At 70.9% G+C, this 56532-nt stretch carries 53 protein-coding genes (2 of these 53 running past the window's edge); 19 read left to right on the top strand and 34 right to left on the bottom strand.

The window, feature by feature from the left end; genetic code table 11:
* From IOD14_RS06160 to IOD14_RS06135, 6 genes are all read right to left on the bottom strand, one after another.
* Positions 1 to 624: the 5' portion of a transglycosylase SLT domain-containing protein gene (locus tag IOD14_RS06160; protein WP_249125851.1), read on the bottom strand. The gene continues 60 nt to the left of window position 1, outside the view; only the first 624 of its 684 coding nucleotides appear in the window; its start codon is at positions 622 to 624; its stop codon lies off the left edge, out of view.
* Between the two features lie 399 nt (positions 625 to 1023).
* Positions 1024 to 2349, bottom strand: coding sequence for a PhoH family protein (locus tag IOD14_RS06155; protein ID WP_123991412.1), 1326 nt, complete (start codon positions 2347 to 2349; stop codon positions 1024 to 1026).
* Between the two features lie 324 nt (positions 2350 to 2673).
* On the bottom strand, positions 2674 to 3447 hold the full coding sequence (locus IOD14_RS06150; RefSeq protein WP_123991411.1) for an isoprenyl transferase: 774 nt from the start codon (positions 3445 to 3447) through the stop codon (positions 2674 to 2676).
* 707 nt (positions 3448 to 4154) lie between these two features.
* Positions 4155 to 4943 carry a class I SAM-dependent methyltransferase gene (locus IOD14_RS06145; RefSeq protein ID WP_212669835.1) on the bottom strand — a complete coding sequence of 263 codons (789 nt, stop codon included), beginning with the start codon at positions 4941 to 4943 and terminating at the stop codon, positions 4155 to 4157.
* 85 nt (positions 4944 to 5028) lie between these two features.
* Positions 5029 to 5904 (bottom strand): LLM class flavin-dependent oxidoreductase, encoded by an 876-nt coding sequence (locus tag IOD14_RS06140; protein WP_212669834.1) that lies wholly within the window; start codon positions 5902 to 5904, stop codon positions 5029 to 5031.
* 41 nt (positions 5905 to 5945) lie between these two features.
* Positions 5946 to 6527, bottom strand: a complete 582-nt coding sequence (locus IOD14_RS06135) for a dihydrofolate reductase family protein (RefSeq protein ID WP_123991408.1) — start codon at positions 6525 to 6527, stop codon at positions 5946 to 5948.
* A 100-nt stretch (positions 6528 to 6627) separates the two neighbouring features.
* On the opposite strand from IOD14_RS06135, the gene IOD14_RS06130 reads away from it, so the two are divergent.
* Complete coding sequence (locus tag IOD14_RS06130; protein WP_212669833.1) at positions 6628 to 7008, top strand: DUF192 domain-containing protein; 381 nt, start codon at positions 6628 to 6630, stop codon at positions 7006 to 7008.
* Positions 7009 to 7073: 65 nt separating this feature from the next.
* Positions 7074 to 7826 (top strand): hypothetical protein, encoded by a 753-nt coding sequence (locus IOD14_RS44190; protein ID WP_249125850.1) that lies wholly within the window; start codon positions 7074 to 7076, stop codon positions 7824 to 7826.
* A gap of 15 nt (positions 7827 to 7841) precedes the next feature.
* Here the strand turns inward: IOD14_RS44190 and IOD14_RS06120 are convergent, their stop codons facing one another.
* The 14 genes from IOD14_RS06120 to IOD14_RS06055 form a co-directional block, all read right to left on the bottom strand.
* On the bottom strand, positions 7842 to 8474 hold the full coding sequence (locus tag IOD14_RS06120) for an OmpA family protein (protein ID WP_212669832.1): 633 nt from the start codon (positions 8472 to 8474) through the stop codon (positions 7842 to 7844).
* A gap of 8 nt (positions 8475 to 8482) precedes the next feature.
* On the bottom strand, positions 8483 to 9058 hold the full coding sequence (locus tag IOD14_RS06115; protein ID WP_123991395.1) for a hypothetical protein: 576 nt from the start codon (positions 9056 to 9058) through the stop codon (positions 8483 to 8485).
* A 34-nt stretch (positions 9059 to 9092) separates the two neighbouring features.
* Positions 9093 to 9632, bottom strand: a complete 540-nt coding sequence (locus tag IOD14_RS06110) for a pilus assembly protein TadG-related protein (RefSeq protein ID WP_249125849.1) — start codon at positions 9630 to 9632, stop codon at positions 9093 to 9095.
* Positions 9633 to 9688: 56 nt separating this feature from the next.
* Positions 9689 to 9850 carry a Flp family type IVb pilin gene (locus IOD14_RS06105; RefSeq protein ID WP_249125848.1) on the bottom strand — a complete coding sequence of 54 codons (162 nt, stop codon included), beginning with the start codon at positions 9848 to 9850 and terminating at the stop codon, positions 9689 to 9691.
* A gap of 112 nt (positions 9851 to 9962) precedes the next feature.
* On the bottom strand, positions 9963 to 10763 hold the full coding sequence (locus tag IOD14_RS06100) for a response regulator transcription factor (RefSeq protein ID WP_212669831.1): 801 nt from the start codon (positions 10761 to 10763) through the stop codon (positions 9963 to 9965).
* Positions 10764 to 10795: 32 nt separating this feature from the next.
* Positions 10796 to 12181 carry a histidine kinase gene (locus IOD14_RS06095; protein WP_249125847.1) on the bottom strand — a complete coding sequence of 462 codons (1386 nt, stop codon included), beginning with the start codon at positions 12179 to 12181 and terminating at the stop codon, positions 10796 to 10798.
* 116 nt (positions 12182 to 12297) lie between these two features.
* A complete protein-coding gene (locus tag IOD14_RS06090; RefSeq protein WP_212669830.1) occupies positions 12298 to 13188 on the bottom strand; it encodes a DUF5936 domain-containing protein in 891 nt (296 codons plus the stop codon).
* Positions 13189 to 13201: 13 nt separating this feature from the next.
* Positions 13202 to 14146: a type II secretion system F family protein gene (locus IOD14_RS06085; RefSeq protein ID WP_123991393.1), complete on the bottom strand. Its 945-nt coding sequence runs from the start codon at positions 14144 to 14146 to the stop codon at positions 13202 to 13204.
* Between the two features lie 11 nt (positions 14147 to 14157).
* Positions 14158 to 15495: a CpaF family protein gene (locus IOD14_RS06080; RefSeq protein WP_123991392.1), complete on the bottom strand. Its 1338-nt coding sequence runs from the start codon at positions 15493 to 15495 to the stop codon at positions 14158 to 14160.
* A 12-nt stretch (positions 15496 to 15507) separates the two neighbouring features.
* On the bottom strand, positions 15508 to 15861 hold the full coding sequence (locus IOD14_RS06075; protein ID WP_123991391.1) for a TadE/TadG family type IV pilus assembly protein: 354 nt from the start codon (positions 15859 to 15861) through the stop codon (positions 15508 to 15510).
* Position 15862: 1 nt separating this feature from the next.
* On the bottom strand, positions 15863 to 16186 hold the full coding sequence (locus tag IOD14_RS06070; RefSeq protein ID WP_160160183.1) for a pilus assembly protein: 324 nt from the start codon (positions 16184 to 16186) through the stop codon (positions 15863 to 15865).
* A gap of 473 nt (positions 16187 to 16659) precedes the next feature.
* Complete coding sequence (locus IOD14_RS06065) at positions 16660 to 17910, bottom strand: AAA family ATPase (protein ID WP_123991389.1); 1251 nt, start codon at positions 17908 to 17910, stop codon at positions 16660 to 16662.
* A 9-nt stretch (positions 17911 to 17919) separates the two neighbouring features.
* Positions 17920 to 18627 (bottom strand): Flp pilus assembly protein CpaB, encoded by a 708-nt coding sequence (gene cpaB / locus IOD14_RS06060; RefSeq protein ID WP_212669829.1) that lies wholly within the window; start codon positions 18625 to 18627, stop codon positions 17920 to 17922.
* A 66-nt stretch (positions 18628 to 18693) separates the two neighbouring features.
* Positions 18694 to 19602, bottom strand: coding sequence for a hypothetical protein (locus IOD14_RS06055; protein ID WP_123991387.1), 909 nt, complete (start codon positions 19600 to 19602; stop codon positions 18694 to 18696).
* 256 nt (positions 19603 to 19858) lie between these two features.
* On the opposite strand from IOD14_RS06055, the gene IOD14_RS06050 reads away from it, so the two are divergent.
* Positions 19859 to 21538, top strand: coding sequence for a glycoside hydrolase family 18 protein (locus tag IOD14_RS06050; RefSeq protein WP_212669828.1), 1680 nt, complete (start codon positions 19859 to 19861; stop codon positions 21536 to 21538).
* Positions 21539 to 21557: 19 nt separating this feature from the next.
* Here IOD14_RS06050 and IOD14_RS06045 read toward each other — a convergent pair whose 3' ends face one another.
* Together IOD14_RS06045 and IOD14_RS06040 are read right to left on the bottom strand one after the other, a co-directional pair.
* Positions 21558 to 21980, bottom strand: coding sequence for a hypothetical protein (locus IOD14_RS06045; protein ID WP_123991385.1), 423 nt, complete (start codon positions 21978 to 21980; stop codon positions 21558 to 21560).
* 91 nt (positions 21981 to 22071) lie between these two features.
* Positions 22072 to 23382, bottom strand: a complete 1311-nt coding sequence (locus IOD14_RS06040) for an Nramp family divalent metal transporter (RefSeq protein ID WP_212669827.1) — start codon at positions 23380 to 23382, stop codon at positions 22072 to 22074.
* A 231-nt stretch (positions 23383 to 23613) separates the two neighbouring features.
* Here IOD14_RS06040 and IOD14_RS06035 point away from each other — a divergent pair, with 231 nt between their 5' ends.
* The gene (locus IOD14_RS06035; RefSeq protein ID WP_123991383.1) at positions 23614 to 24948 is read left to right on the top strand and encodes a M14 family metallopeptidase; all 1335 of its coding nucleotides are present in this window, start codon (positions 23614 to 23616) and stop codon (positions 24946 to 24948) included.
* A gap of 70 nt (positions 24949 to 25018) precedes the next feature.
* Here the strand turns inward: IOD14_RS06035 and IOD14_RS06030 are convergent, their stop codons facing one another.
* The 5 genes from IOD14_RS06030 to IOD14_RS06010 form a co-directional block, all read right to left on the bottom strand.
* The gene (locus IOD14_RS06030) at positions 25019 to 25510 is read right to left on the bottom strand and encodes a hypothetical protein (RefSeq protein WP_212669826.1); all 492 of its coding nucleotides are present in this window, start codon (positions 25508 to 25510) and stop codon (positions 25019 to 25021) included.
* An 83-nt stretch (positions 25511 to 25593) separates the two neighbouring features.
* A complete protein-coding gene (locus IOD14_RS06025; protein ID WP_123991381.1) occupies positions 25594 to 27066 on the bottom strand; it encodes a gluconate:H+ symporter in 1473 nt (490 codons plus the stop codon).
* 105 nt (positions 27067 to 27171) lie between these two features.
* Entirely contained in the window at positions 27172 to 27582 is a 411-nt protein-coding gene (locus IOD14_RS06020) for a RidA family protein (protein ID WP_020119606.1), read from the bottom strand.
* Positions 27579 to 28340 carry an IclR family transcriptional regulator gene (locus IOD14_RS06015; RefSeq protein ID WP_123991380.1) on the bottom strand — a complete coding sequence of 254 codons (762 nt, stop codon included), beginning with the start codon at positions 28338 to 28340 and terminating at the stop codon, positions 27579 to 27581. The genes IOD14_RS06020 and IOD14_RS06015 overlap by 4 nt, the downstream gene beginning before the upstream one ends.
* Positions 28337 to 29452: a sugar kinase gene (locus IOD14_RS06010; RefSeq protein ID WP_212669825.1), complete on the bottom strand. Its 1116-nt coding sequence runs from the start codon at positions 29450 to 29452 to the stop codon at positions 28337 to 28339. The genes IOD14_RS06015 and IOD14_RS06010 overlap by 4 nt, the downstream gene beginning before the upstream one ends.
* 117 nt (positions 29453 to 29569) lie before the next feature.
* On the opposite strand from IOD14_RS06010, the gene IOD14_RS06005 reads away from it, so the two are divergent.
* Together IOD14_RS06005 and IOD14_RS06000 are read left to right on the top strand one after the other, a co-directional pair.
* Positions 29570 to 30844, top strand: coding sequence for an amino acid deaminase (locus tag IOD14_RS06005; RefSeq protein ID WP_212669824.1), 1275 nt, complete (start codon positions 29570 to 29572; stop codon positions 30842 to 30844).
* A 26-nt stretch (positions 30845 to 30870) separates the two neighbouring features.
* A complete protein-coding gene (locus IOD14_RS06000) occupies positions 30871 to 32481 on the top strand; it encodes a D-aminoacylase (RefSeq protein WP_212669823.1) in 1611 nt (536 codons plus the stop codon).
* 30 nt (positions 32482 to 32511) lie between these two features.
* Here IOD14_RS06000 and IOD14_RS05995 read toward each other — a convergent pair whose 3' ends face one another.
* A complete protein-coding gene (locus tag IOD14_RS05995; RefSeq protein WP_212669822.1) occupies positions 32512 to 33438 on the bottom strand; it encodes a serine protease in 927 nt (308 codons plus the stop codon).
* 171 nt (positions 33439 to 33609) lie between these two features.
* On the bottom strand, positions 33610 to 34275 hold the full coding sequence (locus IOD14_RS05990; RefSeq protein WP_212669821.1) for a hypothetical protein: 666 nt from the start codon (positions 34273 to 34275) through the stop codon (positions 33610 to 33612).
* 126 nt (positions 34276 to 34401) lie between these two features.
* Between IOD14_RS05990 and IOD14_RS05985 the strand changes: the two genes are divergently transcribed.
* The 6 genes from IOD14_RS05985 to IOD14_RS05960 all read left to right on the top strand — a co-directional run bounded on the left by IOD14_RS05985 (position 34402) and on the right by IOD14_RS05960 (position 40785).
* Complete coding sequence (locus tag IOD14_RS05985; RefSeq protein WP_123991374.1) at positions 34402 to 35613, top strand: pyridoxal phosphate-dependent aminotransferase; 1212 nt, start codon at positions 34402 to 34404, stop codon at positions 35611 to 35613.
* A gap of 84 nt (positions 35614 to 35697) precedes the next feature.
* Positions 35698 to 36120, top strand: a complete 423-nt coding sequence (locus IOD14_RS05980) for a hypothetical protein (protein ID WP_212669820.1) — start codon at positions 35698 to 35700, stop codon at positions 36118 to 36120.
* 258 nt (positions 36121 to 36378) lie between these two features.
* Entirely contained in the window at positions 36379 to 37443 is a 1065-nt protein-coding gene (locus IOD14_RS05975) for a substrate-binding domain-containing protein (RefSeq protein ID WP_123991372.1), read from the top strand.
* 24 nt (positions 37444 to 37467) lie between these two features.
* Positions 37468 to 38631, top strand: coding sequence for a toxic anion resistance protein (locus IOD14_RS05970; RefSeq protein WP_212669819.1), 1164 nt, complete (start codon positions 37468 to 37470; stop codon positions 38629 to 38631).
* Complete coding sequence (locus tag IOD14_RS05965; protein WP_212669818.1) at positions 38628 to 40187, top strand: VWA domain-containing protein; 1560 nt, start codon at positions 38628 to 38630, stop codon at positions 40185 to 40187. The genes IOD14_RS05970 and IOD14_RS05965 overlap by 4 nt, the downstream gene beginning before the upstream one ends.
* Positions 40174 to 40785: a hypothetical protein gene (locus tag IOD14_RS05960; protein WP_212669817.1), complete on the top strand. Its 612-nt coding sequence runs from the start codon at positions 40174 to 40176 to the stop codon at positions 40783 to 40785. The genes IOD14_RS05965 and IOD14_RS05960 overlap by 14 nt, the downstream gene beginning before the upstream one ends.
* Positions 40786 to 40792: 7 nt before the next feature.
* Here IOD14_RS05960 and IOD14_RS05955 read toward each other — a convergent pair whose 3' ends face one another.
* Both IOD14_RS05955 and IOD14_RS05950 read right to left on the bottom strand, forming a co-directional pair.
* Positions 40793 to 42814 carry a DUF11 domain-containing protein gene (locus IOD14_RS05955; protein ID WP_212669816.1) on the bottom strand — a complete coding sequence of 674 codons (2022 nt, stop codon included), beginning with the start codon at positions 42812 to 42814 and terminating at the stop codon, positions 40793 to 40795.
* Between the two features lie 256 nt (positions 42815 to 43070).
* Positions 43071 to 44894, bottom strand: coding sequence for a phosphoenolpyruvate carboxykinase (GTP) (locus tag IOD14_RS05950; RefSeq protein ID WP_123991367.1), 1824 nt, complete (start codon positions 44892 to 44894; stop codon positions 43071 to 43073).
* A gap of 338 nt (positions 44895 to 45232) precedes the next feature.
* Between IOD14_RS05950 and IOD14_RS05945 the strand changes: the two genes are divergently transcribed.
* The 4 genes from IOD14_RS05945 to IOD14_RS05930 all read left to right on the top strand — a co-directional run bounded on the left by IOD14_RS05945 (position 45233) and on the right by IOD14_RS05930 (position 49022).
* Positions 45233 to 45949 (top strand): hemolysin III family protein, encoded by a 717-nt coding sequence (locus tag IOD14_RS05945; RefSeq protein ID WP_212669815.1) that lies wholly within the window; start codon positions 45233 to 45235, stop codon positions 45947 to 45949.
* A gap of 101 nt (positions 45950 to 46050) precedes the next feature.
* On the top strand, positions 46051 to 47595 hold the full coding sequence (locus IOD14_RS05940; RefSeq protein ID WP_212669814.1) for a DHA2 family efflux MFS transporter permease subunit: 1545 nt from the start codon (positions 46051 to 46053) through the stop codon (positions 47593 to 47595).
* A gap of 5 nt (positions 47596 to 47600) precedes the next feature.
* Positions 47601 to 48230, top strand: coding sequence for a TetR family transcriptional regulator (locus IOD14_RS05935; protein ID WP_123991364.1), 630 nt, complete (start codon positions 47601 to 47603; stop codon positions 48228 to 48230).
* A gap of 33 nt (positions 48231 to 48263) precedes the next feature.
* Entirely contained in the window at positions 48264 to 49022 is a 759-nt protein-coding gene (locus IOD14_RS05930; protein WP_123991363.1) for a Mut7-C RNAse domain-containing protein, read from the top strand.
* Here the strand turns inward: IOD14_RS05930 and IOD14_RS05925 are convergent.
* Complete coding sequence (locus IOD14_RS05925; RefSeq protein ID WP_212669813.1) at positions 48979 to 51009, bottom strand: thioredoxin domain-containing protein; 2031 nt, start codon at positions 51007 to 51009, stop codon at positions 48979 to 48981. The genes IOD14_RS05930 and IOD14_RS05925 overlap by 44 nt on opposite strands.
* Positions 51010 to 51177: 168 nt before the next feature.
* On the opposite strand from IOD14_RS05925, the gene IOD14_RS05920 reads away from it, so the two are divergent.
* Positions 51178 to 54381 carry a tetratricopeptide repeat protein gene (locus IOD14_RS05920; RefSeq protein WP_212669812.1) on the top strand — a complete coding sequence of 1068 codons (3204 nt, stop codon included), beginning with the start codon at positions 51178 to 51180 and terminating at the stop codon, positions 54379 to 54381.
* A gap of 186 nt (positions 54382 to 54567) precedes the next feature.
* A complete protein-coding gene (locus tag IOD14_RS05915) occupies positions 54568 to 54846 on the top strand; it encodes a hypothetical protein (RefSeq protein WP_249125846.1) in 279 nt (92 codons plus the stop codon).
* Positions 54847 to 54989: 143 nt separating this feature from the next.
* Here IOD14_RS05915 and IOD14_RS05910 read toward each other — a convergent pair whose 3' ends face one another.
* Together IOD14_RS05910 and mca are read right to left on the bottom strand one after the other, a co-directional pair.
* Positions 54990 to 55247, bottom strand: coding sequence for a hypothetical protein (locus IOD14_RS05910; protein WP_123991360.1), 258 nt, complete (start codon positions 55245 to 55247; stop codon positions 54990 to 54992).
* The gene (gene mca / locus IOD14_RS05905) at positions 55240 to 56100 is read right to left on the bottom strand and encodes a mycothiol conjugate amidase Mca (RefSeq protein WP_174269324.1); all 861 of its coding nucleotides are present in this window, start codon (positions 56098 to 56100) and stop codon (positions 55240 to 55242) included. The genes IOD14_RS05910 and mca overlap by 8 nt, the downstream gene beginning before the upstream one ends.
* Positions 56101 to 56237: 137 nt before the next feature.
* Here mca and IOD14_RS05900 point away from each other — a divergent pair, with 137 nt between their 5' ends.
* Positions 56238 to 56532, top strand: partial view of a DUF4307 domain-containing protein gene (locus tag IOD14_RS05900; RefSeq protein WP_123991358.1) — the 5' portion only. The gene runs 104 nt beyond the window's last position; only the first 295 of its 399 coding nucleotides appear in the window; the start codon lies at positions 56238 to 56240; the stop codon falls past the right edge of the window.

The following is a 56532-nucleotide window of genomic DNA, read 5'->3' as shown; positions in this document are numbered from 1 at the left end:
GTCCATGTAGTTGAGGCCCCACTTGATCTGGGTGGCCGGGTTGGTCTGCCAGTCGGCACCGACCGACGACATCTTGGAGCCCGGCAGGGCCTGGAAGAGACCGTAGGCACCGGAGGAGGCGTTGACGGCCCGGTAGTTCCAGCTGGACTCGTGGTCCACGATGTTGCTGAAGCACTGGAACTGTCCGCTCGGCACCATCGACGCGGCCATCGACTGGATCTGCGCCACGGTGTACGAGCTCTGGACCGGGAAGCTCGAGGCGCTCCGGCTGGCCTTCTCCTTGGCCTCGGCGCGCTCCTTGGCTTCCTTGGCCGCCTTCTCGGCGGCCTCCTTCTTCTCGATCGCGGACTTGGCGGCGGCCTTGCGGGCCGACTCCTCCGCGATCTTCTTGGCGCTCGCGTCCGCGGCGATGGCCTGGGTGTCGGCCTGCTGCGTGAGGGACGCGGTCTGCACCTGAGCCTGCTCACCCGCGGGGATGTCCGCCAGGAGCGTCGTGTCGGCTGCCGTCGCCTCGGCGTCGTTCGGCTGCGCGACACTGCCGGAGGCAACTCCGACAACGCTTCCGACAGCGGTGACCGCGGTGGCGGAGGCCACTGCGAATCCCCGGACCGAAATCGGGCTCACACGGTTTCCTTCCAGCATCGCCCGCTTCGGTGACCCTGGCGGACGCAATCGTGCCCCTGGACACTGGCCTCCCAACTGCGGGGTCACGGGAGGCACGGGCCCGGTGGGCAACTCCCTTGCGAGGAGCGCCACGTGATGCTCGGGCGGCATACGGCGAACGATATGGAGTTGACGTGGTGCTGTTGTGGTGCCGTACCGCTGGGGGTACAGGTGTGCCGTATGCGGGGCCTGACAGAACCGAGACTCTGCCGTAACCGGACGCCGGGTGGCAATTCTGAGTTGCGTGTGAAAGCTCACATCCCGTTTGACCCCAGGGATTTCGAGAAACCTCGACACGCGAAGGCGCCGCCCGGCTAGGCTCTTGGCCTTTCCGGACGGCGCCAACGGGCGGTTACTACCTCAGATTTGGCCGTCCTCCAGCATTTCGGTCACAAGGGCCGCGATCTGGGACCTCTCGGACCTCGTCAGCGTGACGTGGGCGAAGAGGGGGTGCCCCTTCAGCTTCTCCACCACGGCGACCACGCCGTCGTAGCGGCCGACCCGCAGATTGTCCCGCTGGGCCACGTCATGGGTCAGGACGACCCGTGAATTCGCGCCGATTCGGGACAGAACGGTGAGAAGTACATTCCGCTCCAGGGACTGCGCCTCGTCCACGATCACGAACGCGTCATGGAGCGAGCGGCCGCGGATGTGGGTGAGCGGCAGGACCTCGAGCATCCCGCGTGCGGTGACCTCCTCGATGACCTCGCGGCTGGTGACCGCGGACAGCGTGTCGAAGACCGCCTGTGCCCAGGGGCTCATCTTCTCGGACTCGGAGCCCGGCAGATAGCCGAGTTCCTGCCCGCCGACCGCGTACAGCGGACGGAAGACCATGACCTTCTGGTGCTGACGGCGCTCCAGGACCGCCTCCAGGCCCGCGCACAGCGCGAGCGCCGACTTGCCGGTGCCGGCCCGGCCGCCCATGGACACGATCCCGATGTCCGGGTCGAGGAGGATGTCCAGCGCGATGCGCTGCTCCGCGCTGCGGCCCTTGATGCCGAACGCCTCCCGGTCACCGCGCACCAGGCGGATGTTGCCCTCGGGCGAGACCCGGCCGAGCGCCTTGCCGCGCTCGGAGTGGATCGTCAGACCCGTGTGCACGGGCAGCTCGGAGGCCTCGGGGACGTAGACGTGCCCCTCGTCGAAGAGGATGTCCACCTGCTCGCCGGGCAGGGTCAGTTCGGACATTCCGGTCCAGCCGGAGGAGTCCGTGATGGCGAGCTCGGCGCGGTACTCCTCGGCGAGGAGACCGACCGAGGACGCCTTGATCCTGAGCGGGAGGTCCTTCGACACGACGGTGACGTCGAACCCCTCGGCCTGCAGATTGCGGGCGACCGCGAGGATGCGGGAGTCGTTGTCCCCCAGGCGGTAGCCGCTGGGCAGCACGCTGGGGTCCGAGTGATTGAGCTCGACACGGACGGTCCCGCCCAGCTCCCCGATCGGGATGGGGGCGTCGAGGCGTCCGAACTTCACCCGGTAGTCGTCGAGCAGGCGCAGGGCCTGCCGGGCGAAGTAGCCGAGTTCGGGATGGTGCCGCTTGGCCTCCAGTTCCGTGACCACCACGATGGGGAGCACGACCTCGTGCTCCTCGAAGCGGGTCAGGGCGTTCGGGTCGGCCAGCAGGACGCTGGTGTCGAGAACATAGGTGCGCCGGTCAGGCATACGGCGCTTTGTGCTGGTCACCACGGAAGGACGTACCCCCTCGGATGAGGTCGGGGAGCGACGGAGTGGAGCTGGACCGGTCGACGGCCCGTTTGCACGGGCCGGGAACCGGCCCTCCACTGCTTCTTCCGTGCTGAGACCGCACGGCAAGGCTGGTGCAAAGGGCCTCCCGGGCGGACGGCCCCGTGCCGCCCGCTGAGATCCGACACCCGTGGTTCGGGCATCGACCTGCTTGGCTTATGCCCTCGAACATGCGGTGCCATGCCAGTGCATATGACGGCGCCCTGGTGAACTCCTGGTTACTTCCGCCCCAGAACGGGGTAACCGCCCTCCCCTGTGCGGCGCCTGTCAGCCGCCGTAGCGCCGGTGCCTGGCCGCGTAGTCGCGCAGCGCGCGCAGGAAGTCGACCTTGCGGAAGGCCGGCCAGAAGACCTCACAGAAGTAGTACTCCGAGTGAGCGGTCTGCCACAGCATGAATCCGGACAGCCGCTGCTCGCCGCTGGTGCGGATCACGAGGTCGGGGTCGGGCTGGTCGCCGGTGTAGAGGTGGCGGCCGATCATGTCGATGTCGACGGCCTCGGCGAGCTCCTCCATCGAGGTGCCCTTGTCCTGGGCGTCCAGCAGCATCGACCGTACGGCGTCGGCGATCTCCTGGCGGCCGCCGTAGCCGATGGCGACGTTGACGAGTATTCCGTCGACGTGGGCGGTGGACTCCTCCGCCTCCTTCAGCGCCGTCTGCATCGGGGAGGGCAGCAGGTCGGGGGTGCCGACGTGGTGGACCCGCCAGCGGCCGTCGGCGGCGAGGGTGCGCACGACGTCCTCGATGATGCCGAGGAGGGGGCCGAGCTCCTCCGGCGGGCGGTTGAAGTTGTCCGTCGACAGCAGCCACAGGGTGACGACCTCGACGTCCGTCTCGGTGCACCAGCCGAGGAACTCCTCGATCTTCTCCGCGCCGGCGCGGTGTCCGTCGACGGGAGTGGAACCGGCGGCCTTCGCCCAGCGCCGGCTGCCGTCCACGATGACACCGATGTGCTTGGGCACCTGGGCGTGGTCCAGGTGGCCCTCCACCCGGCGTGCGTACAGCCTGACCAGCAGGCCGCGCAGCTTGTCGCGCAGGTTCACGTGAAAGTCAGCCCCTTTGAGATGGCGGTCCCCGCGGCTAGAGCCTACCGGGGCTTCGGGGCGCCAACTGCTGGGGGCCTTCCGGCGCATGGGCGACCGCGGGTCGTCGGTACCGGTCGCACGCACGCGGCGAAGAGCCTGCCGATACGGCTCCGCGCCCTGGGCGAGTACCCCGGCCGCCGCTCTCATGCGCGTCCGGCACGCACCTCGCGCGCGTCCCGTAGGCAACAAAAATCGGGCCGGTCCGTGGGGGGGAGACGGACCGGCCCGAGGGGGGGTTTCCACCATAACCCTTCGTGAGGGATGGTGCGTGCATCGGCGTGCCACAACTACTCTCCGCAGTCGGGCGGCAACGGCGCGGTGGCCTGACGAAGCCCTGTTCATGGGGGTTTCGTGGCTGAATCGCAGCGGAATCATGGGGTCGTGGGGCATCGCCCGCGCGGGTGACTCCGGGTCGGAACGTTTCTTTGACGCCGGGAAGTGGGCGCGGCACCGCGCAGCCCCCTCCTCTGCGCGGTGCCACCGCGCAGCTTTGCTGACGCGAATTGCCTCGCCTTGAATTTACGTCAACCGAAGCCCTGACGCGAGCCGCCTTGGATAACGATGTGGAAACCCCGTGAAGACCATGGATATACGGGGCAGGTCGGCCCGCGATGTACGCATTGTCCGGTTCGCAGTGATCCGGGGGTGGTCGCAGGCGCGGTACCTCAGGCGGACGGCTTGCGGGCCTCCAGCAGATGGCGGCTGCTGTGGGCGACGAAGGGCCCCTCGGACTCGATCCGCTCGTGCAGGGACCGCAGCCGGGGCTCGTACTCCTCCACGGTGAAGCCGGGGACCATCCACACCACCTTGCGCAGGAAGTGGACGACGGCGGCGATGTCGTGGAACTCGATCCGCAGCCGCTCGGCGCGCAGGTCGACGATCTCCAGCCCGGCGGCCTCGGCATCGGCGCATTCACGGTCGGGACGGCGCCCCGCGCTCTGCTCCTCGGGCTGCGGGCCGAGGAAGTGCTCGACGAGTTCGAAGACGCTGCGCGGGCCGACGTGCTGGGCGAAGTAGGTGCCGCCCGGCTGGAGCACGCGTGCGATCTGCGCCCACTGGGGGCTGACGGGGTGTCGGCTGCTGACCAGGTCGAAGGTCTCGTCGGCGAAGGGCAGCGGCGCGTCCTCCGCCGAGGCGACGACCACGATGCCGCGCGGGCGCAGCAGTGCGGTGGCCTTGGCGACGTTCGGCGGCCAGCCCTCGGTGGCCGCGGCGAGCACGGGTGTCCTGGCCCCCTGCCCGAGGGCGAACTCCATGACCTCACCGCCGCCGGTCTGGATGTCCAGCGAGGCGGTGGCACCGGCCAGCCGCCCGGACAGCGAGCGGGCGTACCCCCAGGACGTCCGCGCCTCGGTGGCCCGCCCCTCGAACCAGGAGAAGTCCCACCCCTCGGTGGGCACGGCAGCGCCCTCGGCGACGAGGTCCTCGAAGGTGCGGGTGTGTGTGGAGGTCATGGGTTCGATCGTGGCAGGCGGCAAGGGAGGGGCGCCGCTCATTTTTCGGGGGCGGGAGGCCGGGTGGTCCCGCTTCGGCCGACGGTCACGGCACCAGGGGGCGGACCTCCCGCGCGGTGAACCGTACGAAACCCTCCGGGTCCGGCTCGTCGGCCGTCGGCTGGAGTACGACCGTGTCGGCGCCGGCGTCGGCGAGCCGCTGGACGGCCTTGGCGACGGCCTCCGCGTCCCCGGCGACGCCGAGGTCGGGGACGTCGGCGAGGCCCTCCTCGGTGAGTTCGGCGCGCAGCCGGGCAAAGGCGTCGGGGCCGGTGGCGGTGAGGAGGTACACGACGACCCGGTGCGGCTCTCCGGTCCGCCCGGCCTCCTGCCGTCCCTCCTCGATGAGACCGCGGGCCCGGCGGACGCCCTCCGGCGGGGTGCCCGCGGTGAGGACGGTGCCGTCGGCGGACCCGCCGGCGAGGCGCAGGGTGCGCGGGCCCGTGGCCCCGGTGAGCACCTCGACGGGGCCCTCGGGCGGCCAGTCGAGGGCGACGTCGTCCAGCGAGACGTACCGGCCGCGGGTGGTGACGCGCTCCCCGCGCAACAGGGCCCGCAGCGCGTCGAGATGCTCGCGCAGCAAGGTGAGCGGCGACTCGGCGCGGGCGCCCACCTGGCCCATCCAGTCCTGTACGCCGTGTCCGATGCCGAGCACCGGCCGTCCCGGGAACATCCGGTGCAGGGTGGCCGCCTCCATCGCCGTGATGGCGACGTTGCGCAGCGGGACGGGCAGCAGTCCCACGCCGATCCGCACCCGCTCGGTCCACGCCAGGGCGGCAGCGGCGGTGGAGATCCCGCCCTCCCGGAAACAGTCCTCCCACAGCCAGAGCTCTTCGAGCCCGGACTCGTCCGCGAGCCGGGCGAGCGCCCGCAGCCGCTCAGGAGGGAGTTGGGGACGGAAGACAGCGCCGAGTCCGGTCATGCCGCCCTTCCTACCCAGGCGTCGGGCGGGGGACAACCTCTTTACGGGGCGGTGCCGCTCTCCGGTTCCACCTCGTACCGCAGCAGCACGACGCCGTTGCCGAAGGTGTGCGACTCGACGAGCCGCAGGGAGGTCAGCGTGTCGGCGGGCGGGAAGAGGGGCTTGCCCCGGCCGACGAGAACGGGGTGGACGTAGATCCGCAGCTCGTCGACGAGGCCGAGCCGCAGGAAGGACGTCCCCAACTCGACGCCGCCCAGCGCGAGATCACCGCCCGGCTGCGCCTTCAGCGCGCGGACCTCCTCGGGTACGACCTCACGGACGAGGGTCGAGTTCCAGTCGACCTTCGTGAGCGTCCGGGAGTAGACGACCTTGGGGAGGTCCCGCCAGATCGGGGCGAACTCCCTGACGGATGCGGGGGCGTCGGGGTCGGCGTCGGCGGTGGGCCAGTAGGCGGCCATGAGTTCGTAGACGACCCGGCCGTGGAGCAGTCCGCCCATGGCGCCGATCGTGGCGTTCATGTGCGTGTGCAGCTCCTCGTCGACCCGGTGCCAGCTGATGTCGCGATCGGGTCCCTCGATGTAGCCGTCGAGGGACATCCCCATCATCAGGACGATTTTCCGCATCCGACACCTGGCCCGGGCAGTAGGGAGAGGATCGACTCCCACGGTACCGGGGGGCGGCTGGGACGGCGCGGGAACACCATGACGGGAAGGTGGCTTCGGGATGGGGCGTTGGCAGGACGGCAGGGGACGGCTGATCGTGCACGGCGAGCGGGAGCCGGGCGCCGTGCCGGAGGAGGCCGCCGTACCGCTGGAGATCGCCTCCTCCTACCGCGCCCGGACGAGGGGACTGCTCGGCCGGGATTCCGTCGCCGGAGCCCTGCTGCTGTCCCCCGCGGGCAGCGTGCACACCTTCCGGATGCGCTTCCCCATCGACGTCGCCTACCTCGACCGCCGGCTCCGCGTCATCGCCGTCCGCACGATGAGGCCGGGACGGCTGGGGCTGCCGCGGCTGCGGTCCCGGCATGTACTGGAGGCGGAGGCCGGGGCGATGGAGGGGTGGGGGGTTCGGGTGGGGGTGCGGGTGGAGATCGTGGTGGGGTGAGTCCGGGCGCCGCTTTGAGTAGCCGTACTCATGCCCCGGAGCGCGCGTGAGCCGACACTGCAGGGATGAAGCGACTTTCCGGGGGAAAACCCCGTGTCGGCGGCAACGCGCTGCTTGTGCTGGGGGCTCTGTGTGCTCTCACCCTCACCGCCTGCGGCACGGAACGGGCCGGCGACGGCGACCTGAGGGGCGAGCCCGCCGGAAGGGCCGGGGCCACCTCGGCCACGCCCCTCCCCGCGGGCTCGGCCGCACCCGAGGACACCGCAGCCGAGGACACCGCACCCGGTGACACCGAGGGCCCCGACTTCCTCCCGTTCATGGAGCGTCTGCTCTCCCTGGCGGAGCCGTGCGGGGGAGATCTGCCCACCGCACCTCCGGAGGTGCCCGAGGAGGGGCCGGAGCCGCCGCAGTTCACGGGACCGCCCCCCACGCTCCTGCCCGAACCACCCCTGCCGGAGGATGAACCACCGCCCAGCGCAGAATCCCGGGACCACTCGGCCGCGGCCCGGGAGACCGAACTGGGCTCCGTGGAGAAGTGCACCGCGCGCATCCACGGCCGGCGCATCACCGAGGCCCTGGCGGACACCCCGGCCCCGACACCGCGGCAGGTGAGGCGGACCCTCCACGACCTCGGCTACATCGACGAGCGCATCCACGGCCCTCGGCGCTCCGGCGAGCAGGTGAAGTTCACCCTCGACCTGCGGCTGCTGGGCGGCGAGCTGTGCCTCGACGGCACGACGGGCCCCGGCGGGACCGTCGTCGAGTCGTACGGCGGTTCTCCGGAGGTGGAGTGCCTGGAGGTGCGGCGGCCGCACTGAGCGGGCCGCCCCGGCTCAGCTCTCCCCCCGCGGGAACGACACCTCCACCCGTCGGTTCTTCTTGCGGCCCGCCTCCGTGGCGTTGGAGGCGATCGGGTAGTCCTCGGAGTAGCCGCGGACCTCGTAGGTGATGCCCGAGTCCTTGAGTTCCTGGTCGAGGACGTCCTGTACGGCGTTGGCGCGGTTCCGGGAGAGGGTGCGGCCGTGGGCGTAGCTGCCCAGGTCGTCGGTGAAGCCGAAGACGCGGATCCGGGTGGCGTGCTGGTTCTCGATCTCCGCCGCGATGGCGGAGATGCGGGCCCTCGCCTCGCCGTTCAGCTTCGCGCTGTCCTTGTCGAACAGGACCTCCGCCTGGAGGGCGAACTTCACGTCCGCGTTGGTGTCCTCGCGCCGCTCGTCCCCGGTCTGGTCCTCCACGACCTGCTTGATGTCCAGGACCTTCGGTTCGGCGAGGGTGGCGCCTTCCGGGAGCTTCAGGTCCGGGTCGTTGGGGTCCACCTCGACGGGCGCCGAGGCGGAGGGCTCGGTGCCGGGCGGGTAGCTGGGGTCGCCGTCGTCCGCGTGGGCGGGGGTGAGGGTCAGGGCCGCGGCGAGCGAGGCGACCGTGAGGGCCAGGAGCAGGCGGGGCGGGGTTCGGGTGGCGGTCATGGTGGGCGTCATCCGGAGATCTGGATGGTGGCGGAGGCGAAGGTGGGGAGTTGGAAGGTGACGTCGGTCGTGCTCGTCGGGGGGGCCGGGAACTGCATGAACACCGGGATGGACCCGCCCGCCTCGATTCTCGGCATGGCCGTCGTCGTCAGGGGCCGGCCGTCGGTGTCGCGCAGAACGTAGTAGCGCTTCTTGGACTTGGAGTCGACGAGGGTCGCCCCGCCCAGTGACGAGCCGTGCCTGATGATCTCGGTCTCGTCGCCCGCCGTCCGCACCGAGACGCGGGCGGCCTTGTCGCCGTCGTTCTTCATCTCGCCGCTCACCGTGAGGAATCCCCCGGAGTCCCGCTGCACGGAGGCGATCTGCAGGACCAGCCCGTCCTCGCCCCTGAGTTCGGCGACGGGCTCGTCCGAGCCCTCCTGTGTGCTCGCGCCGGAGCCGCCGCTCCTGGTGGCCGACGCGGACGCCTCCGGCTTCTTGTCGTCGCCTCCACCGCCGCAGCCGGCCACGCCGACGGCCAGACCGGCCGCGATCGTCAGCGCGACCATCCCCCTGCGGGCCTTCGCCGTGAACCGAATGCTCATCACTGCGCTTCCTTCACCCATTGTTGTTCGATTGTCAGTCGGCCAGATGAACGTCGAAGAGATCCTCGGGCTTCGGGAGATCGCCGAGATCCGCCGGGTCCAGTGTCCATTCCCGTCCGTCGCACGTGAACGTCGGCAGCACGTCCGCGTCGGCGTCCGCTCCCGGGGGATCGACATCGCAGGCCGGTTCGATGACGGCGGTGGCCTGCTGCACCGACCTCTTGTTCTCGGTGCCGGGGACGATGGAGTCACCGACGGTCTTGTTGGTCGTGGCCTCGACCGTGTAGCCCGGGGGCAGTCCCGGCCGTACTCCGCAGGTGACCGTGGCGTCGTTCTGCGCCGCCAGTTGGTCCGCCCGCGCGCAGCCGTCGAACGGCACCCCGAGGCCGTCGAAGATGTCCTGCCACTTCGTGGGATCGAGGACGTTCTGCACCCACTCGTCCCTGAGGGCGTCCCGGGTGTCCAGGGCCGCCGCCAGCGCCGCCGCGTCGGCCGCCGTCTGGGCGCCGTTCCGGTTGGCTCCCGCCTGGCCGACCGCGAGAAACGCCAACGCGAGAAAGAGCAGGCCCGCCACCACCGTGATGTAGATGGGGAAAGCCTGCCCTGCGTCGTCGTGCCGGGGGGCCCGCGTCAGGCGCCGATGACTTCGTCGATCTTGTCCACGATCGCGTCGTAGATGGCCTGGCCGATGTCCGTGCCCGTGATCGCCAGCACGATCGCCACCACCACCGCGATGATGCCCAGGTACTCGACCGCGGTCTGACCCTTGTCGTCGTTGAACCGGTTGCTCATCGTGAGACCCTTCGGTGTCGCCGCCATCGACAACCGGAACGTAGACCCGCGGATCCCGGTCGGCGCAGGGCCCCTGGGCCCAATTCCGGGCCCAAGCTCGCATCGGCACGGGTCATCCCACCCCTCGGCCCGAACTCGGCGCCGTGCCCAGCCACTTCGCGGCGGCCTCGGAGCGGCTCGTGCTGTGGAGCTTGGCGAAGATGCGGTTGATGTGGTTCTTGACGGTCTTCTCGCTGATGAAGCAGGCGGCGGCGATCTGCTGGTTGGTCATGCCGGATGCGATGAGGTCCATGATCTCCGCCTCCCTCGCGCTGAGTTGGGAACGCGACCGGTCCGAGGACGACTGTCCCACAGATGATTGCAGTTGCGAAAGCCCTTTGAGGGGAATTGGCTTTACTGGGGGCGGGAGATGGGCGTCTACGTGTGCATTCGCATCGCGTAGTTGGGTGACCAGGGCGCCCGCCGCCGTGGGGGTGAGATGCGTACGGCCCCGCACGGTGTCCCGTACCGCCTCGACGAGTTGGTCCACCGTGAACTCGCCGTGGACGAGGTAGCCGTCGGCTCCCCCGCGCAGGGCCTCCTGCACGGTCCGAGGCTCTCCGCTGTACGTCAGCATCAGCACCGGCGCGATCGGCACGAGGTACGGAAGCGCGGTGATCCCGTCGACGCCGGGCATCCGGACGTCCAGCAGGACCACGTCCGGGCGGTGGCGGCTCGCGGCCTCGTACGCCTCCCGGCCGTCCGCCGCCTCCGCCACGACCGTGATGTCCGCACGGCCCGAGAGAAGGGCGGTGAGGCCCGCTCGGACCACCGGGTTGTCGTCGGCGACGACGATCCGGACGGGGGCGGCCGGGGCCGGGGCCGTGGGGAACAGCGCGATCGGTGGGGTGGGGTGCTGGGGGGCGTCCGGCATGTCGCGGCCTCCTCTCGGGGTGGGGTGGGGGGTCATCGGTCGGCTCGCGGGGGCGTCAGGGGCAGTTCCAGGAGTACGTGCGTGCCCTTCGCGTCCGCGCCCTCGCCGATGTGGAGACGGGCGCCCACCGACTCGGCGCGTTCCACCATGCCGACCAGGCCGAAGTGTCCGGAGCGGCGGAGTGCGTCGAGGGTGGTGTCGGGGGGCAGGCCGCGGCCGTCGTCGTGGACGCTGATGCGCAGCAGTTCGTGGTCGGGGTCGACGTCCGCGGTGACGTCGACCCGTGTGGCCTCGGCGTGCCGGTGGGCGTTCTCCATCGCCTCCTCCGTGATGGTGAGGAGCTGACGGGCCACGGGGGGCGGTACGGCGAGGGCGGGGTGCGGGCGGGTGGGGGCCCGGTAGTTGGTGGGGAGCGCGGTGCGGGCGCCGAAGTTCCTGGTGCGGGCCGCCAGTTCCGCCAGTACGTCCGTGGTGGGGGCCGGGTCCCGGCGCAGGTCGGTGAGGAGTTCGCGGGACTCCGTCGCCGCTCTGCGGGCCGCGCGGGCGACGAGTTCGGCCTGCTGCTTCAGGAGGGCGGGGTCCGGGGCGGGGGCCGCCGCGGAAGCCGCCAGGCCCTCCGCCGCCAGCGCCACGCCGTGGAGGGTCTTCGCCACCGAGTCGTGCATCTCCCGTGCCAGACGGGCCCGTTCCTCGGCGATCGCCTCCGTCACGGCCAGGCGGGCCCTCATCGCGGTGAGGGCCTGCGTCGCCGTGCCGAAGCGGAGCAGGAGGTTGCGCAGGGTGGAGCCGACCGCGCCCGTGATCACGCAGAAGCCGGGCAGCAGAAGGAAGTCGGCGGGGGTCGTGTTCGGGTGCGGGAGGGCCGTCTGGGCCAGCAGCAGGATCAGGGACTGCAGGGACGCGAAGATCGCGGCACCCCGCCAGCTGTAGGCGATGCCGGCGAGGAGCGGGGTGCAGACGCTGACGTAGGCGAGCGTGGTGTCCGGGCCCGCCGAGATCAGGAGGAGGCTGCCGAAGAGGGTGTCCGCGGCGAGGAGGGACGGGTGGCGCAGCAGGAGGGGGCCGAAGCGCTCCCAGTCCCTGAAGAGGGCGTACGAGACCATGAAGGTGACGACCACCGCGGCGCCGACCAGGCGGGTGCCGAGGCCGGGGCCGGCGTTGAGGAGGGCCGCGGGGGCGGCGAGGGCGATCATCGCCAGCCGGAAGCCGAAGACCTGGCGGCACATGGCCTGGAGGGCGTTGACCTGGATGTCGAGTGCGGGTGCGTGGGCGGGCGCGCTGTCCGCGTCCCCAGCCGCACCACGTGCGCGGAGGTCGTCGTCGAGTGCCGGAGGGCCCTGTGCGGGCCGGTCGCCTTCGGCGGCCGCCCGTGCGGTCACGTCCTCCGTCGCCACGGCCCACGGCGGCAGCCCCGGCATCGCCGCCCCTGTGTCACCCGCGGGCCGGGACCCGGCTTCCGCCCTGCGCCTCCGCGCCGGCCTCGGCCCGCTCCCCCGCGCCACCCTCCGCACACCCGTCATCGACATGGCCCCGCCTACTTCCCCGTGATCGTGCCGAAGTCGGTGCCCGAGCCCAGCAGGAGCCCCGCGGCCAGGAGCAGCATCGTGGCCGGGACCATGAAGGTGGTGATCATCATGGTGGCCTTGGGGACCGCGCGGGCGGCCTTGCGGCGGGCGTTCTGGGCGTCGGTGCGGCGCATGTCCTTGGCCAGGGAGACCAGGGTGTCCACGATGGGCGCTCCCAGCTCCTCGCCCTGCTGGAGCGCCGTCACGAACATCGCCACCTGTTCGGAGTCGTTGCGCCTGCGGAGTTCCGCGAAGGCCTGGCGGCGGCTCATGCCCAGGTCCATCTGGCGCAGCGTGATGCGCAGTTCGTCGGCCCAGGGGCCCTCGTACTTCGAGGCGACGCGGTCCAGGGCCTGACGGAAGCCCAGACCCGCGCTCACCACGACCGCGAGGACGTCCAGGAAGTCGGGGAGCGTGCGCTCGATGACGTCCTTCCTGACCCGGATCGCCGACCAGATGCCGACCTCCGTCCAGAACGCCCCGAAGGCCAGCAGGAGCAGGGCCACCAGGATCTGGCCGCGCAGCAGGAACACCAGGAAGCCCAGGGCGCCGAGGAAGCCGTAGACCGCCCTGCGGGCCGCGTAGCGGTTGATGGTCAGGCCGCCCGGGTTGCCCGCCAGGTCGATCCTGCGGCGGTACTTCGCCACCTGCTTGGGGCCCATCAGGCGCAGGACGGCGGGGGCGTAGCGCATGCCCATGCGGTCGATCAGGGAGTCCACCGCGCCGGTGCGGGTGGAGCCGACCTCCAGTGCCAGCACCAGGTCGCTCGGGAGTTTCGCCTCCGCCCGGTACATGCGGATGCCGGCGAAGACGCCCCACACGCTCACGGCCATCAACAGGGCCAGTCCGATACCGATCATGACCGCCCCCTCCTCAGACGTCGATCCGTGACAGCCGGCGGATCAGGATGAATCCGACCGCGTAGAGGGCGAACGCAATGATCACCGCGCCCTGGCCCAGCGGTGAGCCCGTCATCCGCTCAAGCGCGCCGTCCTTCACGCCGTTCATCAGGAACAGCGAGCCGATGCCCAGGACCGGGACGGCGTACGACGTCATGCTGACCTGGGAGAGCTGGGTGCGGACCTCGCGCCGGGTCTCCTTGCGTTCCTCCAGCGTCTCGGTCAGGTTCCTGAGGGCGCTGACGACCTGGCCGCCCGCCCGGTTCGACAGCACCAGGGTCGTCACCAGGACCACCAGTTCCCGGGAGGGCAGGCGTTTGGCCATCTCGTCCAGCGCGTCCTCCATGGACACGCCCACCGCCAACTGGTTCGCCACGTTGCCCAGTTCCTCTCCGGCGGGGGCCTCCAGCTCCTCCGCGGCCATGCCGATCGCGGTGCGCAGGGCGAGGCCGGCATGGGTGGCGTTGGCCAGGATGCGGGCCAGTTCGGGGAGTTGGTTGATGAACTTCTCGATGCGCTTCTGGCGCTGCCAGTTGAGGAACTGCACCGCCGCCCACACACCCGCGAGTCCGGCCAGCGGGCCGAAGAAGGGCGCCAGGGTGGCCTGGCCGATCAGCCACAGCCCGCCGACGACCGCGATCATCGCGGCGAAGAACTCGCCCGGCGTCACGTCGAGACCCGTCGCCGCCAGCCGCAGTTCCAGCCCTCGGCCGAGCCGGGTGCGGCGCAGCCGGCGGTCCAGGTCGCGGAAGTGCCGGCGGCGGCCGGTGTACTGCACCTGGCCCGCGGACGACAACCGGTCCACGAGGGCCGCCCGCTGGGCCCGGCCCTTGGCGTAGAAGTGGACGCCCACGACGGCGAGCACGCACGTCAGCAGGGTGGCGCCGGTGGTGAGCGTGACTAGGGTCTGCAGGTCCATGGGGGTGGGTCCTACCTGGCTTCTCGGATGGCCAACTGGGCCGCGGACTGGGCCACCCCGAAGGCCTGGGGGGTGGGCTGGCTCGCCATGTAGAGGCGGTCGACGGTACGGCGCGGCAGCGGGAAGTACTCGAACCGGCCGTAGATCCTGCCGTCCGCCGCCATGGGCTGGGCGTCGAAGCGGGCCACCGTCGCCAGGCGGTACGGCTCGCTGCCGTTGCTCTCGAGCAGGGCGATCTCGGTGATCCGGCGGGCGCCGTCGGCGAACCGGGTGAGCTGGATGATCACGTCGACCGCGCTGTTGATCTGGTCGTGCAGCGCCTCGAAGGGGATCTCCACCTCGGACATGGAGGCCAGGGTCTTCAGCCGCATCAGGGCGTCCTCCGCGCTGTTGGCGTGGACGGTGGCGAGGGAGCCGTCGTGGCCCGTGGACATCGCCTGGAGCATGTCCAGGGACTCGCCGCCGCGGACCTCTCCGACCACGATCCGGTCGGGCCGCATGCGCAGTGAGTTGCGGACCAGGTCGCGGATGGTGACCCGGCCCTGGCCCTCGACGTTCGGCGGGCGCGACTCCAGCCGGACCACGTGCCGTTGCTGGAGCTGGAGTTCGGCGGAGTCCTCGATGGTGATGATCCGGTCGCCCTCCGGGATGAGCCCGGACAGCGCGTTGAGGAGGGTCGTCTTCCCGGTGCCCGTCGCGCCCGACACGATGATGTTGAAGCGCGCCTGCACCAGGCCCGCCAGCAGGTAAAGCATGTTCTCGTCGAGCGAGCCGAAGCCGACCAGTTCCTGGAGCGTGTAGGAGCGGGGGAAGCGGCGGATGGTGAGGATGGCGCCGGTCAGGGAGAGCGGCGGGATGATGACGTTGACGCGCTCGCCGGACGGCAGGCGCGCGTCGACCATCGGGTTCGTCTCGTCCACGCGCCGGTTGACCGTGGAGACGATGCGCTCGATGGTCTGCATCAGCTGGTCGTGGGACGGGAAGCGCAGCGGCAACTGCTCGACGCGGCCCGCGCGTTCGACGAAGATCGAGTCCGGGCCGTTGACCATGATCTCGGTGATGGAGGCGTCTTCGAGCAGCGGCTCCAGGATGCCGAGGCCGAGGGCCTCGTCGACCACCCGCCGGATCAGCTGGGAGCGTTCGACGGTCGACAGGACCGGGCCCTCACGGCTGATGATGTGCCCGAGCACCCGCTCCAGGCGGGCCCGGCGCTCGGCCGCCGCCAGCGAGCTCATCTCCGCGAGGTCGATCTCCTCGAGGAGCTTGGCCCGGTAGGAGGAGACGAGATGGCCGTCCTCGCCCCGGCTGCCGTTCTCCTCGGGGGTGTTGATGCGGGACCGCAGGCTCATGGGGTACCTCGTTCAGTGGTCGAGCGGCATGGTGGCGGTCTTCACGGCGGGGTCGAAGCTCCAGCCCGGGACGATCGACGGGATCTGCACGGTGGCGGTGACGGTGACCGAGTCGCCGCCCCCGCCCTCGGCGCAGTCGACGGACAGCCAGTCGCTGATGGCGTTCACACAGCCCTCCTGCGCGCTCAGGTCGAGCGAGGCGGCCCGCGCCCCGGCCCTGGCCGCCGTACCGGCCTGCTGGGCGGTGTAGGCGATGAGCCCGATCTGCACGCCCGCCATGGCGACGAGGATCAGGATCGGGATGAACCCGAGGTACTCGATGGCGACCTGGCCGCGGTCGCGGGGGCTCTTCGGGGAGTACGACATCTCAGTCCTTGTCCTCCTCCACCGCGCCCGCGTGTCCGTCGACCTGGAAGGGGAAGGCGATCGTGCCCGGGAAGAGGACGGGGACGTCGAGACGGACGTCGGCCGTGACATAGCCGCCGCCGGTGCTGCAGGTCACCTGGCCGCTCCAGGCGCCGGGCAGCTTGTCCAGTCCCGCCTGCTCGCACGCGGCCTCCCGCTCCCCCGGCGCCGCCGCGGTCGCGGCCCGTACCGCCTCGTCCGCAGCATTCCCCGCGAGTGTGAAGGTGTACCCCAGCAGCACGAACTGCCACAGCAGCACCAGGGTGACGAGGATCAGCGGGGTCATCCCGAGGAACTCGATCGTCACTTGCCCGTCGTCCCCACGGGCCCGCCCAGGACCGGGCCCACCGGCCGTCCCGGTGTCACGGGAGACCAAACCCGCGCCTCCAGGGAGCAGGCTCCCGGGAGGCACACCATCGGCACTCACGCCCTCGGACCACGGACTGATCGCGCCCGGCCCGTCAGAGAGCAGGCCCCCCGTACCGGGACCGTCGGAGAGCAAGCCACCGGCACTCGCACCGCCGGAAAGCGGGCTCCCGGCACTCGGCCCGCCGGAAAGCAGGCCCCCCGCACCCCGACCACCCGGGAGCAGGCCACCGGCACCCGGACCACCGGAGAACAGGCCCCCCGCACCCCGACCACCCGGGAGCAGGCCACCGGCACCCGGACCACCGGAAAGCGGGCCCCCATCACCCGGCCCACCCGAGAACAGGCCCCCATCACCCGCCCCGCCATAAAGCGACCCCCCGGCCGCGGTGCTCATCTCCCCAGCTCCTTGCGTCGCCGGAAGGCCAACGCGCCCCGCTCCCGGCCTCCGTTGCGGTGGGAGTTCGCCTCCGTGCCCTTGACCAGGCCCAGTTCACCGGCGAGTGTCCACAGGGCCTGCTTGACCGTGCCCTTGGCGTCGAGTTCGTGGACCCGGCCCGCGTCCACCGCGCCCTGGAGTTCCTTGAAGTTCGCGGGGATGACGGTCGCCGCGACCCCGGTGCCGGTGATCTTCTGGATGAGCGGGGCCTGGATCTCCGTGCCGCGGCTGTGGCGGTTGACGACCACGGTGGTCTCCTCGGCCTTGCGGACCTGTAGCCGGTCCCACATGCGCACGGCCCGCTTGGCGCCGCGCACGGCGACCACGTCCGGGGTGGTGACCAACAGCGCGGTGTCGGCCATCTCGACGACCGCGGCGCCCGCCCCGCTGAGCTGGGCCCCGCAGTCGACGACCACGACCTCGTAGCGGGAGCGCAGGGCGGAGACGATCTGGCGGGCGGCGCGCTCGGTGACCTCCTCGCCGCGTTCGCCCTCGCCGGGGGCGAGCAGCAGCGCGAGGCCGGTGTCGTGGGAGAAGACGGCGTCGGCGAGGACGCGCGGCGAGATGTCGCTGATGGTGGCGAGGTCGACGACCGAGCGGCGGAACTGCACGTCCAGGTAGGAGGCGACATCGCCGCTCTGGAGGTCCATGTCGAGCAGGGCGGTGGTGCGGCCGGAGGCCTGGGCGGCGAGGGCGAGCTGGATGGCGGTGGTGGTGGCGCCGACGCCGCCCTTGGCGCCGCTGACCGTGACGACGGTGCCGCCGACGCCGGTGAAGACGTCTCCCGCGGCGCCCAGGTGCCGTCGTACCCCTGTCGACCACTGGGCGACCGCGTGCACCCGGGTGGCGAGCTCCTCGTAGCCGAGCGGGAGGGAGATCAGGCCGCGGGCGCCGTAGTCCATGGCGGCCTGGAAGAGGCCGGGGCTGACGTCGGAGGTGACGAGGATGACGCCGACGGCCGGGAAGCGCAGGGCGACCTCACGGATGAGTTCCAGGGCCGGGACGGGCCCGATCCGTTCGTGCACCACGACGACCTCGGGCAGTTCGTCGATCGACTCGGACGCCAGGCGCGCGAGGGTGTCGATGAGCTGGGTGGAGTCGGTGACCGGGGCGACGGGCTCGGCGTCCGGGAGCTGGCTGAGCAGCGTGGTGAGGGAGCGGACCGCGTCCGCGTCGCCGACGGCCGGAAGGATCCTCGTGGGCATGGCGGCCTCTCACTTGTCCTTCGCGAGTTCGTACGTGCGCTCCTGCTCGGGCACGGTCCCGGTCTCGCCCGGGGCGACCAGCGCGAGCCGGACCCGCTTGGCGAACGACTCGGCGTAGGTGATGCGCTGGGCGTCGAGGGCGGAGAGCGCGAAGGTGATCGGGCGGGCCTCGGTGGCGGCGCGGGTGCGGTCGTCGGCGTCCGGCTGGAGAGGGGTGAGGTCGCCGACGTCGAGGACCCGTGCGTTCGTCACGATGATCTTGGACTGGTCGGGATCACCCTCCCGCTGCCCCTCGAAGGTGGCGTACACGTTGACCGCGGAGCCCGCCGTGATCTTGCCGGCGACGCCGGTCGCCGCGTCGATCATGATGGCGATCTCCTGCTGCCCGGGCTGCAGGGCCGGCTGGTCGACGATCATGTCGCTCTGCAGCAGGGAGCCCTTCTTCAGGGTCGTCACGGCGATCTTGTCGCGGATGGCGTCGAGGTCGGTGATCGCGTTCGCGGAGAGCCAGCGCTCGGGCATCTCGGTCTTCTCGAACTGCGCCGCAGTGAGCCGGGTGTAGGGCTCGATGTCCTTCTTGACCTCGTACGCCGTGACCTCGGGGCCGACCTTGGACTTCACGTCGTCGATGACGGAGAGCACGCCGGCGAAGGCCGCGAGGGCGCCCAGGACCGACAGGAGCAGGAGTATCACGCCGCGGCGCTGACGGGAGTTCATGAACCGTACAACCTCGTTGGGGGGCTCGGTCGAGCGGAATCGGGGGCGGGGGCGATCCGGTACGGCTCACCCGGCGGGCAGTTGGTGCTGTCGCTGCGGTTGCAGCTGCTGTTGCTGTTGTTGCTGGGCTGCGGGTGTCACGGGTGCGGTGGCCGAGCAGAAGACGCAGCGGTCTCCGATGACGTCGATACCGCACCAGTGACAGATGTTCTGCCGTACCGAGGTGACCAGTTGGTAAAGGACGGACAGGTCGGGCAGGAAGGTGCAGAACTCGATCAGCTTGCCGGTGCCCCACCACTCGGGGGACTCGGCGGGCAGCGGGGTCTCGCGCAGCCCCTGGATCCGCCAGGACCGGGCGAGGGAGCCGGAGACCCAGTCGGACTGGAGCTGGCCGCGGGCGACGAGCATCGACGTGGCGAACTCCGGGCCGGCGAGCGCGGCGTCCGGGGTGATCCTGACGAGCTGCGGCTGGGGGTGGGCCAGCACGGCGAACTGGCTGCCGGGGACCCAGGACTTGGCGTGCGACCTGAGCCCGACGGGGACCCGGTCGAGCTTGGCCACCGAGCCTAGGAGCGCGCCCGCGTGGAGGTAGTGGGTGAGGAGCCGGCCCGCCGAGGCGAGGACGCCGGGGCTGAGGTCGCAGGAGGCGAGCTGTCTCAACTGGCGGGCCAGGACGGCGACCCCGAGGGGTGGCAGTTCGGGACGGAACAGGGCGATCCGGTCGCTCTCCAGGAGGGATCGCACGGTGCGCAGCCGTTGGTCCACGGCGGGCGGCACCCCGTGGGAGTACACGACGATCACATGGCCGTGCTGGTCGATGAGCGACTGCAGGGCGGCGAGCGAGTGGTCCAGCGGCTGCCGGTCGAGGCCGTCGAGCACGACGGCGGGCAGGGTCCGCTCGTCCTGCGCCGGCAGCGCCATGTCGGCACCGGTCACTGCGATGGCAGTTGGCACGCGCAGCTCCCCGTATCCCATGCCCGTGGGCCCGACGGATCACTCCGGCGCACCCGGTCGACTTCACTGCGTGACTACCTGAGCACTGTAACCACGGCTCTGTGACCGGAGAACAGCGATTCTGTGACTTCCTGGCCTGTGTGACAGATCAAAAGCGGGCGATTCCTGCCCAGATGGGGCGCACTTGCCACGTGCGCGGGCCAGAGAAAGGCCGGTTGGGCATCCATCCTCGACGGAATCCTTGACAGCGGGATTGGTCTGGACCAACTCTCTTGTCATGCCCATACTCAGCAGAAGACGGCTCTGGACGACAAGCGTCGTCGCGGCCCTCGCCCTGGGGTTCGCGGGACCCGCCTCCGCCGCCGACGTCAACAACGCCAAGAACGCCGGCTTCGAGTCCGGCCTGACCGGATGGACCTGTTCCGCCGGCAGCGGTACGACGGTCTCCTCCCCCGTGCACGGCGGCTCGGCCGCGCTGAAGGCGACACCGGCCGGCCAGGACAACGCGAAGTGCGTCCAGACGGTGGCCGTGAAGCCGAACTCGGCCTACACGCTGAGCGCCTGGGTGCAGGGCGGCTACGCCTACCTGGGCGCGACCGGCACCGGCACGACGGACGTGTCGACCTGGACCCCGGACTCCTCCACCTGGAAGCAGCTGTCGACGACCTTCACGACCGGCGCCTCGACGACCTCGGTGACGGTGTACACGCACGGCTGGTACGGCCAGGCCGCGTACCTCGCCGACGACGTCTCGGTGTACGGCCCGGACGGGGGCGGGGGCGGCGACCCGGCCCCGACCGTCCCCTCGACGCCCGGCGGCCTGAGCGTCTCCGGTACGTCGTCCTCGTCCGTCTCCCTGGCCTGGAACGCGGTGTCCGGGGCGACGGGCTACAACGTCTACCGCGACGGCACGAAGGTCACGGCGGTCACCGGGACTTCGGCGACCGTGACCGGGCTCGCCGCGTCGACGTCGTACGGCTTCCAGGTGACGGCGACGAACTCGGCCGGCGAGTCGGGCAGGTCCACGACGGTCACGGGCAGGACGTCGGCCACGGGCGGCGGGGGCGGCGCGCTGCCCAAGCACGCGGTCACCGGGTACTGGCAGAACTTCAACAACGGGGCCACGGTCCAGAAGCTGTCGGCGGTGCAGTCGCAGTACGACATCATCGCGGTGGCGTTCGCGGACGCGACGACGACTCCGGGTGCCGTGACCTTCAACCTGGACTCGGCAGGGCTGGGCGGGTACACCGTCGACCAGTTCAAGGCGGACATCAGGGCGAAGCAGGCGGCGGGCAAGAAGGTCGTCGTCTCGGTCGGCGGCCAGAACGGCACGGTGTCGGTGAGCAACTCGTCCTCGGCGGCGAACTTCGCGAACTCGGTGTACGCGCTGATGCAGACGTACGGCTTCGACGGCGTGGACATCGATCTGGAGAACGGGCTCAACGCCACCTACATGTCCCAGGCGTTGCGATCGCTGTCGGCAAAGGCGGGGCCGGGCCTGATCCTCACGATGGCGCCCCAGACGATCGACATGCAGTCGACGTCGAACGCGTACTTCCAGACCGCGCTGAACGTGAAGGACATCCTCACGGTCGTCAACATGCAGTACTACAACAGCGGTTCGATGCTGGGCTGCGACGGCAAGGTCTACTCCCAGGGCTCGGTGGACTTCCTGACGGCCCTGGCCTGCATCCAGCTGGAGGGCGGACTGTCCCCGTCCCAGGTGGGGCTGGGCCTGCCGGCGTCCACGAGCGGGGCGGGCAGCGGCTATGTCTCCCCGGCCGTGGTGAACAACGCGCTCGACTGCCTCACCAAGGGCACGGGGTGCGGTTCCTTCAAGCCCTCCAGGACCTACCCCGACCTCCGCGGCGCCATGACCTGGTCGACGAACTGGGACGCGGCGGCGGGCAACGCGTGGTCCAACGCGGTGGGACCGCACGTGCACGCCCTGCCGTAGCGCGGCCGGACGCTCTTTCCTACGCCAACGGCCGGTAGTACCCGAGCACCGGGGCCAGCTGGGCGAACCACTCGCCCAGTCGGTCCCGGTTCTTCGCGTCGACCACGCACTCGTAGAAGCGGCCGTCGAGGTGGATGACGGCCACCATCAGGGTCTTGCCGCCGGGGCCGGCCTTGTAGTGGACGCTGCGGATCTCGTGCCAGGGGAACTCCGCCGAGTGGCCGTGGTCCTCGAAGGCGACCCCGGCGGAGTCGACGACGACGGAGTTGTGCCGGTCGACGGCCATGAACTCCGGTCCCTCGAAGACCGGTTGCGGCGGCTGCTGGGCGAACGCCGACGGGGGCGGGGGCGGGCCGAAGCCGGGGGCCGCGCCCGGCGGGGGCGGGGGTGGGGTGCCGTAGGGGTGCGGCTGCCCGCCGTAGGGCGGTGGCTGGGTGGTCATGGAGTGGCCCCCGGGTGGTGGTGTGGTCCGGGGGTGAGGATATCGACCCGTCGAGGACCCGGTCGCGGGGGCCGTCCCGCCCTCGCCTCCGTCAGAGGAACTCCGACCACGGCTGGTCCCAGATCTGCTTCACGCACAGGACCAGGAACAGCAGGCCCGCGATCGCCAGCATCGCGTTGCTCAGCGGGCCGTTGCGCCATTCCCTCGGCGTCCGGGCCGAGTTGAGGAGCCACATGAGCGTGCCGGCCAGGAACGGCAGGAAGGCCGCGCCGAGGACGCCGTAGATGATGACCAGGCGGAAGGGCTGGCCCTGGAAGAGGAGGACCATCGGCGGGAACGTCAGCCAGAGCAGGTACGCGCGGAAGGGCCAGGAGCGCTCGTGCGTGCCGGCGGCCACGGACTCCCCGCCCGCCTCCGCCCGGCCGCGCAGCCGCGCCACGAAGTCCGCGAACATCAGGCTCACGCCGTGCCAGACGCCGATCAGCGAGGTGAACGAGGTGGCGAAGAAGCCGATGAGGAAGAACTTGGCGGTCGCCGAACCGTACTCGTCCGCCAGGATGTCGCTCAGCTGGACGAGTCCCTTGTCGCCGCTCGCGATCGCCACGTTGGCGCTGTGCAGCAGCTCCGCGCCGACGAAGAGCATGGCGACGACGAAGATGCCGGTGGTGATGTAGGCGACCCGGTTGTCCAGGCGCATCACCTTCATCCAGCCGGTGTCGGTCCACCCCTTGGCGTTGACCCAGTAGCCGTAGGCGGCCAGCGTGATGGTGCCGCCGACGCCGCCGATCAGGCCGAGGGTGTTGAGGATGGAGTCCTTCTCGTCCGGCAGGACGGGGAGCAGGCCCGCGAAGGCGTCACCCAGGTGCGGGGTGACCCTGATCGCCAGGTACACCGTCACCACGAACATGACGCCCACCAGGACCGTCATGACCTTCTCGAAGACCGCGTACTTGTTGAACCAGACGAAGACCAGGCCGACAAGACCGCAGGCGATGGCCCACCATTCGAGGTCCATCACGTCCGGGAACAGCGCCTGCAGCGGCAGCGCGCTCGACGACATCGCCGCCGCGCCGTACACGAAGCCCCAGATCACCACGTAGACGGCGAAGAACCAGGTGGTCCAGCGGCCCAGGCTCGCCCAGCCGTCGAACAGGGTGCGGCCGGTGGACAGGTGCCAGCGGCCCGCCGCCTCCGCGAGGGAGATCTTGACCAGGCAGCCGATCACCGCGGCCCACAGCAGGGTGTAGCCGAAGTTGCTGCCCGCGATGAGCGTGGCCACCAGGTCCCCGGCGCCGACGCCGGTCGCCGCGACGACGATCCCCGGGCCGATGTACCGCCAACTGGACCTGCGCGGTACGGGGTTCGCCTCACCGGTCACTGTGTTGTCCGTGGTGTCCGCCATGAAGGTCAAGAAACCCTAAAGATCGAGGACCGGCAAGAGGGCGTGCGGTGAAGGAACTCGGCATGGTTTCACGCCATCGCGTCCTTATGTGCTCTTGACCTGCTCATGCCACAAGCCCACGATGAGCGGCACACCCGCACCGGCAGCACGTCGCAGAATTCGCTGAACCACCCCCCGCTCCACTCCCCACTTCCGGAGATCCCGGAATCCCTGGAGACCACAGGAGACTTCATGCGACTTCGCACACGCGGTTCCGGCAACCGCGGCGGCCCCCGCTACGCCGCCCTGGCCGCCGTTCTGGCCCTCGCCCTCGCGGCCCCCCTCTCCGCGAACGCCGACAGCGCCCCGAAGGCGGCCCCCGGCGCCGAGGACGTCAGGCAGTACGAGATCCATCAGCACTCGACACCCGTGACCCGTACGGCGATCCAGCAGACGGGTGTGACGGTGGACGAGGCCGACGAGGAGACCGTCGTGGTCTCCGGACGCGCCGACCAGATCAGAAAGCTGCGGCAACTCGGCTACCAGGTCTCCGCACTGGGCTCGGCCCCGGACCGGGCCGCGCCCGACGAGACACGGCTCTTCGACTTCCCCTCGGCCGACTCGCGCTACCACAACTACGCCGAGATGAACGCCGAGATCGACCAGCGGCTCGCCGCCTACCCGAACATCATGAGCAAGCGGGTCATCGGCACCTCGTACCAGGGCCGGGACATCGTCGCCATCAAGATCAGCGACAACGTGGCGACCGACGAGGCCGAGCCCGAGGTGCTGTTCACCCACCACCAGCACGCCCGCGAGCACCTCACGGTGGAGATGGCGCTGTACCTGCTGCGCGAACTCGGCGCGGGCTACGGGAGCGACTCCCGGATCACCAACATGGTGAACAACCGTGAGATCTGGATCGTCCCCGACCTCAACCCGGACGGCGGCGAGTACGACATCGCCACCGGCTCGTACCGCTCGTGGCGCAAGAACCGCCAGCCCAACTCCGGTTCCTCCGCCGTCGGTACGGACCTCAACCGCAACTGGGCCTACCGCTGGGGCTGCTGCGGCGGTTCCTCCGGGTCGACGTCCTCCGAGACCTACCGGGGTCCGTCCGCCGAGTCCGCGCCCGAGGTCAAGGTCGTCGCCAACTTCGTGCGCAGCCGGGTCGTCGGCGGGGTCCAGCAGATCAAGACGAACATCGACTTCCACACGTACAGCGAACTGGTGCTGTGGCCCTACGGGTACACGTACTCCGACACGGCGACCGGAATGACGGCGGACGACAACGCCGTGTTCAAGACGGTCGGGCAGAAGATGGCCGCGAGCAACGGGTACACGGCGGAGCAGGCGAGCGACCTGTACATCACCGACGGGTCGATCGACGACTACCTCTGGGGCACGCACAAGATCTTCTCGTACACCTTCGAGATGTACCCGTCGTCCAGCTCCGGGGGTGGGTTCTACCCGCCCGACGAGGTGATCGAGCGGGAGACGTCACGGAACCGGGACGCGGTGCTGCAGCTGCTGGAGAACTCGGACTGCATGTACCGGTCGATCGGGAAGCAGGCGCAGTACTGCTAGGCCGACGCAGGTGACGGGTCGTGGGGAGCTGCGGGCCGGTCGTGGCCGGCCGCGCAGTTCCCCGCGCCCCTCACTCGGTTTCCGTCGGCTCCTCTTCGAAGTACTCGTCCATGACCGCGTCCAGTTGTTCGTCCCACTCGGTGAAGCTCGACCTCGACGTGGCCTCGATCTCGATCGGGTACCAGCGGAGGTCGGGCGTGTGCACCGTGATGGTGAACCGCTTCCCGAAGCGCGGGGACTCCGTCTCGATCGCGCCGATCTCGTCCCAGCGGAACTCGCAGGACTGGTCGTCGAGGGAGAGCCGGACGCCCTTGTGGTCGGCGACGATCCTCGCGCGCCGGTCGGACGCCTCGAAGACGGGGCCCTCGGGAGCGACCTCCTCCTCGGTCTCCTCGGCGGTGGGCTCGTCGACGTCCTCCTCCGGTGCGGCATCCCTCTCCGCGTCCTCCGGCTTGGGCTTCTCCGCCTCGCCGGAACCGGGCGAGGTGAGCCCGGGGATGAAGGCCGGGTCGAATCCGGCGCCTTCCAGGGGCTGGCTGCTCGAACCTATGCGCTGCTCCACAGCGGGCAGTATGGTCGACGATCCTGTGCCGCACACAGCCGACCCCTACATCGTTATCGGACGCCTACATGGGGCCACCGCACCTACACGAACAGGCTCAGCACCGCGGCCACCAGGAAGCCGGCCACCGACAGCACCGTCTCCAGCACGGTCCAGGTCCTGAGGGTGTCCCGCTCGCTGATGCCGAAGTACTTGGCGACCATCCAGAAGCCGCCGTCGTTGACGTGCGAGGCGAAGATGGAGCCGGCCGAGACGGCCATGATGACGAGGGCGACGAAGGCCTGGGAGTGGTGGCCCTCGGACAGCAGCGGCGCCACGATGCCCGCCGTCGTCACGATCGCGACGGTCGCCGAGCCCTGGGCGACGCGCAGGACCACCGAGATCAGGTACGACAGCACGATCACCGGCAGACCGACGTCGTTGAAGGTGTCCGAGAGGGCCTGGGCCACCCCGCTGGCCTTCAGGACCGCGCCGAAGACCCCGCCCGCGCCGACGACGAGCAGGATGTTGCCGACCGGCTTGAGGGACGCCGTCGACACCGTCTCCAGGGACTTGCGGGACCAGCCGCGGCGGATGCCGAGGAGGTAGTACGCGAGGACCAGGGCGATCGTCAGGGCCACGAAGGGGCTGCCGAAGAACTCGACGACCGAGCGGCCGGTGGAGGGGTCGAGCGCGATCGAGGAGAACGTGGCGGCGAGGATCAGGACCAGGGGCGTCCCGATGATGCCGAGGACCGTGGCGAGGGGCACGGGGTCCTCGCGCGGCACGACCCCCTGGGTCCGCTGCTCCTCGATGACCGCCTGCTTGGCCTCGGCGGCCGCCTCCACCATGTCCTGCGGGACGGCGACGAAGATGCGGCGGCCGATCCACGCGGAGTACGCCCACGCGGCCAGCACCGCCGGGATGCCGCAGACGATGCCCATGAGGATCACCCAGCCGAGGTCCACGTGGAGCAGACCGGCGGCCGCGACCGGGCCCGGGTGCGGGGGCAGGAAGGCGTGGGTCATGGACAGGCCCGCCAGCAGCGGCAGGCAGTAGAGCAGGATCGACCTGCCGCTGCGCTTGGCCGCCGCGTACACGATCGGCGCGAGGACGAAGATGCCGACGTCGAAGAAGACCGGGATACCGAAGATCAGTCCGGTCAGGCCCATCGCGAGGGGCGCGCGCTTCTCGCCGAAGAGGTTCAGCAGCCGGGACGCCAGCACCTCGGCGCCGCCGCTGACTTCGAGGATCGCGCCGAGCATGGTGCCGAGGCCGATGATGATCGCGACATGGCCGAGGATGCCGCCCATCCCGGACTCGATGGTGGACACGGCGTCCGACCGCTGGACCGTGCCGAAGAGTTCGGTGACCGAGAGACCCGCGAGCAGGCCGACGGCTATGGAGACGCCGAGCAGGGCGACGAAGGGCTGGAGTCTCGCCTTGATGATCAGGAGGAGCAGCAGGGCGATACCGAGGGCGGCGACCGTGAGGAGGCCCGCGGTGCCGTCGACGAGGAGGAGCAGTCCACCGGTGTGCGGGGGTGTCTCGGTGGCCGCGGCGAGCGGTAGCGACATGGGGGAGGTCCTCTGCGTGGGTGCATGGAGCTTTCGGGCAGGGGGGAGCGCGGCACGGCACCCCGTGAGGTGCCATGCCGTGTGCGTGCGGGAGTCGGGGGAGCGTCAGCCGAGGACGGCGAGCGCGTCGATCTCGATGAGGAGTCCGGCGGGCAGGCCGACGTAGACCGTCGTGCGGGCGGCCGGGGGCGCGGTGAGGCCCTGCTCCTCGAAGTAGGTGTTGTAGATCGAGTTCATCTCGGCGAAGTGGTCCACGTCGGTCAGATAGACGCGGATCATCATCACGTCGTCCCAGGAGGCGCCGCCCTCCTCCAGGATCGCCTTGACGTTGGCGAGGGTCTGCAGGGTCTGCTCGCGCAGGGTGGGCCCGGCGGGCGTCGGGGCCTTGCCCTCCTCGGCCGGCAGGAAGCCGACCTGCCCTGCGACCTGGAGGATGTTGCCCTTCCTCACCCCGTGGGAGAACTTCGCGGGCGGGGTGGTGTGGGTCTTGGGGGTGAGCGCGATCTTGTCCGTCATACGGGGTCCTTTGGTGTGGTTCTGCCGGAGTACTCGCCGCTGATGGCATCGGCCGTACGGCGGACCTGTGGGAGGAGGGTGAGGAGTTCCTCGGCGGTGACGACGACGTTCGGCGCGGAGACCGACATCGCGGCGACGACCCTGCCGTCGGCGCCCCGGACAGGGGCCGCGACACAGTTGATGGACTCCTCGTGGCCGCCGAGGTCGGTGGCCCAGCCCTGTTCGCGCACCCGCTCCAGCTCCTTGAGGAAGGCGGGGGCGTTGGGGGTCGAACGGGCCGTGTACAGGGGGTATTCGAGCTTGTCGGCGAGGGCGTGCCGCTCGGCCTCGGGAAGGTCGGCGAGCAGCAGTTTGGCGACCGCGGCGACGGTGATGGCGACCGGTTTGCCGATCCGCGAGTACATCCGCACCGGGTAGCGGCTCTCGACCTTGTCGATGTAGAGCACCTCGGCCTCCTCGTACACGGCGAGGTGGACGGTGTGTCCGCACTGCTCGTTCAGCCGTACGAGGTGGGGGTGGGCGATCTCCCGGATGTCGAGGTTCTCCATCGCCTCCTGGGCGAGCGCGATGAGCCGGGCGCCGAGGCGGTAGCGCTGGTCGGACTGGCGGTAGACCATGCCGTGTTCGTGCAGGGTGCGCAGGAGGCGCAGCGCGGTGGACTTGTGGACACCGAGGCGGTCGGCGACCTGGCCGAGGTCGGCGGGGCCCTCGGCGAGCAGCGGCAGGATGCTGAGTGCTCGGTCGACGGTCTGGCTCATGGGGTGCGTACCTCCTCCGGGGCCGGGTCGGCTTGCGTCCAGCCGGGGCCGAGTCGAAGTGTCCCCCACGTGTCGTCCCCGGCGGCGACGAGGCGGTCGGCGTGCGCGCGGGAGGGGGGTGCCGCCAGGTCACCGGGGACGGTGAGGGCGGCTGCGGCCCAGAGGTGGCCGTACCTCAGGCGGTCGCGGAGGGGGAGGTGGCGGAGGGTCGCGGAGAGGAATCCTGCCGCGAAGGCGTCGCCGGCGCCGGTGGTGGCCACGACGTCGACGGCGAGGGCGGGTACGAAGGCGGACGCCGACCGGTGCCGAGGGTGGGGTGCGGGAGGTGCGGGAGGTGCGGGAGGTGCGAAGAGTGCGGGAGGTGCAGAAGGTGCGGGAGGTGCGGAGGGTGTCACGAAAGCGGTGGCGCCCTTCCCGCCCTGCTTCACCACCAGCACCCCCGGCTCGGGCAGCACCGCGCGGATCGCCGCCGGGCCGCCCGTGACGCCCCACGCCTCCTCCGCCTCGTCCTCCCCCACGAACACGATGTCGGCCCCGCGCGCCAGCTCCAGCAGCACCCGCGGACCGTCGTCGTCCCGCCACAGCCCGGCCCGGTGATTGACGTCGAAGGAGATCAAGGGGCGTCCCTCACCGGGCGCCGTCAGCTCGCGCAGCAACTCCAGGCACCCGGCCGACAACGCGGCCGTGATCCCCGAGAGGTGCAGCACCCGCCCGGCCCGCACCACCGACGGGTCCACGTTGGCCACGGACATCGCAGAAGCCGCGGAACCGGCCCGGTAGTAGGCGACCTCATGGCCGTCCGACGCCCGGTCCTGTGCCGTACGGAAGTACACGCCCGTGGGCCGCGACGCGTCCCGTCCCACGGCGGAGACGTCGACCCCGTACCCGCCGATCGTCTCGACCAGGTGATCCCCGAACCCGTCGGCCCCGACCCGGCTGACCCAGCGCACGGAATGACCGGCCGCCGCGAGAACACACGCGACGTTGGACTCCGCGCCCCCGATTCCCCGCTCGAAGGACGGCACTTCGGCGAGCCGTCCCGGGCGGCTGGGCAGGAACGTGACCATGGACTCGCCGAGCGCGACGACGTCCACGGCGTCGGGGGCATTCACGATGGGGGCAGCTCCTTGATTGACCCGGCGTTGGCGTGGATGTTAGACAGCACTCAGCGATATACGCAATGAGCGTTGCATGCACTGCAACGCTCGTCGTCCCCTCAGGGAGGCCCCGTGTCCGGTACCGAAGCGCTCGCCCGCCTCGCGGAGGAACGTGTCGACCACCGCTTCAAGGGCCTCCCCCCGGACGCGGACGGACTGACCGTGGCCGAGCTGACGGCCCAGCGCCGCAACCTCTTCACCGACGGCTTCGCGACGCCCGTTCTGGCCCTGTCCGCCGAGCGCCTCGACCACAACCTCCGGCTCATGGAGACGTACGCCGCCCGCCACGGCCTCGCCTTCGCCCCGCACGGCAAGACGACCATGGCCCCCCAGCTCTTCCGGCGCCAGATCGAGCACGGCGCCTGGGGCATCACCCTGGCCGTGCCCCATCAGGTACGGGTCGCCCGCGCCTTCGGCATCGAGCGGGTCTTCCTCGCCAACGAGCTCGTGGATCCGGCGGCGCTGCGCTGGATCGCCGGGGAGCTCGCGAGCGACGCGGACTTCCGCTTCGTCTGCTACGTCGACTCCGTCCGCGGGGTCGAGCTGATGGACGCGGCCCTGCGCGGCACCTCCCGCCCCCTGGACGTCGTCGTGGAACTCGCCGCCGGTGAGGGCGCCCGCACCGGGATCCGCACCGAGGCGGAGTGCGCGGCCGTCGCCGACGCGGTCGCGGCCACCGGGACGCTGCGGCTGGTCGGCGTCGCCGGGTACGAGGGCGAGGTCCCGCAGGCGAACCCGGAGCGTGTGCACGCCTGGCTGCGCCGGCTCGTCGCCCTGGCCGCCGACTTCGACAAGGCGGGACGGTTCGCCGGAGCGGCACCGGACGAGATCGTGGTCAGCGCGGGTGGCAGCGCCTGGTTCGACGCGGTCGCCGACGTCTTCGCCGAGATCCCCGAACTGTCCCGGCCCGTCCTGAAGCTGCTCCGCTCCGGCGCCTACGTCTCGCACGACGACGGCCACTACCGCAAGGTGACCCCCTTCAACCGGATCTCCGAGGAGGGCGCGCTGGAGCCCGCGTTCCGCCTGTGGACACAGGTCGTCTCCCGCCCCTCCCCCGGCCAGGCCTTCACCAACGCGGGCAAGCGGGACGCCGCCTACGACCTCGACCTTCCCTTCGCCCAGGTGGTCCGAAGGGACGGCATCGAGCGCCCGGCCACCGGCATCGAGGTGACCGCCCTCTCCGACCAGCACGCCTGGCTGACCACCGCCCCGGAGGCCGATGTGGAGGTCGGCGACTGGCTGGGCCTCGGCCTCTCCCACCCGTGCACGTCCTTCGACAAGTGGCAGCTGATCCCGGTCGCCGAGGCCGACGGCACGGTTGTCGAATACATCCGTACGTTCTTCTAGAAGCGTCCAGAAGCGGAAGGTCCGGCATGGAAGAGCTCGTCATCCGGGACGCTGACGTGGTCGACGGCAGCGGCGCCCCCTCCTACCGCGCCGACGTGGTGGTCGACGGCGGCCGGATCGTCTCGATCGTCAAGGAGGCGGCCGACGCGGGCTGCCAACGCCCGAAGGCCCGGCGCGAGTTGGACGCAGAGGGCCTCGTCCTGTCCCCCGGCTTCATCGACATGCACGCCCATAGCGACCTGGCCCTGCTGCGCGACCCCGACCACAGTGCCAAGGCCGCGCAGGGCGTCACGCTCGAAGTGCTGGGCCAGGACGGGCTGTCGTACGCCCCGGTCGACGACCGCACCCTGGAGGAGGTCCGCCGCGCCATCACCGGGTGGAACGGCTCCGGCGACGACATCGACTTCGACTGGCGGTCGGTCGGCGAGTACCTGGACCGCCTGGACCGCGGGATCGCCGTCAACGCGGCCTATCTGATTCCCCAGGGCACGGTCCGCGCGCTCGTCGTCGGCTGGGAGGACCGCGAGGCGACCGGTCAGGAGCTGGCCCGGATGCGCCGGTTGGTCGCGGAGGGCATGGAGCAGGGCGCGCTCGGCATGTCGTCGGGCCTGACCTACACGCCCGGCATGTACGCCCCGGACGCCGAACTGACCGAGCTGTGCCGGGTGGTGGCCGAGTACGGCGGCTACTACTGCCCGCACCACCGCTCGTACGGGGCGGGCGCCCTCGAGGCGTACGAGGAGATGGTCGCCCTGAGCCGGGAGGCCGGCTGCGCCCTGCACCTCGCCCACGCCACCATGAACTTCGGTGTGAACAAGGGCCGGGCACCCGAGCTGCTCGCCCTCCTGGACGAGGCGCTGGCGTCGGGCGCGGACATCAGCCTGGACACCTACCCCTACACCCCCGGCTCCACGACCCTCGCGGCCCTGCTGCCGAGCTGGGCGGGCGAGGGCGGTCCCGAGGCGGTCCTGAAGCGGCTGGCGGACGACGACACGGCCGAGCGCATACGGCACCACCTGGAGGAGCTCGGCGCCGACGGCTGCCACGGCGTGCCCGTCGAGTGGGACACCGTCGAGATCTCGGGAGTCGGCGACCTGGCCTTCGCGGACTACGTGGGCCGTACGGTCGCGGAGTCGGCCCGCGCGCGGGGCGAGAGCCCCTGGACGACCGCCCGCGGGCTGCTGCTCGCCGACCGGCTGGCCCCGTCGATCCTCCAGCACGTCGGCCACGAGGAGAACGTCCGGACGATCATGCGGCACCCGGTGCACACCGGCGGCTCCGACGGCATCCTGCAGGGCGCCAAGCCGCATCCGCGGGCGTACGGCACGTTCCCGCGCTATCTCGGCACGTACGTGCGGGAGTTGGGGGTGCTGTCCCTGGAGGAGTGCGTCGCGCACCTGACCTCGCGCCCGGCGTCCCGGCTGCGCCTGCCGGACCGCGGCCTGGTCAGGGAGGGGTACCGCGCGGACCTGGTCCTGTTCGACCCGCTGACGGTGGCACCGGGTTCGACGTTCGAGGAGCCGCGCCGGTTGCCGGCGGGCATCCCCCACGTCCTGGTCGACGGCCGGTTCGTGATCGAGGACGGCGCAAGGACGGATGTGCTGGCGGGCAGGGCGGTCCGTCGCAGTCCCATGTGACGGAACGCCGCGCGCCTTGCTGTGCGGTCCTTACGGCTTGGGCAGGGTGCAGCTGCTCGCGTTCAGGTTGAGCTGGTTGCCGGTGGTGAAGCAGGCCGGGATGTTGTAGATCTCCTGGGCGTAGTTGATGCCCTCGCGGACGGTGACGTTGCCGTTCGCGTCGACCTCGCACGGGTTGTTCTCCGTGCAGCGCTGGCCGTCCTCGTTGCCGGTGTTGTTGACGGCGACGACCTTGCCGGTGGCCTGGTCGATGACGGGCGAGCCCGAGGTGCCGCCGATGGTCTGGCAGGCGGAGGTGTAACGGACCGAGTCCTTCCAGGTCCAGTCGCCCTCCTTCAGGCGGTACACGAACCCGTCGATGTTGCAGCTGTAGAGCCGCTTCCAGTAGCCGGAGGCCACGGTGATCGCGGTCCCGGCGGTCGGGTGGGTGTCCTGCACGGTGAGCGGGGAGATGTTGTACGAGCTCTTGATCGACGCGTAGGTGCTGGTGAGCTGGTAGATCGAGACGTCCGTGTCGGTCATCGTCCCGTAGGCGAGCTTGCTGGCGCGCAGCGTGGCGACCCGGGTGCCGGAGGAGTTGAGCAGCCCGAAGGTCCGGCTGGAGGCCTGGTTGGTGAGCACCTCGCCCGGCTCGGGGAAGCCAGTGGTGAGGCAGTGCCCGTTGCTGAGGACCAGCGCCGGGTCGGTGTCCAGGGAGTTCGGGAACCGGATGACCGAGCCGGAGCAGTTGCTGAGCGAGACGGTCCCGGCGAGGGTCACGGCCTGCAGCTTCGGTGACGTGACCTGGGACAGGGTCGAGGTGGCGGACGTGACCACGTCCTTGACCACGGAGACGGGGGTGTCGGTGTCCACGCTCTTGCCGACGCCGGATGCGGCGGGCTCGGCGGCGACCGCGGGTGCCGCGCCTATCCCGGCCAGGGCCAGGGCGCTGAGCGCGGCGACGAGAGGCTTTCTCATGTGGGGGTCCCCTCTTGCGACTTGGGCGGCCGGAAATCTTCCGGCCGCCCGCGATTTTGTCATGCACATTGTGAAGAGGGGTGGGTGATTGGGCAAGAAGCTGTGCCGAGCTCGCACCTGCGTTCCGCCGCTCGGCCAACCTACCCAGTGGAACGCCTACTTAGCGGACGCCTACTTGGGGCCCTTCGTGGCGCCCTGCCCGCGTCCCTTGCCGCCGGAGTTGCCCGGACCGCCCGCGGAGGCGGAGCTCACCGCTGCCGAAGGGGCGACGGAGGGGGCCGTGGCCGAGGGACTTCCGCTCGTCCGCGTCTCCGCGGACGCGGTCGCCGACGCGCTCGCACCGGTGCCGGACGGGACGGTCCCGGCCCCCGGCTCCCCGGAGGCGGCCGGACCCGGAGCGGCCGGCCCGGTGCTGGCGGCCCGGTCCGTGGCGTCGCTCGTCCCGGCGGAGGCCGACGGGGTGCCGTCCACCTGGTCCTGCGCGGGCCTCGAGGAGGAGCCCGACAGGGACAGGCCCGCGATCAGGGCCGCCGCCGACACCGCTCCCACGGCTCCGACGGCCACGACGACCCGGCGCGAGCGCCGACCGCTCCTGTCCCTGCCGCGGGCGGCCCGTCGCCGGGCGGCCCGACCGGCGGAATCCGGACCGGCCGCCTCCCGGACCCCGGACTCAGGGCCTGCGGGCTCGATCACCGGAAGTTCGGCCGTCGCGTCGTACACGTTCTGCCAGCCGTGCGCCGCCGCCGGATCCGCGTACTCCTCGTACGCCGGGGCCGATGCGGGCTGCGGCTGGTAGACGCGCGGCGCACCGGACTCGTACTCGACTGGCCTCGACATGGCGATGGATTGTAGAGACGGATGCGGCAGGTGAGACAGCTACCGGCGATAACAGCCCAAACCGCCGCGTCTCACGTGGCGGAAAACACGACCCAGGAAGCGTTACCGGGCCGTAAGCTCCCAGGCATGCAGGTGATCCAGTCGACCAAGCTCGCCAATGTCTGTTACGAGATCCGGGGCCCGGTTCTCGAGGAGGCGATGCGCCTGGAAGCGGCCGGGCACCGCATCCTCAAGCTGAACACGGGCAACCCCGCCGCCTTCGGGTTCGAGGCGCCGCCGGAGATCCTCGAGGACGTCCTCCGGAACGTGTCGACGGCCCACGGGTACGGAGACGCGAAGGGCCTGCTGGCCGCACGCCGGGCCGTCGTCATGCACAACCAGACCATCGGCATCGAGACCGACGTCGAGCACGTCTTCATCGGCAACGGCGTCTCCGAGCTGATCGTGATGGCCATGCAGGGCCTGCTCGACGACGGCGACGAGGTCCTCGTCCCGGCCCCGGACTACCCCCTGTGGACTGCAGCGGTCTCCCTCTCCGGCGGCACGGCCGTCCACTACCGCTGCGACGAGCAGTCGGACTGGATGCCCGACCTCGCGGACGTGGAGCGGAAGGTCACCGACCGCACCAAGGCGCTCGTCATCATCAACCCCAACAACCCCACGGGCGCGGTCTACGACGAGACCATGATCAAGGGGCTGACGGACATCGCCCGCCGGCACAACCTGCTGGTCTGCTCGGACGAGATCTACGACAAGATCCTCTACGACGGCGCCACCCACACCCCGACCGCCGCCGTCGCCCCCGATCTGCTGACCCTCACCTTCAACGGCATGTCCAAGGCGTACCGGGTCGCGGGCTACCGGGTGGGCTGGATGTCGATCTCCGGCCCACGCGCGCACGCCGACTCCTACATCGAGGGCCTGACCGTCCTCGCCAACATGCGCCTGTGCGCGAACATGCCGGGACAGCACGGAGTGGTCGCCGCGCTCAGCGGACGGCAGTCGATCAACGACCTCGTCCTGCCGGGCGGGCGGCTCGTCGAGCAGCGTGACGTGGCGTACGAGCTGCTGACGCAGATCCCCGGCGTGAGCTGTGTGAAGCCGAAGGGGGCGCTGTACCTCTTCCCGCGGCTCGACCCCAAGGTCTTCAAGATCAAGGACGACCGGCGGATGGTCCTGGACCTGCTGCGCCAGGAGAAGATCATGGTCGTCCAGGGCTCCGGCTTCAACTGGCCCGAGCCCGATCACTTCCGGGTGGTCACCTTGCCGACGGTCGGCGATCTGCGGGACGCGGTGGGGCGGATCGGGAACTTCCTGGACGGGTACGGCCAGCCGTAGATCTTCGATCTGATTTTTCCACTCGCTCAACTTTAGACGGAATCTAAGCTAGGATGGTTTCCTGACAGCACAGGAGGCCATCCCATGTACGAGCCGATCCGCACCAAGTCGGTCCACTCCACGATGGCCGACGCCCCCACCGACTTCCCTCACCGCTCCCGTGAGGAAGAGCTGGACATCCAGCTCGCGGGTCATCTCGCCGCCCTGCTCGCCCTCACCGACGAGCTGCGTGCGCTGGCACCCTGCGCCGACCTGGACCTCGCCGCCGAGCGGCTCGCCGAGCAGGTGGCCCGGCTGCGGGGCGGAGGCACACCGGCCCGTGCGTCCCTGACCTCGATCGGCTCGGACCCCCACGTCACCGACCTGCACCGGCGCGCCCACGCGGTGGCCGGGCGCGCGCTGCTCGTGGCGGCCTCCCGTGCGGACACGGCGGCGGCGATCCTCGCGGCCGAGCGGATGGACTCCCACGCGGCGGCCCTGGAGCCCCGCGAGCTCGCCACCCACTGAGCCCCACGGCTCCCTGAACGGCCCCGGTCCGCGCGCACCCGCAGCGACGCGCGGACCGGGTGCCACAGCACTGCGTTCGCTTGAGCCGGGGCGCCTGCTCGCCGCAGGGGTCGCTGTCGTCCTGCGGGTGCGGGTTCCTCGGGGCTTGTCGCGCAGTTCCCCGCGCCCCTTGGGGAGTTGCAGTGCCGGGGCCGGTATGTCACCCCCCGTTCATCGTTCCCATCGGGGAATGTTGGGTTCCGCGAGCACTCTGCACTCGTGAGACGAATAGCAGGAATCGTCCTCGCGGTTCTGCTGATCGGCGGCGTGGTGGCAGCCGTCGTGGCGGGCCGTGGCAATGAGGACAAGGGCACGGCAACGAAGACCGTGCGCGCAGTGATCGGGTCCGAGAAGGCGGAGTTCTTCGAGGATCCCGACGTGGTGAAGGCCCTGGCCGCCAAGGGCTACACCGTGAAGGCCGAGACCTCCGGGTCCTGGGCCATGGAGGGGCTGGACCTGGGCGGGTACGACTTCGCCTTCCCGTCCAGCCAGGCGCCGGCCGCCGAACTCGCCGCGAAGCACAAGGTACGGGGGACCCTCCCCCGCCCCTTCTACTCGCCCCTCGTCGTCGTGGCGCACCGAGGCGCCGCCGGGGTCCTCGCAGGCAACGGCCTGGCCACGCTGGACGCGGAACACCGCGGCACCCTCAGGATGGCCGCCTATCTCGACGCGGCCCGCGAGGACCGCACCTGGCAGCAGCTCAAGGGCGCGGACAGGTACGGGGAGTTGACCGGCACCCTCTACCTCTCCAGCACCGACCCGGAGACCTCCAACTCCGGCGCCCTCTACCTCGCCGCCGCCTCCTACGTGGCGAACGGCGGCAAGGTCGTCGCGAGCGGCACCGAGGTCCGAAGGACGACTCCCCTGCTGCACAAGCTCGTCAGCGTGCAGGGTGCCCAGCAGTCCAGCTCCGACGCGGCCTTCCGGGACTTCGTCAGCGGCGCCGGCAACCCGCTGGTCCTGGTCTACGAGTCCCAGGTCGCCTCGCTCCTCGCGGACGGACAGCACCCCGACGACCTGGTCGTCCTCTACCCGGACACCACGGTCAACAGCGACCACACGGTCGTACCGCTGACCGAGGACGGCCAGGCCCTCGCCGAACTCCTGTCCAGTGACCCGCGGTTGCGGAAGCTGGAGGTCAGGCACGGGTTCCGGCCGCAGGGCGAGGCCACCGAGTTCGCCTCGGCCACCACCTATCTCCAGCAGGAACTGACCGGCGTCCGCCAGGCGCCCGTGCCCACCTCCGCGGTGCTGCACGAGCTGGCGCGACGGGCGCGCGGATAACGGGGGACGACAGCCATGACACCCATGAACGACGACACTTTCGTGCTCACGCCTCCCGAGGCCGTCGCGGCCGTGCCGCGTGAGAAGGCCGGCGGGCTCGTCCCCGTCGACGAATCCGTCCGCGCCGACATGGCCGACAAGGCCGCCGCATACGTCGAGGGGCTCGCCACGCTCGACGCCCGCTCCCCCGAGTTCGCCGGCAAGGTCGGTGAGATCACCGGGCTCGGCACGGGCGAGATGCGCAGTGCCGCCGCGCAGTCCAACCGGATGCTGGAGCGGACCGTGCGCAGCCTTCCCGACAAGGGCGGGGACGCCCAGTCCCAGGTGGCGGGCTCGCTCGTCGAACTGCGGCGCGTGGTCGAGGACCTGGACCCCCGGGACCTGCCCGCCGCGAAGGGCCGCAGGTTCCTCTCCCGGCTGCCCGGCGGCAACAAGCTGCGCGACCATGTCGCCAAGTACGCCTCCGCGCAGGGCACCTTGAACCGGATCGTGGGCTCGCTGCGCGGCGGCCAGGACGAACTGCGCCGGGACAACGCCGCGTTGCAGACCGAGCGGGTCCGCCTGTGGGAGACCATGGGCAAGCTCCAGGAGTACGTCGTCCTGACCGAGGCCCTGGACACGGCCGTCGAGCGGCACATCACCGCCGTGGGAGATCCCGAGGCGGCCGACACGCTCCGCGCCGACGTGCTCTTCCCCGTCCGGCAGAAGCACCAGGACCTGCTCACCCAGCTCGCCGTGTGCGCACAGGGCTACCTCGCCATGGACGTCGTGCGCCGCAACAACGAAGAGCTGATCAAGGGGGTGGACCGGGCGGCCACGACCACCGTGTCGGCCCTGCGCATCGCCGTGATGCTGGCCTCCGCGCTCGACCACCAGAAGAAGGTGATCGAGCAGGTCAACGCGCTGCGCGGGACGACCGAGGAGCTGATCCGGGGCAACGCCGAGATGCTGGCGACGCAGAGCGGGGAGATCCAGCGCATCGCGGCCGACCCTGCGGTCGGCGCCGAGACCCTGCGCAGCGCCTTCCAGCAGATCTACCGGACCCTCGACACGATCGACACGTACAAGGTCCAGGCGACCGAGGTGATGGCGGCGACCGTGGAGTCGCTGACCACTGAACTCCGGCAGGCCAGTGGGTACCTGGAGCGCAGCCGCTCGCAGGGCGCCCTGGAAGGGGGCCTCGGATGAGACGACGGGTCCTGGCCGGCTGCCTCGCGGCGCTCGGCCTGCTCACCGCCTGCACGACACACGAGGACGGGATCAGCGGCGTCTCGACGCCCGGTGTCCCCGCCCCCGCCGAGCCAGGCACCCTGCGCGTCCTCGCCTCCAGCGAGCTCGGCGACATGGCCCCGGTCCTCGCCCAGGTCGAGAAGGACACCGGGATCAAGGTCCGGCCGACGTACCTCGGCACCCTGGACGCCGTGGACCTGCTCGCCGAGGGCAGAGCCGACGGTGCCTACGACGCCCTGTGGCTGTCCTCGAACGACTACCTCCGGCTGCGCCCCGACGCGGCGCGGAAGGTCCTCTCCGAGACCCCCGTCATGTCGAGCCCGGTCGCGATCGGAGTGAAGTCCGCGAAGGCCAGGGCGCTCGGCTGGAAGCCCGACGACGTCACCTGGTCCCAGGTCGAGCAGGCCGTCCAGGACGGGAGGCTGACGTACGGCATGACCGACCCGGCCCGCTCCAACTCCGGCTTCGCCACACTGGTCGCGGTGGCCTCCGCCCTCTCCGGCGCCCAGTCGGCGCTCACCGACGCGAACGTCACCGAGGCCACGCCCCGGCTGAAGGAGTTCTTCAAGGGCCAGAAGCTGACCTCGGGCTCCTCGGGCTGGCTGGCCGCGGCCTACGAGCGGCGCGGGGACGTGGACGCGCTGCTCAACTACGAGTCCGTCCTCCAGGGCATCCCGGGCCTGACCGTGATCCGCCCCCGCGACGGCGTGATCACCGCCGACTACCCGGTCACCTCGCTCAGGTCCACGAACGCCCGGACCCGCGAGGACGTCCGCCGGCTGACGCAGGACCTGCGCACCGAGAGGATCCAGCGGCTGATCACCGAGCGCACCCACCGCCGCCCGGTCGTCGCCTCGGTCCCGCCGGCGAGCGGCCTGGACACCACCCGGCGCCGCGAACTCCCCTTCCCGGGAAGCCGTTCCGTCGCCGACGACCTGCTCGACTCCTACGAGAACGAGCTGCGCCGCCCGTCACGGACCGTGTACGTCCTGGACACCTCGGGCTCGATGGAGGGCGACCGCCTGGACCGCCTCAAGACGGCCCTCGTCGACCTCACCGCCGACTTCCGCGAACGCGAGGAGGTCACGCTGATGCCGTTCGGCTCGAAGGTGAAGAGCGTACGGACGCACGTGGTCGACCCGAAGGATCCGCGGAAGGGCCTGGCCTCGATCCGCGAGGACACCTCGGCGCTCTCCGCCGCCGGCGACACCGCGATCTACACCTCGCTGGAGCAGGCGTACGCCCATCTCGGCGCCGACCGCGACACGTTCAGGTCGATCGTGCTGATGACGGACGGAGAGAACACGGCGGGCGTCGGCGCCGGGGACTTCGACGACTTCTACCGGGACAGCCTGACCCCGGCCGGACAGCGGATCCCGGTCTTCCCCATCCTCTTCGGCGACTCCGACCGCTCCGAACTCGCCCACATCGCCGACCTGACCGGCGGCCGCCTCTTCGACGCCCGGCAGGGCTCGCTGGACGGCGCCTTCGAGGAGATCCGTGGCTATCAGTAGATACCTGGAGTCCCGCAAGAACATCGCGGGAAGCGCGTGCGGGCTGGCCGGTCTGGTGCTGACCTTCACGGGGGTGGCCGGCCCGTACTGGCCGGTGGTCGTGGCCGGCCTGTACGGCGCGGGCGCCCTGATCGCACCCCCGGAACGGCCCCCGCTCCCGGACTTCCCCGACCCCTCGGCCCAACTGGAATCCCTGCGCGCGGACTTCGCGACGCTCCACACCTATCTGACGGACATCGACCTGTCGGTCACGGCGGCGGCCCGGCTGCGCGAACTCACCGAGCTGCTGGCCGCGTTGCTCGACCACGGCTGGAGCAAGGAGCTGCTGACCCACGACCCTGAGGGTGTGCACTCCCTGTCCCGGATCGTCCGGCGCGACCTGCCCGAGGCCGTCGACAGCTTCGTACGCACCCGGTGGTGGACGCGGATGACACCGGGCACGGAGTCCCCCGAACTCCAGCTGGAGCAGCAGCTGGGGCTGATGAAGAAGGACGCACAGCACCTGGCGGCGGCCCTCCGGGACACGGAGGCCCGCCGCCAGGAGACCCACACCCGGTACCTGGAGGACCGGGGCGGGCACAACGGGGTCAGTGCTTGACCGGCCGTCAGGGGCAGCTGAAGCGGATGTCGCCCGAGTCGGTCGTGCAGGTGTCGGTGTTGGGTCCGCCGTTGGCGGTGTCGTTGCCGGCGACGCCGTCGACGGTGTTGAGGTTGTCGGTGCCGTAGTTGCCGATCAGGTTGTCGTTGCCGGGGCCCCCGTTGAGGGTGTCGTTGCCGAATCCGCCGTCGACGCGGTCGTTGCCGTAGCCGCCGTGGACGGTGTCGTTGCCGGAGCTCGCGTTGACGGTGTCGTCGCCGCCGAGGGCGCAGATCACGTCGTTGCCGGAGGTGCCGGTGATGCTGTCGTTGCCGCTGGTGCCGATGCGGGTGCAGCCGCGGGCGTTGTTGACCGTGGTGGTCACCGTGGCGGTGTTGTTCGCGGTGACCGGGTCGCTCTGGGTGGCGGTCACCGAGGCGCGTTCGGTGAGGGTGCCGGTGGCACGGGGTTCGGCGACGACGGTGACGGTGGCCTTCGCGCCGGGGGCGAGGGTGCCGAGGGCGCAGGTGACGGCGGTGGTGCAGGTGCCCTGGGAGGGGGTCGCCGAGATCACCGAGCCGGCCGGGCCGGTGAACGTGTCCGTGAGGGAGACGCCGGTGGCGGTGGTGCCGGTGCTGTTGTTGGTGACCGTGACGGTGTAGGTCGCCCGGTCGCCGATGCTGACCGTGCCGGGGCCGGACTTCGTGACCGACAGGTCCACTCCGGTCGGGGGCGGCGGTACGGTGCCGCCGCCCTGGAAGCGGGCCAGGGCGAAGTCGGTGTCCGGGCCGCCCCGGCCCGCGGCGACGATCCTGCCGTCGGACTGGACGGCCACGGCCCGGGCGAAGTCGCTGCCGCCGAAGTCCGCGGTCGCGGTGCCCCCGGTGCCGAAGCCGCTGTCCTGGCTGCCGTCGGGGTTGTAGCGCCGGACGGCGAAGTCACCGGCCGGCCCGGCGTCACCGGCGAGGACGATCCGCCCGTCACCCGGCTGCAGCGCCACGTCCCATACGCCGATTCCGGCGGGGACGACCTTGCCGTCGCCGTCGAAGCCGGTGTCGAGGGAGCCGGAGGGGTTGTAGCGGGCCAGGCTGTCGCCGCCGGCGGCGACGATCTTCCCGTCGGACTGGAGCGCGAGGCCCTCCACGGACTCGTAGTCACCGAAGTCGGTGCGGACGATGCCGTCGCCGTCGAAGCCGGTGTCCACGCTGCCGTTGGTGTTGAAGCGCATCAGCAGGAAGTCGAAGCGGGTCGAGCCCACCTGGCCGCCGACGACGATCTTCCCGTCGGGCTGCAGCACCAGGGCGCGGGCGTCGCCGCCCTCCTCGAGGGAGGCGGACGGGTCGGCGGTCACCGTGCCGTCGCCGCCGAACGTGGTGTCGGGGGTGCCGTCGGCGTTGAGGCGGACCACGGCCACCTCGCCCCCGCTGTAGCCGGCCGCGACGATCCGGCCGGACGCGTCGACCGCCACGTCACGGGCCTCGGTCGGCCCGGCGATGTCGGCGAAGAACCTGCCGTCACCGCTGAAGGTGTTGTCCAGGCTGCCGTCGGAGTTGTACCGGGCCACCGTGAACCAGCAGCAGTCCTCGTACCCGCGCGCGCTGTAGCCCGCCACGACGATCCGGCCGTCGGGCTGGAGCGCCACGGCGTTGGCCTCGCTCCACTGGAGGTCCGGGTCCATGTTGTTGACGGCGGTCGTCACCGTGCCGCCGGTGCCGAAGCCGGTGTCCGGGGTGCCGTCGGCGTTGTGCCGGGTGAGCGCCCAGCGGCCCTCGATCGAGGCGTTGTCGGCGGAGGAGCCGACGGAGAGGATCTTCCCGTCGGGCTGGACCGCCACGTCGTAGGCCTGGTCGTCGTCGGCGATGTCGGTGAGGACCTTGCCGTCGCCGCTGAACGAGGTGTCCAGGTCGCCCGGGGCCGCGGACGCGACGCCGGGCAGGGTCAGCACGAGGGCCAGGACGGTCGCCGCGACGGTTACGGCCCGGGCCAGGAGGGACCGGTGGCGGCGTTCACCCTGTCGGCGCCGCGCCGGTCGCGCATGAGCTGTGAGCATGGGCGACAGCCTGTCGCCGTACGCACACACCGGCGGCCGCCACGAGCGGCGTTGCCCTCACCGGACGCAGGAATCCATCCCGGCGGGTGAGCGGGCAGCACGCCCCGCACGCCATTGTGCGGGGCCGTTCGTGACTCAGGTCCTGTCCGGCGGACCATGCCGACGGACAGTCCCTCGTGCCGCCACCCGCGGCCGGCCCGTGACGATCACGGGTCAGGGCTCCCATCGGGGCCGGCCACGGGGGTTTACGGGGGGATCAGCCCAGGCGCTGCACCAGCGCCCGGTACTCGTCCCACAGCTCCTTCGGCGTGTGGTCGCCGAAGGTGTTGAGGTGCTCGGGAATCAGGGACGCCTCCTCCCGCCACACCTCCTTGTCGACCGTGAGCAGGAACTCCAGGTCGGAGCCGGACAGTTCGAGGCCCTTGGTGTCGAGCGCCTCCTTGGTCGGCAGCACGCCGATCGGCGTCTCGACGCCCTCGGCCCTGCCCTCCAGCCGCTCCACGATCCACTTCAGGACGCGGCTGTTCTCGCCGAACCCGGGCCACACGAACTTGCCCTCGTCGTTCTTGCGGAACCAGTTGACGTAGTAGATCTTCGGCAGCTTCGACTGGTCCTTGCCCTTGGCCACGTCGACCCAGTGCCCCATGTAGTCGCCCATGTTGTAGCCACAGAACGGCAGCATGGCGAAGGGGTCGCGGCGCAGCTCGCCGACCTTGCCCTCGGCGGCGGCGGTCTTCTCGGAGGCCACGTTGGCGCCGAGGAAGACGCCGTGGTTCCAGTCGAAGGACTCCGTCACCAGCGGGACCGCGGAGGCGCGGCGCCCGCCGAAGAGGATCGCCGAGATCGGCACGCCCTTGGGGTCCTCCCACTCGGGCGCGATGATCGGGCACTGCGAGGCGGGCACGGTGAAACGGGCGTTGGGGTGGGCGGCCGGGACGTCGGAGTCCGGCGTCCAGTCGTTGCCCTTCCAGTCGGTGAGGTGGGCCGGGGTCTCCTCCGTCATGCCCTCCCACCAGATGTCGTTGTCGTCGGTGAGGGCGACGTTGGTGAAGACGGAGTTGCCCCACAGCGTCTTCATCGCGTTGGCGTTGGTGTGCTCACCGGTGCCGGGCGCGACGCCGAAGAAGCCGGCCTCGGGGTTGATCGCGTAGAGGCGGCCGTCCTCGCCGAAGCGCATCCAGGCGATGTCGTCGCCGATGGTCTCCACGGTCCAGCCGGAGATCGTGGGCTCCAGCATGGCGAGGTTGGTCTTGCCGCAGGCGCTCGGGAAGGCGGCGGCGACGTACTTCGACTCGCCCTGCGGCGGGGTGAGCTTGAGGATGAGCATGTGCTCGGCGAGCCAGCCCTCGTCTCGGGCCATCACCGACGCGATGCGCAGGGCGTAGCACTTCTTGCCGAGCAGGGCGTTGCCGCCGTAGCCCGAGCCGTAGGACCAGATCTCGCGGGACTCCGGGAAGTGCGAGATGTACTTGGTGGAGTTGCACGGCCACGGGACGTCCGCCTCGCCCTCCGCGAGCGGGGCGCCCAGGGTGTGCACGGCCTTGACGAAGAAGCCGTCGTCGCCGAGCTCGTCGAGGACCGGCTGTCCCATGCGGGTCATGGTGCGCATGGAGACCGCGACGTAGGCGGAGTCGGTGATCTCGACGCCGATCGCGGAGAGGTCCGAGCCGAGCGGGCCCATGCAGAAGGGGACGACGTACATCGTCCGGCCCTTCATCGAACCGCGGAAGATGCCCTTGTCCCCGGCGAAGATGTCCCGCATCTCCCCCGGCGCCTTCCAGTGGTTCGTCGGCCCCGCGTCCTCCTCCTTCTCCGAGCAGATGAAGGTGCGGTCCTCGACGCGCGCGACGTCGGTCGGGTCGGAGGCCGCGTAGTAGGAGTTGGGGCGTTTGATCGGGTCGAGCTTCTTGAAGGTGCCCTTCGCGACGAGCTCCTCGCACAGGCGCTCGTACTCCGCTTCGGATCCGTCACACCAGACCACGCTGTCCGGCTGCGTCAGTTCAGCGATCTCGTTCACCCACGAGATCAGTTCCTTGTGCTGGGTGGGGATGACGGGGGGAGCCGCGATGTCGCGCGCCACGATTGCTCCTTGATGAGGGATTTTTTGTTTGGAGGCCCCGTGGGGGCTGCGACCCGGATGCTTGTCGCGCCGCTTCGGTGGTGACCTTGGCGCTCATCCGGTGCCGACCGCACTCATTTGATCATCCGACCGAAGCGCCCATCTGTCCAGAGGGCATCACAGGTGAGCGGAGTGAGGATCGCCACGCTTTCCCTGTACACAGCGCGTTTATTTGCGTGCACTTAGCGTTCAGTCGACCGTTTCTTTACTGGTCAACTCCCGTGAGAGGATGGCCACTCTCGGTCGTTCCGGCGCCGTACTCATGCGTAACTTACGGCTCCGTAGGTACGATGCCGGGCATGACGCCGCCCGCCCCCGACGCCGACGCACCGCCGTCCCTGCCCCACCAGATCAAGCAGCACGCCCACGACCTGGCCGAGCCCATCAAGCCGAAACTGCGTGGCTGGCTGCACCTCGGCATGTTCCCGGCCGCCCTGGTCTCAGGACTGGTGCTCACCGCCCTCGCGGACTCCACCAGAGGCCGGATCGCGTGCGGCATCTTCGCCCTGACCGCCTGCCTGCTGTTCGGCGTCAGCGCGCTGTACCACCGGGGTACCTGGAGTCCCCGCATGGACGGCGTCCTGCGACGGCTGGATCACGCCAACATCTTCCTGATCATCGCGGGCACCTACACCCCGCTGACCATGTTGCTCCTGCCGGCCAGCAAGGGGCGCTGGCTGCTGTGGGGCATCTGGGGCGCCGCGGTGGCCGGCATCCTCTTCCGGGTCTTCTGGGTCGGCGCCCCGCGCTGGCTCTACACCCCCTGCTACATCGCGATGGGCTGGGCCGCGGTCTTCTACCTGCCCGACTTCATGCGCGCCGGCGGGGTTGCGGTCCTGGTCCTGGTCGTCATCGGCGGCCTGCTCTACAGCGCGGGCGGCGTGATCTACGGCATCAAGCGGCCGAACCCGTCACCGCGCTGGTTCGGCTTCCACGAGGTGTTCCACTCCCTGACCGTGGCCGCGTTCGCCGTCCACTACGTCGGCATCTCACTGGTGGCGTACCAGCACACATAGACCGTCCCGCGTTGTCGAGGGCCACAGCTTCCGAGCTGTGGCCCTTTTTGCATGCCGAAGTCGATTGATAGTCCCTAGCTTTTGAGAGTTACTCCCATTTCATGGAAACCATCACTCCGGACCCCCGTCGCTGGTGGGCTCTGGCCGCCCTCGTCGCGAGCATGCTCACGCTCGGCTTCGACCTGACGATCCTCAACGTGGCGCTGCCGACGATGGCCGCCGACCTCGACGCCGGCACCGGCGCCCAGCAGTGGATGGCCGACGCCTACGTCGTCGTCTTCGCGGCGCTGATGCTCCCCGCCGGACTCCTCGGCGACCGCTTCGGCCGGCGCCGGATGCTGATCACCGGACTCGGGATCTTCCTCGCCGGATCACTGGTCGGCGCCCTGGCCGGCGAGGTGAACGCGGTGATCGCCGCCCGCGCGGTGATGGGAGTCGGCGGCGCGCTCGTCACTCCGCTCGCGCTCTCCGTTCTGCCCACGCTCTTCGCCCCCGACGAACGCACCAAGGCCGTCGGCATCGTCTCCGCCGCCTCCGCGCTCGGCCTGCCGCTCGGCCCGATCATCGGCGGCTGGCTGCTGAACCACTTCTGGTGGGGCTCCGTCTTCCTCGTCAACGTCCCGATGGCCGCCATCGGCATCGCCGCCTGCGTCTTCCTGCTCCCCGAGACCCGCGACCCCGCCTCCCCCAAGGTCGACACCCTCTCCACCGCGCTCACCGTGACCGGCCTCGGCGCTCTGGTCTACGCGATCATCGAGGCACCCGCCCGAGGCTGGGGCGATCCCCTGGTGCTCGGCACGCTCACGGCGTCCGTCCTGCTGATCGCCGCCCTGGTGCTGCGCGAACGCCGGATCCAACGCCCCATGCTCGACATGGCCCTGCTCACCCACCGCGGCTTCCTCCTCAACACGACCGCCGCGACCCTCGTGAACTTCATCCTGTCCGGCCTGCTGTTCGTCCTCCCGCCCTTCCTCCAGGCCGTCCTCGGCCACGACGCCCTCGGCACCGGCGTCCGCCTGCTGCCGATGATGGGCGGACTGCTGCTCGCCTCCCGCCTCGCCCCCAAGGTCGTCGCCCGCTTCGGCGCCCGCGCCACCGTGAGCGCGGGCCTGGTGGTCCTCGCCTTCGCCGGACTCCTCGGCAGCCGTACGACGGTCGACTCCGGCTACGGATTCGTCGCGCTGTGGCTCTCCCTCACCGGCTTCGGCTTCGGCGTCTCCCTCATCCCCGCCATGAACGGCGCGCTCAGCGCCCTGCCCCGCGACCGCGCCGGCAGCGGCTCCGGGCTCCTCATGACCATGCGCCAGGTCGGTGGCGCCATCGGCATCGCCCTGCTCGGCAGCCTGCTCGCCGGTGTCTTCCGCGACCGCCTGGACGTCACCGGGCTGCCCGCCGGCGCCGCCGATACCGCCGGAGAATCCGTGGTCGCAGCGCACATGGTCGCCCAGCACACCGGCTCGGCCGAACTGCTGGCCTCCGCAAACAGTGCGTATGTCCACGGCATGGGCGTCGTCCTGCTGGTCTGCGGGATCGCGGCCCTCGTCGCCGCGCTGCTCGCCGCAGCCTTCCTGCCGGGCACACCCCGTCCCACCGAGACCTCCACGGACCCGGACATGGCTGCCGAGGAGGCCGATGCCCGACAATGACTCCCATGACACCGGCACGCTCCTTCCCCCTCTCCGACAGCCCCCAACTGGGACTTCGCGAGCGGAAGAAGATCAAGACCCGTACGGCGATCCGCGACGCGACCTACGCCCTGATCCGGGAACAGGGCTACGAGGCCACCACGGTCGAGCAGATCGCCGAGCGTGCCGAGGTGTCGCCGTCCACGGTCTTCCGCTACTTCCCCACCAAGGAGGACATCGTCCTCACGGACGAGTACGACCCGATCCTGCTGGAGGAACTCCGCAACCGGCCCGCCGACGAGCCGTGGATGGAGTCCCTGCGGTACGTGATGCGCAAGGCCATCGAGGTCGGGCTCGCGGAGGACGCGGAGGCCACCCGGCTGCGCTCCCACCTCATGGTCCAGGTCCCCGCGGTGCGCTCCCGGATGCTCGAGAGCATGTCGGTCACCGGCCGGATGCTCGGCGAGGCCGTCGCCGAGCGCACCGGCCGGCCCGGGGACAGCCTGGAGGTCCGGGTCTACACGATGTGCCTCATCGGCGGCCTCGCGGAGGTCTCCCTGTACTGGGCCGAGAACGACTTCCAGGACGATTTCGCCGACCTCTTCGACCGTGCCCTGACGGTCATCGAGCGCGGCCTGCCCACGAAAAAACCCTGAGGTCACCGCCGTCCCGCATGGCATCCTGACCGGGTGAGCGCACCGGAGATCCACATCCAATTCGCCCCCGGCCTGGCCCTCTTCGTCCCGCACGGACGCCGCAGCGGCGCCACCCCCCTCACCACCGACGGCGTCTCCTCCCTCGGCCATGTCGTCGAGTCGACCGGCGTCCCGCTCACCGAGGTCGGGGCCCTGCGGGTCAACGGCCGCGAGGTCCCGAGGTCCTACGTCCCCGCCGCGGGCGACAGCGTGGAGATCAGCCCCGTCACCCGCCCCCAGCAGGTCCCCGGCGCCCCGCTCCGCTTCCTCCTCGACGTCCACCTCGGCACCCTCGCCCGCCGCCTGCGCCTGCTCGGCGTGGACACCGCGTACGAGTCGACGGACATCGGCGACCCCGCCCTCGCCACCCGCTCGGCGACCGAGAAACGGGTCCTGCTCAGCCGCGACCGGGGCCTGCTGCACCGCAGGGAACTCTGGGCGGGCGCCTTCGTCTACAGCACCCGCCCCGAGGACCAACTCCGCGACGTCCTGGACCGCTTCCGCCCCGACCTGCGCCCCTGGACCCGCTGCACGGCCTGCAACGGCCTGCTGCGCGAGGCCACCAAGGAACAGGTCGCGGACCGGCTGGAGGGCGGGACCGAGCGGTCGTACGACGTCTTCGCGCAATGCCAGGAGTGCGGCAAGGCGTACTGGAAGGGCGCCCACCACGAGCAGCTGGAGGCGATCGTGGCGAACGCCCTGGCGGAGGCTAACCGCCCAACGCCACCCGCAACGCCTCCGCGTCCGTCGTAGGCGCGTCACAGGTGAAGTGCCGGCAGACGTACGCGGTGGGCTCACCGTCGACGAGGATCCGGTCGGCGAGCAGCGGGAGCTCGTCGCCGCCCGGAGCCCCCGCGGCGACCACCGCCCCCGGCGCGTTCCCCAGAAGTGCCGTACGGTGCAGGGCCCTTGTCGCCGGATCGGTCAGCGACGGCCCCACGACCGCGACCTCCCTCGGCCCGTCGAGGAACGCCTCCGCCACCGCGAGCCCCCACCCGACGAACCGGGGCACCCGGGGCCCGAGCGCCTTGACCACCCCCAGCGCCTTCTCCGCGGCGGCACGATGGGGCTCGGCCCCGGTCTGGGCGGCGTAGGACAGCAGCGCCCCGGCCGCGGCCGTCCACCCGGACGGCACCGCGTTGTCGGTCGGGTCCTGCGGCCGCCGGATCAGCCGCTCGGCGTCGGCGGCGGTGTCGAAGAGAGCGCCGTCCTCCCCCGTGAACCGGCTCAGCACATGGTCGAGCAGGAACCCGGCGAAGTCGAGCCAGACCCCCTCCCCGGTCACCGACGCGAGCGCGAGGAAGCCCTCGGCCACATCGGCGTAGTCCTCCAGCACCCCGGCGTTGGCACCCACCTGACCGTCCTTGCTGGTACGGGACAGACGGGCCTGCTCGTCCAGATGCAGCCGTACGAGGAGATCGGCGGCCCCCACAGCGGACTCCACCAGGTCCGGACGGTCGAAGTACGCCCCGGTCTCGGCGAGCGCGGCGATCGCCAGCCCGTTCCACGCGGCGACGACCTTGTCGTCCCGGCCCGGCGCGGGCCGCAGCGCACGCGCGTCGAGCAGCCGCCGCCGGATCGACTCGATCCTGTCGGCGTCGAACACGGTGTCCTGCTGCGGGAGTTGCAGCACGGACTGCCCGTGCTCGAAGGTGCCCTCCTCGGTAACCCCGAAGTACCCGGCGGCCAGCTCGGCGTCCTGCTCCCCGAGCACCTCGCGCAACTGCTCCGGCGTCCACACGTAGTACGCGCCCTCGACGTGCTTCCCGCTCCCGTCGTCACTGTCGGCGTCGAGCGCCGAGGCGAACCCGCCCTCGGCGGTGCGCAGTTCACGCACCATGAAGTCGGCGGTGTCCAGGGCGACCCGGCGGGCGAGATCGGAGCCGGTGGCGCGCCAGAGGTGGGCGTAGACACGGCACAGCAGGGCGTTGTCGTAGAGCATCTTCTCGAAGTGCGGCACGACCCAGTCGCGGTCGACGGAGTAGCGGGCGAAACCACCGCCGAGCTGGTCGTGGATACCGCCGCGGGCCATCCGCTCACAGGTGTCCTGCGCCATTTGCAGAGCACCCTCGGCGCCGGTGCGGGCGTGGTGCCGCAGCAGGAACTCCACGACCATGGACGGCGGGAACTTCGGCGCACCGCCGAACCCACCGCGCTGCGCGTCGTACTCCCGCGTCAGCCCGAGCAGGGCCGCGGCGAGCTGCTCCTCGCCGGGTGCCTGCGAGTCGCCGTAGGAGATCTCCCGCCCGGCGAGATCCCGCACGATCTTCCCGGCGACCTCGGCGACCTCCTCCCGCCGGTCGCTCCAGGCGGCCCGGACCCCCTCCAGGACCTGCCGGAAGGAGGGCATGCCCTGGCGGGGCGAGGGCGGGAAGTAGGTGCCGAAGTAGAAGGGCTCGGCCTCCGGCGTGAGGAACACGGTCATGGGCCAGCCGCCCTGACCGGTGGCCGCCTGGACGGCTTCCATGTAGACGGCGTCGACGTCGGGGCGTTCCTCGCGGTCGACCTTGACGCTGACGAAGTGCTCGTTGAGGTAGTCGGCGGTCGCCTCGTCCTCGAAGGACTCGTGGGCCATCACATGGCACCAGTGGCAGCTCGAGTACCCGACGCTCAGCAGAACGGGTTTGTTCGCCTTCCGCGCCTCCTCGAAGGCCTCGGCCGACCAGGGCCACCAGTCGACCGGGTTGTCCGCGTGCTGCAGGAGGTAGGGGGACGTCTCGTGGGCCAGTCGGTTCGGCATGGGGTCCATCCTGCCGCAGGACCCGGCCGGTCCGCGGTCAGGCGGCCCCGACGGTGATGTCGACAAACCCTCCCCTATGGGGCCGGGACGGCATCGCCCTCTCGCCCCGATGCCCCGTCCGCAGCACACTTGACCAAGAAAGCCGTTGCCGCCGGAGGGGGAAGTGACATGCGGGACAGTCATCGGGCGGAAGCCGAACGGCTGTTGGGCCGGGCCGTCGAGGAGGAGGTGCGGCGGTCGGGCGGGCGGGTCGACGGTGCCGTGCTGCTCGCGCGGGCCCGTGGATCGCTGGACGCGATGGCGCAGACGGCCGCCGAGGAGTACGAGGCCTACACGGACGCGCTGGACGAGGCACAGGCCGGTCAGCTCACCTTCGGACAGCGGTACGCGAAGGAGGCGTCCGGAACTCCCCTGCTGGTGGCGGGGGTCGCCGCGCTCGCGGCCGCCGTCGCCGACCTGGCACTGGGCACCGACACGGGCACCGCGCTGGGCGCGGGCGTGGTCGTGGGGGTCGTGGGGGCGGCGGCGACCGTGGTGAAGGTGGCCGGCTCGCATCTGCCGGCCGCGCACCACCGGGCGGGCGCCATCGGCCAGCCGGGCGGCCCGGAGCAGCTCCGCCTCCAGTGGCTGACGGCCCTGGAGGTGCGGGGCATCCGGCCCTTCCTCGACCAGCAGCGGGTGCTGAACGCGTCGACCGGACCGAAGAAGACCGGCCCCCGACTGCGCGGCACGGACAAGAGCGCGGCGGCCCGTGGCAGAAGCGTGCTGGAGCAGTCGTTCGGTCAGCTGCCCGAGCCCATCGCCGAGTTCGCGGACCGACGGGCCGAGATGGGCCGCATCCGGCAGTGGGTGCAGGCCTCGCGCGCGACCACCGAGACCCGGCCCACCGTGGTGGTGCTGCACGGCCCGCCCGGCAGCGGCCGTACGGCCCTCGCCGTGCGGGCGGCGCACGACCTCAAGGACTACTTCCGCGGCGCCTGTGTCGTGGACCTGCGCGGCGACAACCCGGAGGAGTCCCCGCTCTCCACCCGGGACGCGCTGCTGCATCTGCTGAACCGGCTCGGCGCCCCGCGCGAGCAGCTGCTGTTCCGTGAGCGTTCCTCACCGGACCAGCAGGTCAAGCGGCTGAGCGAGCTGTACCACCAGCATCTGACCGGTCTGCCGGTCACGATCGTGCTGGACGACGCCTCGGACCCCGAGCAGGTCCGCACCCTGGTCCCCGAGCGGTCCGACAGCCTCGTCCTGGTCACCGCGCGCGAGCCGCTCGGCCTGCCGTCCGACCTCGCCGCCCAGGTGCACGAACTCCCGGTCGACGCCCTGGACGCGGCGGGCGCCGAGGAGCTCCTGGACGCCGTCGCGCAGTCCGCCACCGGCCCCTACGACGCCCAGTCCGCCGACCGGATCAGGGAGTTGTGCGGCGGCCTGCCGCTGGCCCTGCGGATAGCGGGCTCCGCCCTCGGCCCCCGCTCCCCGCGCCAACTGGCCACGGATCTCGGCGCGTACGGCCCGGTCGGCCCCGTCGAGCGCGTCCTGTGGCTCCGCTACACCGACCAGTCGGAGCCGGCCCGCCGCCTGCTGCGCCGTCTCGCGCTGGCCGGCCGGGCCTCGCTGGGCGCCGCCGCGGCCGCCGCCCTGCTGGCCACCGACGAGACCGAGGCGGTGCGGCATCTGACGGCGCTGGCCCGCGCGGGCCTCATCGACCATGTGCGCGGCAGCCGTTACCGCGTCCACGACGTGGTCCGCGCGTTCGCCCAGGCCAGACTGCTGGACGAGGAGGAGCCCGCCGAGCGGACGGCCGCGCAGGAGCGCCTCATCGTCAACTACGCCGACCTCGCCGACTCGGTGCTGCGTCTGGTCGACGGCAACATGTCGACCCGCTCGGACCGGTTCAGCCCGCACGGCTTCACCTCCCTCGACGAGGCGTTGCGCTGGCTGGACGACGAGTCGAGCTTCATCACGGCGGCGCTGCGGCACGCGGAGGGCGTCAACCAGGGGGCGGTCCTCAACCTTCTGGGCGCGCTGTGCGACTACTGCCTGCTGCGCGGCGACCTCTACCGCCTCGGCGAGATCAGCGAGTTGGCGCAGGCCGTGGACCAGGGGCTGCTGGTGCGGTCGGTGCAGTGGCGCACCGGTATAGCCGCCCGCCAACTCGGCGAGCTGGACAAGGCCCGCACCACCTTGACCTCGGTGGTCGACCTCTACATGGAGGCCCATCACGACGCGGGCGCCGCGCGCGCCCTGTGCTCCCTGGGCATCACGCTCCACCACCAGGGCCAGCTGACGGAGGCGGCGGCGAAGCTGGAGGAGGCCCTGCGCCTGCAGTCCGTCCCCGAGCTGGCCACCGACCGCGCCTGGACGATGCACGCCCTGGCCGCGGTCGAGCGCGACCGCGGCCGCGTCGCCGAGTCCCTGGACCTCCTCACCCGCTCCCTGGAGCTGCACCGTGCCGGGGAGTCCGTCCACGGCGAGGCCTGGGCCCACTTCCAGCTCGGCCAGCTGGCCCTGCGCATGGGCGACGTTCCGCGCGCCGAGTCGGAGCTCAGAACGGCCCTCGACCTGTACGGCCGTACCCGCGACGGCCGCGGTGAGGCATGGGCGCTGACCCAGCTGGCCCGGGCCCGACTGGTGGCCGGGGACCCGTCGGCGGCGGTGGACGGTCTGCGCCAGGCGGCCTCCCGGCACCGTGACAACGAGGACGCGCGCGGTGAGGCGTGGACGGTGTACTACCTGGGCCAGGCCCTGGAGGAGACGGGCAACCTGGACCTGTCGGTCCGCGAGCTGGAACGCTCCCGCACGATGTTCTCCCGGATGCGGGACGTCTACGGCCTGGCCTGCGCCCGCCACCACTCGGCCCGCGTCACCCGCGACCAACGTGCCGCCCAGACCGGCTCGTTGCGCAACTCCGGCTTCGCCCGCCAGCTCCTGGTCGACGCCCGCGCCGACTTCCAGCGCATCGGCGTCGCCCACGGCGAGGCGTGGACCTGCCTCGAACTGGCGGTGGTGGACGCGGGCAACGGCCGTACGCCCCAGGCTCTCGCCCTGTGCGACGAGGCGGTGGCCCTGTTTGCCTCCTACGGCGACCGGCGCGGCGAGGACTGGGCCCGTTTCCTGCGCTGCACACTGCTGCCGTACGCGGCACCGGGGGGCGTGGAGATCGGCGCGGCGGTCGCCCAGGAGGAACTCGCGGAACTGGCCCGCCGCGAGCACGGAACACGCGACGACAAACTGGACGACTACGTGGGCGCGTACGGACTGCTGCTGGAACGCGGGGTGAACCTGGACACCGGCTGGCAGGCCTGGCGCCTGGGCATGGTCCCGAACCGGCATGCGCGAGAGGTGATGGGGGTGGGGGTGGCTCGGGCACGGGGCTGAGGTTCGCGGTTCGTCCGTCGGTCGGTCGCGAGGGCTGGGAGCCTGGTGTGGGGGGTGCCATGGACGAGGTGGTGCGGGGGGGGGCGGGCCGCATGCCCCTCCGTGCTCATCGCGTGCGCCCGGTCGCGGATACGGCGGTAGCCGCCGAGGGACGGCAAGGGGCGGCGATCCTTCACCGTGGACTCGGTGCTGCTGTTGCAGACGGCGGCGCCGCGCGATGCCTTCGCCGACACGTTCACCGCGCTCGGCGAGGCGCCCCTGCGCGGGCCGGTGGTCGCCACGTACTCGCGGCACGACCGGGCCACCGGGTTCTGGCACCTGCGCGCCGAGCGGCGGGCGGGTGTCGGGTACGCCGGTATCGGTACGGCGCCCGCGGCGGTGTCGGCGATCCGGATGCGGCCCGTCGACGAGCCGCATCCGCTGCACCGTGCTCGACCACCGTTTCGTCAGCGTGGACGCGAGTGAGGTGTTCGTGCGGGGGCGCGGGCCGGCCGGGGCGCACTCCGATCATCTGCGGGCGGAGACGGCCCATCTGCTGCTGTCGCCGGCCGAGCACGGCCGCTGACGGGAGGGACGGCCCCTGGCCCCCTCCCGTCGCGGTCGCGTGGTCAGCCCTTGGCGGGCGACGCCTTCCCCGACGGGTTCTCCGCGGTCTCCTTGCCGGAGGCCTCGTCCGGGGTCTCCTTGAAGTCGACCTTGCCCATGTGCTTGCTCATGGACTTCATCAGGGCCCACACCGCCAGGGCCATCGCCGCGAAGACGATGAAGCCGAGGACGCCGGGGGTGACCTTGTCCTCGTCGACCTCCTTGGCGAAGGTCACGAAGTGCGTCATTGCCAGGCTTGCGCTTGCGCTCATGTCAGGCATTGTCGCGGATGCCCGCAAAGAGGTCGTCCTCGGGGAGGGAGGTATCGACGAGGGCCTTCGCGAGCTCGTACTCCTCCGTCGGCCAGACCTCCTTCTGGATCTCCAGCGGGACCTTGAACCAGCCGCCGTCGGGGTCGATCTGGGTGGCGTGCGCGATCAAAGCCTTGTCGCGGATCTCGAAGAACTCCGCGCACGGGATGTGCGTGGTCAGGGTGCGGTCGCGCATCGGCGACTCGTCCCAGCGCTTGAGCCAGTCCCCGTACGGCGACTCCATGCCCCGCTCGATCAGCGCGTGGTGCAGCGCCTCGGTGCGCGGGCGGTTGAAGCCCTGGTTGTAGTACAGCTTGAGCGGCTGGTACGCCGGGCCGAACTCGGACTCCGGGAACTTCTCGGTGTCCGCCGCGCCCTCGAACGCCACCATCGAGATCTTGTGGGTCATGATGTGGTCGGGGTGCGGGTAGCCGCCGTTCTCGTCGTAGGTGGTGATCACCTGGGGACGGAAGGCGCGGATCTGCTTCACCAGCTCGCCGGCCGCCTTGTCGACGTCCTCCAGGGCGAAGCAGCCCTCGGGCAGCGGCGGCAGCGGGTCGCCCTCGGGCAGGCCCGAGTCGACGAAGCCGAGCCACTCCTGCTTGACCCCGAGGATCTCGCGGGCCTCGTCCATCTCCTTCTTGCGTACCTCGTGGATGTGCTCCTCGATGTACGTGTCGCCCTGAAGCTTCGGATTGAGGATGGAGCCGCGCTCCCCTCCCGTGCAGGTCACGACCAGCACGTCCACCCCCTCGGACACGTACTTCGCCATGGTGGCCGCGCCCTTGCTCGACTCGTCGTCGGGGTGGGCGTGCACGGCCATCAGTCGCAGCTGGTCAGTCAAGACTCAATCCTCGTAAGTCGGCGCCCCCGGTGTCTTCGGGTGCGAACGGCGGCTTCTATAGTGACCGAATCGGGGGGCGATAAATTCCACGGCCTTGGTTTCCCAGGGAGACGATCATGAGTACGGCGAGCACACGGCTTCCCGAGGGCCGCTACGGCCGCTCCTCGGACGAGCGTGCCGACCACAAGCTCAAGATCGCCGGTGCCGTGCTCGGTGCCCTCCTGCTCGCTCTGGTCGGTTACTTCGCCTACCACTACGTCGGTCAGAACAAGATCAGCGGCGAGGTGATCGCCTTCGACGCGAAGACCTCCGCGGTCGAGGTGCATCTGGAGGTCCGCAAGGACTCCGGCACCTCCGGCTACTGCACGATCCGCTCCCAGGCCGCGGACGGTGCCGAGGTGGGCCGGGCCG

Origin of the sequence: Streptomyces sp. A2-16 (assembly GCF_018128905.1) — a bacterium.
Taxonomy (GTDB): Bacteria; Actinomycetota; Actinomycetes; order Streptomycetales; family Streptomycetaceae; genus Streptomyces.
This window is presented reverse-complemented; position numbering and strand designations above follow the sequence as displayed.

Coding starts and splice junctions, on each gene's coding strand:
- IOD14_RS06095 (WP_249125847.1), bottom strand. CDS start 12,181: ATGCCGGGGCTGCCGCCGTGGGCCGTGGCGACGGAGGACGTGACCGCA.
- IOD14_RS05920 (WP_212669812.1), top strand. CDS start 51,178: ATGCGGGACAGTCATCGGGCGGAAGCCGAACGGCTGTTGGGCCGGGCC.
- IOD14_RS06120 (WP_212669832.1), bottom strand. CDS start 8,474: ATGACCGCCACCCGAACCCCGCCCCGCCTGCTCCTGGCCCTCACGGTC.
- IOD14_RS06015 (WP_123991380.1), bottom strand. CDS start 28,340: ATGAGCCAGACCGTCGACCGAGCACTCAGCATCCTGCCGCTGCTCGCC.
- IOD14_RS06145 (WP_212669835.1), bottom strand. CDS start 4,943: ATGACCTCCACACACACCCGCACCTTCGAGGACCTCGTCGCCGAGGGC.
- IOD14_RS06065 (WP_123991389.1), bottom strand. CDS start 17,910: ATGCCCACGAGGATCCTTCCGGCCGTCGGCGACGCGGACGCGGTCCGC.
- IOD14_RS06050 (WP_212669828.1), top strand. CDS start 19,859: ATGCCCATACTCAGCAGAAGACGGCTCTGGACGACAAGCGTCGTCGCG.
- IOD14_RS05970 (WP_212669819.1), top strand. CDS start 37,468: ATGAACGACGACACTTTCGTGCTCACGCCTCCCGAGGCCGTCGCGGCC.
- IOD14_RS05925 (WP_212669813.1), bottom strand. CDS start 51,009: ATGCCGAACCGACTGGCCCACGAGACGTCCCCCTACCTCCTGCAGCAC.
- IOD14_RS06040 (WP_212669827.1), bottom strand. CDS start 23,382: ATGGCGGACACCACGGACAACACAGTGACCGGTGAGGCGAACCCCGTA.
- IOD14_RS06075 (WP_123991391.1), bottom strand. CDS start 15,861: ATGTCGTACTCCCCGAAGAGCCCCCGCGACCGCGGCCAGGTCGCCATC.
- IOD14_RS06025 (WP_123991381.1), bottom strand. CDS start 27,066: ATGTCGCTACCGCTCGCCGCGGCCACCGAGACACCCCCGCACACCGGT.
- IOD14_RS06045 (WP_123991385.1), bottom strand. CDS start 21,980: ATGACCACCCAGCCACCGCCCTACGGCGGGCAGCCGCACCCCTACGGC.
- IOD14_RS06130 (WP_212669833.1), top strand. CDS start 6,628: ATGGGGCGTTGGCAGGACGGCAGGGGACGGCTGATCGTGCACGGCGAG.
- IOD14_RS05985 (WP_123991374.1), top strand. CDS start 34,402: ATGCAGGTGATCCAGTCGACCAAGCTCGCCAATGTCTGTTACGAGATC.
- IOD14_RS06100 (WP_212669831.1), bottom strand. CDS start 10,763: ATGCCGGACGCCCCCCAGCACCCCACCCCACCGATCGCGCTGTTCCCC.
- IOD14_RS06085 (WP_123991393.1), bottom strand. CDS start 14,146: ATGGACCTGCAGACCCTAGTCACGCTCACCACCGGCGCCACCCTGCTG.
- IOD14_RS05945 (WP_212669815.1), top strand. CDS start 45,233: ATGACGCCGCCCGCCCCCGACGCCGACGCACCGCCGTCCCTGCCCCAC.
- IOD14_RS06055 (WP_123991387.1), bottom strand. CDS start 19,602: ATGGGATACGGGGAGCTGCGCGTGCCAACTGCCATCGCAGTGACCGGT.
- mca (WP_174269324.1), bottom strand. CDS start 56,100: ATGGCCGTGCACGCCCACCCCGACGACGAGTCGAGCAAGGGCGCGGCC.
- IOD14_RS06115 (WP_123991395.1), bottom strand. CDS start 9,058: ATGAGCATTCGGTTCACGGCGAAGGCCCGCAGGGGGATGGTCGCGCTG.
- IOD14_RS05910 (WP_123991360.1), bottom strand. CDS start 55,247: ATGCCTGACATGAGCGCAAGCGCAAGCCTGGCAATGACGCACTTCGTG.
- cpaB (WP_212669829.1), bottom strand. CDS start 18,627: ATGAACTCCCGTCAGCGCCGCGGCGTGATACTCCTGCTCCTGTCGGTC.
- IOD14_RS44190 (WP_249125850.1), top strand. CDS start 7,074: ATGAAGCGACTTTCCGGGGGAAAACCCCGTGTCGGCGGCAACGCGCTG.
- IOD14_RS06135 (WP_123991408.1), bottom strand. CDS start 6,527: ATGCGGAAAATCGTCCTGATGATGGGGATGTCCCTCGACGGCTACATC.
- IOD14_RS06070 (WP_160160183.1), bottom strand. CDS start 16,186: ATGACCCCGCTGATCCTCGTCACCCTGGTGCTGCTGTGGCAGTTCGTG.
- IOD14_RS05955 (WP_212669816.1), bottom strand. CDS start 42,814: ATGCTCACAGCTCATGCGCGACCGGCGCGGCGCCGACAGGGTGAACGC.
- IOD14_RS05990 (WP_212669821.1), bottom strand. CDS start 34,275: ATGTCGAGGCCAGTCGAGTACGAGTCCGGTGCGCCGCGCGTCTACCAG.
- IOD14_RS06020 (WP_020119606.1), bottom strand. CDS start 27,582: ATGACGGACAAGATCGCGCTCACCCCCAAGACCCACACCACCCCGCCC.
- IOD14_RS06105 (WP_249125848.1), bottom strand. CDS start 9,850: ATGAGCAACCGGTTCAACGACGACAAGGGTCAGACCGCGGTCGAGTAC.
- IOD14_RS06090 (WP_212669830.1), bottom strand. CDS start 13,188: ATGATCGGTATCGGACTGGCCCTGTTGATGGCCGTGAGCGTGTGGGGC.
- IOD14_RS05940 (WP_212669814.1), top strand. CDS start 46,051: ATGGAAACCATCACTCCGGACCCCCGTCGCTGGTGGGCTCTGGCCGCC.
- IOD14_RS06000 (WP_212669823.1), top strand. CDS start 30,871: ATGGAAGAGCTCGTCATCCGGGACGCTGACGTGGTCGACGGCAGCGGC.
- IOD14_RS05995 (WP_212669822.1), bottom strand. CDS start 33,438: ATGAGAAAGCCTCTCGTCGCCGCGCTCAGCGCCCTGGCCCTGGCCGGG.
- IOD14_RS05935 (WP_123991364.1), top strand. CDS start 47,601: ATGACACCGGCACGCTCCTTCCCCCTCTCCGACAGCCCCCAACTGGGA.
- IOD14_RS05980 (WP_212669820.1), top strand. CDS start 35,698: ATGTACGAGCCGATCCGCACCAAGTCGGTCCACTCCACGATGGCCGAC.
- IOD14_RS06080 (WP_123991392.1), bottom strand. CDS start 15,495: ATGAGCCTGCGGTCCCGCATCAACACCCCCGAGGAGAACGGCAGCCGG.
- IOD14_RS06140 (WP_212669834.1), bottom strand. CDS start 5,904: ATGACCGGACTCGGCGCTGTCTTCCGTCCCCAACTCCCTCCTGAGCGG.
- IOD14_RS06035 (WP_123991383.1), top strand. CDS start 23,614: ATGCGACTTCGCACACGCGGTTCCGGCAACCGCGGCGGCCCCCGCTAC.
- IOD14_RS05965 (WP_212669818.1), top strand. CDS start 38,628: ATGAGACGACGGGTCCTGGCCGGCTGCCTCGCGGCGCTCGGCCTGCTC.